Below are 57,671 nucleotides of genomic sequence, written 5' to 3'. Positions count from 1 at the left end.
AGAAACCATACAAAGTATTGCCGATCAAACTAATTTACTCGCACTCAATGCTGCAATTGAAGCGGCACGTGCGGGTGAAAGTGGCAGAGGCTTTGCTGTCGTGGCCGATGAAGTGAGAATGCTCGCTAGTCGTACTCAGGAGTCGACAGCTGAAATTAATCTGATGATCACCTCTTTGCAAAGTAAAACGCAAAGAGCGGTGTTAGAAGTGAATGAAGGAAAAGCTGAAGCCGAAAACTGTCAAGAACATACGGCTAAATTACTAGAAACATTAAATTTAATTACACAAGCTATTGAACAAATGCACTCTATGAGTTTGGATATTGCACAATCTGCTCAACATCAAAATACCTTAAGTGGCGATATCAACCTTAGTATTAATGATGTTGTGCAATTAAGTCAGTACAGTAATGATAAATCTCTTTCTACGTTATCTCACAGTAAAGAAGTCGCGAATTTAGCGCAGAAGTTAGATAAATCTGTGGATGAATTTAACTTATAAAACTTCACACAGGAAAAGTTATAAGTGTATATCCCGAAACATTTTCAAGAGTCTAATGAAGCTACTTTAATCGAACTGATCGGACAATTTCCCTTTGCCAGTTTAATCTCTAAAGTAGACTCAGAAATTGAAGTTAACCACCTACCTTTTTATCTAGAGAAAAAAGAGGGAAAAAAGGTACTTTTTGCGCATATTGCTAAAGCGAATTCACTTTGGAAAATGAAGCAAGAGAGTGAAGATGCATTAGTTGTTTTTAATGGGCCTAATGGTTATATCTCTCCTAATTATTATCCTTCTAAGCAAGAGCATGGCCGAGCGGTTCCTACGTGGAATTATATTGCAGTGCATGTCAAAGGGACTCTTAAATTTAGACATGAGAATGAAACTAAATTAGCCATTGTTAATCATCTAACAAACCTACATGAAGTGCATCAACCTAAACCTTGGTCGGTAAGTGATGCGCCAAGCCACTATATTGAGAAAATGTTATCAGCCATTGTGGGTATTGAGGTTGAAATAAATGATATGGTTGGAAAATGGAAAGTCAGTCAAAATCAATCTTTGGAAAATCAACAAGGTGTTGTTAATGGTTTAACCGCTGAAGGCGCCACTCAACTTGTATCAACTATGATAACGGATCAATAAATAGAGAACTAACAACCCTTATTTATGAAGAATGGGGATTTTTAATGTCTCTGCTTTTAGTAGCTTTTCTGCTTTTTCAGGAGGCACTTGATAAAATTCATTGACATATTTTTTGGCACGTAAATATTCTCTCACTTGCTTTTTTATTTGGCAGGGATTTTCACAATAAAGTTGAAAGACTACTTTATATTCACCAGGCGTCGTTTTTGACAAAGTCTTGGCATATTCTTCCGGCGATTGTGGCGTACATCCTATTCGTATCACATCAGAAAACAACGAATGTTTCATAACGTAAACATTACCTTTAGATATTGTGTCTATAACTTCATTCATAATGCGCATTTTATTCAAATCTAATGATTTGATTCCTTATGTAAGCTTATTAAACAGTATATTATTTATTATATATGAATCACAGCATTGCCATGAAATTCTAGATATAGAGTCAAATAAATTTGAAACGTCTTTGAGTAGCCAAAGTGGATTGTTACTGATTAATTTCTGAACTTAGCGTGGATTTTTAGATAAAAAAAAGCCACGTGATGTACGTGGCTAAAAAGTCTTTGTAAGGGGAGTTACAAAAAAACTAAAACTTTCTCAATTAAGAGTTGCTATAACGCTTAACGAATTGACTGATACGTAAACCGTTACAAACCATTTCATTAACATCATATTTTGTTTTACCAACAACAGAGTCAAGACCATTTTTAACTGCTTGAGCACAAATCATAGACTCAATCGAGTTATTGGCAGGTTTAATAAAAACTGATTTTTCGATAGCTTTTACCGGTTGTGCTTTAAATGAGTTAGAAAAATCACGAATGTTTTGACCGTTACATGTGATGTTATAAGCATGAACATTATTCATTTTTTCTGCTTGCTTAATCGCTGCTCTATAACCATTTGTTGCAGCTAAAACACAGATTTTACTTTCTGCTGTGTTGTCTAATGAAACGAATTTCACATTTGAACTTGAAGCACTTGCAGATGAAGTGAATAAAACTAACGATAAAACAGCTAATAAATTTTTCATATAAACCTCTAAATCACGTAGATAATTAATTGGCTTAAGTGCCAATCACTTAAGATAGAGTAATTATACTAATTTAATTTTACTTGTAAAGGATTTTCTGTAATTAAATTACATTTGTGTTTTTAAATTACATTTATTATGTGGTTTTATTGATATTTAGCTGGTTCTAAGGTTTGTTTTTATTGGTTTTTATGATTGTATAAACAGGTTTTGTAATTAAGTTACATTTTATTGTGGTGCTGGAAAGTGTCTCCCTTTTAAGTCGGTCGATGCAATCTGTTATTAAGCCCTCTATTTTGTCAATCAGTTGAATCTCGAAATTGAAAGCTTTTCTTTTGGTGAAAATTTATACATAAAAAGCCAATATAGACTATAGCTTGGCGGTTTATTCCTGTATAATGCGCGACTTCAAAATTACTGGTAATTAAAAGCGTAGCTAAATGCTGATATCTGTTAACGTTTACCGGTATTTTATTGATACGACGTTTTACCTTTACTGCTAATACACCATTTTTAAAAGTGTCATTAGCCAAGCCAATATTCAATTCAGGAACGCACTTTTGATATCTACCTCTAACATTACAATGCAGTTTGGCGCTGAGCCTTTGTTTGAAAATATTTCCGCTAAATTCGGTAATGGTAATCGCTACGGTTTAATAGGCGCTAATGGTTGTGGAAAATCAACCTTTATGAAAATACTCAGTGGTGATTTAGTACCAAGCTCAGGTAATGTTTCAGTTAGTACAGGTAACAAAGTCAGTACCTTAGGACAAGATCAATTTGCTTTTGAAGAATTTTCTGTTATCGATACGGTAATCATGGGCGATATGGCTTTATGGAAGGTTAAGCAAGAACGAGATGCGATTTATGCGCAAACTGAAATGTCTGAAGCAGATGGCATGCGTGCTGGCGAATTAGAAAGTGAATTTGCTGAAATGGATGGTTACACAGCTGAAAGTCGTGCCGGTGAAATATTACTTGATGCCGGTATTGAAGAGTCATTTCATTATGGCTCTATGCAGCAAGTTGCCCCAGGTTGGAAGTTGCGTGTACTTCTGGCGCAAGCGTTATTTGCAAACCCTGATATTTTATTACTCGATGAGCCAACCAACAACTTAGATATTCATACTATCAGCTGGTTAGAAGCAGAATTAAATAAGCGTAAATGCACGATGATCATCATTTCACATGATAGGCACTTTTTAAATGCCGTCTGTACTCATATGGCAGATATAGATTACGGTGAGTTACGAATTTACCCAGGAAACTATGAATTTTATCTAGCGCAATCTGCCTTATTAAGAGAGCAATTGTTATCAGGTAATGAGAAAAAAGAAGCTGAAATTGCCGAATTACAAGACTTTGTCAATCGTTTCGGAGCAAACGCTTCTAAAGCGAAACAAGCAAGTTCTCGTGCTAAAAAAATGGATAAAATTAAGTTAGACGAAGTGAAGTCATCAAGTCGAATTACTCCTAAAATTGCATTTGCTCCGGGTAAAAAAATGCATCGTCAGGCATTAGAATTAGAAAACTTGGGTCATGGGTTTGATGGAGAAGCGCTTTTTAGCAAGGGTGACTTATTATTAGAAGCGGGTGCTAAGTTAGCTATCATTGGTGAAAATGGCGTAGGAAAAACCACGTTTTTGCGTTGTTTAGTTAACGAGTTAACACAAAACGAAGGTGTTATTAAATGGTCTGAAAATGCCTCAGTGGGTTATTGTCCTCAAGACAGTAGTGCTTTTTTTGATAACGATTTAACCTTGATGGAGTGGATGTCTCAATGGCGTAGACCTTGTCATAATGATTTAAGTGTTCGTGGCATGTTAGGCCGAATGCTGTTTACCGATGATGATGCTAATAAAAAGGCACGTAATTGTTCAGGAGGTGAAAAAAATCGCCTGTTATTTGGTATGTTAATGATGGCCGATATAAATGTATTGATCATGGATGAGCCGACTAACCATATGGATATTGAAGCCATTGACGCGTTAAATAATGCCTTGAAAGATTTTGAAGGTACGTTAATTTTTGTCAGCCATGACCGAAAATTTGTTTCAAGTTTAGCAACTAGAATCATTGATATTAAAGATAAGCAAGTTGTTAATTTTCAAGGTACGTTAGACGAATACCTAGACAGTCAAGTGCAAGCGCAACATGTTGCCTAACAATCATTAAAAATTTAAAGAGTAACTTATGATAAACAATGATCTTCTTCGTCGAATCAGTAAAATATTTTCCTTAACTGACCAACAAATTATCTCGATATTTTTGCTTGGTCAAAGTCATGTAACTACAGAGCAATTAGCCCATTTTTATCAAGAAAAAGATCATGCTGATTATCGAGAAATTTCAGACCTAGATTTTGCCCGGTTTTTAAATGGTTTAATTATTGACAAACGTGGCGCGAAAGATGGCCCACAGCCGGCTCCACAAAATGAGTTAACCAATAATATTATTTTTAACAAGGTAAAAATCGCTTTAGCATTAAAAGCTGATGAGGTGATTGAAATTTTGTCTTTAGCTGGTTTAACCTTAGGTAAATATGAATTAAGTGCTTTCTTTAGAAACGTCAATCATAAACATTACAAGATGTGCTCTGATGAGGTGTTATCGACCTTTTTAAAAGGGTTACAAATTAAGTTTCATGGATAACACTATGCCGTTTTCAACACTGGGGTTATCTGACGCATTATTAAAAACCGTTGCTGAATTAGGATATACCAAGCCCACACCGATTCAACAACAAGCAATCCCAGTTGTTTTATCTGGAAAAGATTTAATTGCTGCAGCACAAACAGGTACAGGTAAAACCGCTAGTTTTGTACTTCCTTTGCTTGAAAAATTTAATCATGATAAAACCTTGCGTGGTAAACGTATTCGCGCACTTGTCCTTACACCCACCCGTGAATTGGCCATACAAGTTGAAGCGAGTATTGCCCAATATGCTAAGTACCTAGAAGTTAGTTCTTTGGCAGTTTACGGAGGAACAGATATTGAACCACAGAAGCAACGCTTAATTTGGGGCGTAGATATTCTCGTTGCTACTCCCGGTAGACTTTTAGATTTAGCTCATCAACGGCTTTTACATTTTGACGAATTAGAGGTGTTAGTATTAGACGAAGCCGACAGAATGTTAGATATGGGGTTTATTGATGACATTAATAAAATTATAGAACGTTTACCAAGTTCTCGACAAAATTTACTGTTTTCAGCAACGATGTCTGAAGATGTTCGTGCATTGGCAAAGCGCGCCATTGACCAGCAAGCACGTGAAATTTCTATTGCTTTAGACAGTGCTTCTCAGCCGAAAATTGATCAATGGTTAGTAACGACAGATAAAAGCAATAAATCAGCATTACTCAGTTTTTTGATTCAGAAATTCAATTGGCAACAAGCGCTAATTTTTATTGAAACAAAACATGGGGCTGCAAAACTGGTAAGCCAATTAGAAAAACGCGGTATTAAAGCACAATGTATTCACAGTGGTCGTACGCAAGAAATAAGAGAGCGTATTTTAAATGATTTTAAATCCGGTAAAATTGACTTTTTAGTGTCGACGGGGATCGCCGCACGAGGTATTGATATAGGCGATTTAGCACGGGTAATAAATTATGATTTACCAGCAAAAGTTGAAGATTATATTCATCGCATAGGCAGAACGGGACGGGCAGGTGAAAGCGGTGAAGCTATTTCTTTGGTCTCTAAGGATAACTTTCGTGAGTTATGTGCTATTGAAAGCCGATTGGGTCGTATTATTTCACGTAAAGCTTTTGACGAATTTCCCGTGAAAAAAACAGTACCTGTTTCCATCTTAAATTTTAAACCTAAGAATCGTCAGTAATATATTTGTTAAGGTTTTAAGTGCCGTTAACTATTCATATTTTTAAACACTAGGCAAGCGATTTACAACACCCTTGTGCGTATATTTGCCGTGTTTTTTAAGGTACTTATCTCTCATTATTTTAAGTAACTTTTAAGCAGTATAATGACTTGTTCGACTTCTTCTTTACGTCTTTTGGTTGTGAAATTTTTAGCGCCTAAATGCTCACTCAAATGACCTTCCAACAACTTTTTCATTAATCCGTTTACAGCGCCTTTTAAAGCCATTATTTGTTGTAATACCGCCATACTGTTCGAATGATTATTAAGGTGCTTTGTCATGAAATCAATTGATCTTTTATCCATCTGACTCGATTTATGAATTTCTTTTGATCTTTATGTGTATGAAATATGTAATTTTTTACTTTTTAAATATACTCAGCGGGGGTATGTTATTAAGCTTAAGTCATCTTCAATATTCATGTTTCAATAGTTAAGGAAATAAAGTGAGTGATTCAACAATACAATGGCAACATTCTCATGATTTTGGTGTAGATAACGCCAAAAACACACATAAAGTAAAAATTGTATTTTGGTTAACTACACTGATAATGACCCTTGAAATTGCTGCTGGCACGTGGTCAGGCTCTATGGCATTACTTGCCGATGGTTGGCATATGGGGACTCATTCAGCCGCATTTCTGATCACATTATTTGCCTATCATTATGCCAAGAAGCATATGAACAATAAGTCATTTAGTTTTGGCACAGGAAAAGTGAATTATCTTGGGGGATTCGCGAGTGCTGTTGCGTTAGGCATAGTTGCACTTATGATGATCATTGAATCAATTCAGCGACTTGTTGAACCACAGAGTATTCAGTTTAGTGAAGCAATTATCGTGGCGTTCATTGGTCTTTTGGTTAATTTAGTGTCAGCTTTGATTTTAAAAGATCACCATCACCATCATGATCATTCACACCATCACCATGATCAAAACATGAAAGCCGCTTATCTCCACGTCTTGGCCGACACATTGACTTCTGTTCTTGCTATTGTCGCGCTATTAATCGGTAAATATATTGGAATAGTGTGGATAGACCCATTAATGGGAATCGTTGGGGCGATGGTTATATTTCACTGGTCTTTTGGTTTAATAAATGAATCAAGCGCGATACTTTTAGATAAGTCTGTAGAAACTTCAACCTTAGAGAAAGTTTCTATAGCTATGAATGAGAAAAATACTGTTATACATGATATTCATGTCTGGAAGATAGCCAGTTCTCACCAATCAGCTGTGTTATCCTTATCATCAAATAAACCACTAAAAATAGCCGAATATAAAGCCATTGTTAAAGAAATTTTACCGCAAGTTTCGCATATTTCAATTGAATTAAATAAATTGAAGATTTAATGATAGCCATTTATAAACAAGGCTAATGGCTATTATTTTTATGTAAAATTTAAGCGCTTGTTTTAACTTTACTCTTTTAGCATAGATTCTTTTTTTGCAACAGCATCGCTTTTTAAATAAGGTAATGCTAACGTTATTGATAATTTAGCGAATTATATTCGTGATACTGGCGTAAGTTGAAAAATAGTGAATATACCTGATATACCGAATAATCATGCTTTAGCAATGTTGTTAGTTACCGTTGTTGCTTTATATTTTTTTCGTCGCGATGATATTCCACTTGAAACATCGTCTTTGGCCGTTTTGGTCATCTTATGTTTATTGTTTACTATTTTTCCTTTCGAAATTAACGGAACTCATTTAGAAGCCTCATCTTTATTCTTTGGTTTTGGTCACGAAGCCTTGATCACGGTTTGTGGTTTAATGATTATTGGTCATGCGTTAGTGAGAACAGGGGCTTTAGTCCCTGTCGGACGTTATTTAGCTAAATTATGGAAAATAAGCCCAGGATTATCATTACTGATCACCTTAATTGTTGCCGGCTTTTTAAGTGCTTTCGTTAATAACACTCCAATAGTGGTTTTGTTTTTACCGATACTTACGAATGTAGCTTTAAGAACTCGAACCGATACTTCGGGAATGTTGTTACCAATGGGCTTAGCAACACTCGTCGGTGGCATGACAACCACAATTGGTACTTCTACCAATTTATTAGTGGTTAGTGTGGCCAGTGATATGGGGTTGCCTCGTATCAGTATGTTTGCCTTCGCTACTCCTGCGTTAATTGCTGCGAGCATTGCTATTGCTTATTTATGGTTGATAGCGCCTAAGTTATTGCCAAAACGTACGCCGTCATTACCAGATACCTCACCACGTATTTTTAGCGCTTATTTAAATATCAATGAAGAAAGCATCGCTAATGGAACTACCGTAGCAGAAGTTTTAAAAATGACCGACGGACAAATGAATATTCAAGCGGTTCAGCGGAGCCCTGAATATCAAAATATTGTACCTTTTCCGGATACTAAGTTAAAAGTAGGCGATCGTTTACTGGTTAAAGATTATCCGGATCAATTAAAAGAATTCGAATCGGCAACCCATACCACGCTTTTTTCTGGTAGTCATAAAGTAGATGAAAATCATCCTTTGAATGCAGAAAAACAAACTTTGGCCGAAATCGTTGTCGTACAACAGTCAGGTTTAGTCGGGCGAACCTTAAAAGAAGTTCAGTTTGCCAAACGCTATGGCATATCGGTTATTGCTTTGCATCGAGGTGGCAATGCCATGGAAATAGGGCGAAGAAGTATTGGACATGTACCGATTCAAACGGGCGATGTGTTATTAGTGCAGGGTGAATCTGAACAAATTGATGAATTAAAAGAAAATCAGGGCTTTTTAATTATTGATGGCGCAGCTGAGTTGCCTTATTCACAAAAAGCCCCGTTGGCATTAGCGGTGTTATTTTTTGTTATTGCGGTTGCTGCTTTTGGCTTATTACCTATCGCCATCAGTGCAATGTGCGGGACATTATTTTTATTAATCACTAAATGTCTTGACTGGCGAGATTTGTCGGTGGCGCTCAGTAGCCAAGTGGTCTTAATTGTTGTTGCTTCTTTAGCTTTGGGTTCAGCAATGATGCAAACCGGTGGTGCCGATTATATTGCGCAAATGTTTGTCGCCTTGGCGTACGATTTGCCGCCGGCGGGGGTTTTGTCGGCATTAATGTTAATGCTAGCGGTATTAACCAATGTTGTCTCAAATAATGCTGCAGCGGTTATTGGTACCCCTATTGCTATTTCAGTTGCTACTCAATTAGGCTTGCCGGTTGAGCCGTTTATTTTAGCCGTACTATTTGGCGCGAATTTAAGTTACGCTACGCCAATGGCTTATAAAACTAATATCTTAGTGATGAATGCTGGTGGTTATCAGTTTTCTGATTTTATTCGGGTTGGTGTCCCACTCATTTTATTAATGTGGGTTACGCTGTCATTTTTATTAAGTTGGATTTATTTATAACTGAAAGTGTCACTTAACAGTGTCTGGTTAAACGTGACCAGACAGAGTGCTAATAGTCTATATTCAATGACCGACCAATACTAAAGCGGGAAAATACATTAATGGTCGATTAGTTTTTCAAATGCTACTTGCGCTTGTTTAGGGTGTGTTAAATCAAAAGTTTCAATCATTTCACACTCATCACGGACCATTTCATTAATACTGCTGGGATATAAGCGACAATCTTGTGGGCGATCTTCATAAATCCCACAACTATATTTCACTGGCTCATTAGCTTTTTGATTGGGAAGTTTTTCTAAAAATGGGCATTGGCTTAATTGTTGTTGAGTGTCAGGATCGAACCAAAGTTTATATTCTCGGACATATTGATATATATTTGGTCGAAATATTGCCCACATATCAATTTCTTCAACGGTTGCTTCTATGCCGCCATCACCATATTTGATACAACATTTTCCACATTGATTACAGGCTTTCAATGACTCTACCCAATTCATTATTTGTTTCACTATACCATAAAAACACGTGAATTTAGCTCGCTTGCAAAGCTTAAATTTCTGCTTGTTTAACGCAACAAGGCGGTAAAATATAGAAGGTTGGCTTGTACTTATCTTTATTCCCCAGTATTCTACGCAGCCTTTTTATTGAGTAGTGGTGGAATAAAAGTCATGATAGGTTTTGATTATGGTACGTCAAATTGTGCTGTAGGTGTTATGAATAATGATCAGCCAACAATTTTATCACTAGGTGACCATGGCCGCTTTACTCCTTCTACTTTATATTCACCAAGTCGCGACATTATTAGTCATTGGCTCTATCAACGTTTACCAGAAAGTGCACAAGCTGATTTCAAAGCGAAAAGGGGATTATCTTTACAACGTAGTCAAAACATTATTCGAGAGCTTAAACTTGATGGTATTTCACCTGAACTGTCTTTTGGGCAAACGGCACTCGATAATTACCTAAATGAGCCAGAAGAAGGCTATTACATCAAATCGCCAAAGTCATTTTTAGGGGCAAGTGGTTTAGTTGAAGCACAAATTCACTTATTTGAAGATATTGTTGCCGCCATGATGATGAACATTAAAACTCATGCTGAACAGGCCTTACAAAAAGACATCACGAAAGCTGTGATCGGCAGACCGATTAATTTCCAAGGGCTAAAAGGGGAAGAAAGTAATCGGCAAGCCATTAACGTGTTAACCAATGCAGCAAAGCGAATCGGTTTTAAAGACGTTGAATTTCAGTTCGAACCTGTCGCCGCAGGTTTTGAATATGAAGCCTCACTTAGCCAAGAAACGAAAGTATTAGTTGTAGATATTGGTGGTGGGACAACCGATTGCTCTATGTTATTAATGGGACCTGAGTTTCGAGAAAGTACCGATAGAAGCGCACATTTATTATCACATAGTGGTGTACGCATTGGCGGGAATGATTTTGACATTCAATTAGCGTTAAAAGGGATCATGCCTAGCCTTGGTATGAATAGTTACTTAAAAACGGGTAAACCTATGCCGGTGAATAGTTACAATCAAGCGGTGGCTATTAATAATGTCAATCTACAAACCGAGTTTTATAGTCAAGCAAACCGTCGTTTTTTAGAGCAATTAAAACGCGATGCTGCAGAGCCCGAGATATTTGAACGATTATTGAAAGTTCATGATCAAAAGTTGAGTTATTGTTTAGTGAATGGTGCAGAGCAAGCAAAAATAGCTTTAACAGAGACACATGAAGCAAACATTGCGTTAGATGACATTGATCAACAACTAAGTGTTGACGTTTCGCGAGGGTTAATGCTTGAGGCAAGCAACAGTCAACTTAAGCAAATTAGCCAAATGATGTCCGAAGCGGTAAAGAATGCCGGCTGTCAACCTGATGTAATTTTTGTCACTGGCGGCACGGCAAAATCACCGGTGTTAAATGATTACTTAACAGCGCAAATGCCTGGTATTCCATTGGTGATTGGTGATCATTTCGGTAGTGTTACTGTAGGTTTGGCGCGTTGGGCGAAAAGAATTTTTACCTGATATTTAAGGGTTTTTAGCTAACCCTCAGGGTCACATTGAGACATAGCGGTCTAAAGTCAGTGGTTTTTCTGACATGGTTTACTGTTCGTAACTTGTATTTTGCTTAGCTTCAATATGTTTTTTACAGCGGATCACAATGGCAATTTTTTCATCATCTGACTTATCTATCCATGAAGTAATTTCTGACGACGTTCGATAGCAACCAGTACAAACATTTGATGCGTCTAAGTGACATTGACCAATACACGGCGTGATGACTTGATTATTATTTCCGACAAACATACAAGTTTTACTCAATTAATAGCAACGGGTAAATAAACCACTTTTTATCCGGCAGCATGATAGCAGTTTATTTAGTAAAAGCGGTAATCATTCTCTTATTACTGCTACATTACGTTTTCGCCATGCTAATCATGTACGTCTTTTATATCACCACGCATCACTGGGTAACCTTGATTCATCCAGCCAAAAATACCTTCATACAGAACGGCTGTGCGGGTGTAGCCTAAATTTTCTAATTTTTTGATGGTGTAGTCCGCTGCTGCTCTCGGACAAGAACAATAAGCGACTATTTGCACGTCTTTTGGTATGCCAGCAACGGTTTTGATAATATCCGTGTCTGTGTAATAAGGGAAGGGGATTGAGCCTTCAATATGGGCATTTTGCCAAACAGAGGTTACGCGTGTATCTATTAAGACCATTCTGTTTTTCGCTTCTAAGGCAGCGAATAACTCTTCAGATGAAACGTAGTTATCTTCTGTTAAATCAAAGTTTGGATCATCACCTTCAGGATTGAATACGTATTCTTCTGGTTTAGGTAACGCTTTTAATATCGGTTTTTCATCTTTCCAACCAAGTGCTTTACTGCGTAAAAATGCAGTGATGTTATCAATGTCTTCGGCAGGTAACTTATCTTTAAAAGCCGGCATTGGCGTGTCTTGGCGACCGTTACGAATAGCATGACGAATAAATTCATCAGTATTGTGGGCTAATGCTGATTGATTACCTAACGCTGGCGCGGTAACTCCTTCACCATTTACACCGTGGCATGTTGTACAGTTTTCAAGGTAAGTTTTTTCACCTTTTTTGATATCGCCAGTCACGGGGTTGGTTGAAAACTTTAGACGTTCGACTCCTGCTTGTTCAAACAACCAATAGGTTAAATCCCAAGTTTCTGCTAATGTCATAGGTCCGCCTACTTCATCAAGGTAGCCACCCATGGCAGTACCATTTCTCCCGTAAGACATAGGTCTTAAAATTTGATGGGCAACGCCAGACTCCATTAAACTCTTACTGCGTAAAGAAGGGGCATGATCATTCACATGTCCTTGTCTATCTTCACCATGACACAAAGCGCAGTATTTTTGGTAATTATCTGCCGCAACTTTTGCTTGTTCTTCTGTTAATTTTCTTGGTGGAGGGAGTGTTTCACCATTATGTTGAAAAGCCATTAAAACGGGAGATGTAATGAGAGAAAAAGTGAAAAGCAATAAGCTGATTTTGTAGTTCATAATAAAAATTAATGATTTATAGTGATTATCATACTAGGTTACAAAGCTTTTCATGTCGAATCAATTAAGAACGGGGCTGTGACAAAATTAGTAACAATTGATGTAACTTTTCATTCATTGAAATGCATTGATAAAAAAGTCCTTAACCGATTTTCCACAGTAAGGACTCGTTATATTAAAAAACTAGATTTACCATTCTTAAAAAGGTGAAGGGTGCTGTTGTAAAATTTGTCCAATATCTTTAATGATTTCTTCCGATAAAGGAGCTTTAAATGCATGAATATTCTCTTTTAATTGTTTCATACTTGTCGCTCCAATTATGGTAGATGTTACGCCATTCACTTGATCCACCCATCCTAATGCTAATGAAGCCGGCGTTAAGTTATGTTGTTTAGCTAAATCAACAAATGCTTGTACGGCTTTATGTGTATTAGGCGTATCTCTAAAGAGACCATTGCGTTGCATAAAGGTCCAACGACTGCCTTTGGGAATGTTGCCGTTAAGGTATTTTCCAGTAAGTAAGCCAGTTGCTAATGGTGACCAAGGTAAATAAGCAATGTCTTCATGTACACAGTTTTCAATAAGATATGGCCAATCTTTGGTGTGTAATAAGCTAAATTCATTTTGAATGGAAACCATACGCGGCAAATTGTGTTGCTCACTTAAACGTAAATATTGGTTTATTCCCCAAGGAGTATCATTTGATAAACCACAGTGACGAATTTTTCCTGCGGCCATGCAATGCGACAATCCTTGTAAAATATCGAGCATTTTTTCGGTTTGTTGTTCAGCATTAAAACTCGTGTAATGAATGTTGTTAGGCCAATGTTTACCGAAATGAGGTGAAGTGTAATTTGGCCAATGTAATTGATATAAATCAATATAATCAGTTTGCAGGCGTTTAAGGGAGGCTTCAACGGCTTCGACAATCGTTTTACTGTTAATTTCACTATTGTCACGAATATAAGATAAGCCTGGCCCTGCAATTTTTGAGGCAAGGACGATTTCTTTACGACGAGATGGGTTAGCTTTTAGCCAATTGCCAATGATGGTTTCGGTTTTACCATAGGTATCTTCCGAAGGAGGTACAGCATACAACTCTGCGGTATCAAGAAAATTAATCCCTTGAGTTTGCGCGTAATCAAGTTGCTCATTAGCGTCTTGTTGATTGTTTTGTAAGCCCCATGTCATACTCCCTAAACAAATTCGTGATACTTCTAACGAACTACTGCCTAAACGAACATATTTCATTCTATTTCCTTCTGTGTCTGTTTTATATTAAACCGAACAGCTGTGCTCTATGATAAAAATTATTAGCTCAGAGTAATGAAAGTTACTGTGAAAAAATAGCGGAATTAAAGATTAAATACTGATTATTTATAATAAAGTATTTACTTATGTAATTATTCTCTATACTATCTCGCTGTTATTTAATCTCCTCTCGTTTATCTAACTTTTCACCTAATAAACAATTATCCGGTGAATTGTGTTTTGTCTTTCCCTTTCACAGTTAGCAATCACAAGGGTGAATCGAACTTTCGAGTTTAATTTTTCACAATGTTTTTGGTTTTGTTACAAGTGAATACTTGTTACGTGCAGCTACTTAACGCAAATCAAGTAGAAACACTATAGAAATGCCAAATCAATGCTGGCCAAAAGCCAGCTAAACGGTTTCTGATATTTGTTACTTGAATAATTTATCGTATGACGATAAACACATGCAAGTACCTAGAACAGCAACGTGGTTCATGAAAAATTTAAACATCGAAGTTTTCCCCTAAAGCAAGTTTAATTATTGTCAACGAATTGAGACAAGGTCTCTGTGTAGTTAATTTGTGCTCTAAAGCTCAAAGTTTTGCAAACCAATAATATAACTTTTGATTTTACGCGCATATGCGCATTTTATAGAGTTTTATTATGTCATATACATATAATAAAGAAGTGTATTCAATCACTTCGCCATTACAATCTATTTCGGTAAATAAACGAAATGTGGTTGTTACAGATAAAATTGGATCTAAATTATTTACGTTTAATAATATTGGTGAGTCAAAGCGTTTTTTGACTTGGTTATATCAATCGTAACAAGCTGTTTTAGATGTAATTCTTTACTGTTTTACTTGCAGTATAAAAATAAAAGGATGATAGGAAAATATCATCCTTTTTCATTTATTTTTTATAAACCTGTATGCCGTTTACCCAAGTTGATAATACTTGGTTTTGCCAAAGCTTTGATTCATCGCTGGTAAAATAGTTATCGGTTAATAAAATAAAGTCTGCTTTTTTACCTGGAGCTAAACTACCAATGATTTTTTCTTGATGACCGGCAAATGCAGCATCAATCGTAAACGTTTTTAAAGCTTCAACGCGAGTCATTTTTTCTTCAGGGTACCAGCCATTTTTCGGTAAATTCTGCTTGTCTTGTCGGGTTACCGAAGCGTGTAGACCAAAAAATGGATTAGCAGATTCAACAGGAAAATCTGAGCCGGCAGCAATAACGGTATTGGCGTTTAACAGTTTACGCCAAGCGTAAGCGCCTAAAATACGATCTTCTCCAATCCGATCAACCGCCATGTTTTTATCACTGGTGGCATGCGTTGCTTGCATTGAAGCGATGATACCCAAATCATGAAAACGCGGAATATCTATTAAGCGCAGTATTTGTGCATGCTCAACACGATGACGTAACGCTTTACTGTTATTTTTTTTGATTGCTGTTTGATAAAGGTCGAGAACTATTTTGTTAGCATTATCACCAATAGCATGGGTGTTTACTTGAAAACCAGCTTGCATCGCACTATTGATATAATGGCTTAACGACTGATTATCATGCAGTAGTAGCCCTTTATGTCCCGCGTGATCCGAATAATCTTCTATCATGGCCGCGCCGCGACTTCCTAGCGCGCCATCAGCTTGAATTTTAACACTATTAAAATTAAGCATGTGATCTGCTGAATGAAACGTTCCTTTGTCTAAGGTTTGTTGCCATTGGTTAGTCGGCAAATACAGCATAGCGTTAATACGAATAGGCATTTTCCCTTCAGCGCTAAGCTGCTGAAAAGCGGTAAGCGTTTCGCTATCAATACCAGCATCATGGACACTGGTGAGGCCTAAGCTTGCCAATGAATGCATCGCTTTTAACAAAATGTTTTTTTGTTGTGTAATTGTCAACGGGGCAATATTTTTTTCTATTAACGCCATCGCATTATCAATAAATACACCCGTTGGCTGACCATTATTATCTCTGATGATGCTGCCACCTTCGGGAGATTTTGATTGCTGAGTAATGCCGGCTAAGGCCATTGCCTTACTGTTTGCCCAACCTGCATGACCATCTACTCGTCGTAACCATACCGGTTTATCAGGAAATACAACATCTAACGACTCTTTCGTTGGAAATGTTTTAACATCCCATTGTACTTGGTTCCAGCCTCGTCCTGTTATCCAAGTTAGCGTCGGATTTTCGTGAGCATATTTCAACGTTCGCTGAACCGCTGCCTGCTCTGATCGGGTTCCGACAAGATCTGCTGTCATCAAGCTTTGGCCATAATTTAAGACATGACCGTGAGCGTCAATTAATCCAGGCAGCATAGTTGCGCCATTTCCATCGATAATGTGCCAATCTGGTTGACTGTCAATTTTGTCTTGCTTAGTAAAAAGCTTATCGATTTTATCCTCGGTAAAGGTAATGGCCGAAAACGCTTGTAATGTTTCACCATTTAACGTGTAACCTTGGACATTTTTAATTAAGGTAGTTTGTGCAAATAGTGAGGCAGAGCTAAGAGTAAGAATAAGTGTTGTAAGGAATTTTTGAGAGTATTTCATTGGCTTAAGCTTTGTTTTTATTATGTGCCTTAATCATAGCATGAACAATAAAATGCTAAAGTTTTTTACAAGAATACTTGGGTTAATCTTGTTTGACCTTTGATTCTTTAATCAAAAAAAGGCGTTATTATTCAATAATAACGCCTGTATTTTTTTCCGTTTTAAGTGATCTTTATGTTTAAATCGTTCTTGTCGCTGTCGCCGGAGGGATCATCGCAGCGCGTCTGGCTGGGTATAACACCGCTAATTGACCTACTATAAATAATGCGATCACACCAAATAATACGAGTTCGAAACTGATCGGCGATAAGCTAAAGGTTTTTACTAACCAATAATTTAATGTGATTGCACCGATTGAACCGATCACAACACCAACGGAAGAAATTAATAAGTTTTCTACCATAAAGTACCGCATGATCTGCCATTGCGTCGCACCAAGTGCTCGTCTTGTACCAATTTGTTTGGTCCGTCTATTAATGCTAAAAATAGCTAATCCGACTATGCCAAAACCGGTAATTAAAGTTAATGTGATAATAACCGTCATTAATATTTTATTCGTCGCATTATGGCGTTGATAACTTCTTTGCCTTGTTTCTTCAATGGTACTCACTCTGCGTATAATGCGCTCTTTATTACTTTCTGCTAAAAGCTTTTCGATGATAGGCATCATTTCATCACGCCGACCTGGTTGTGTTCTTATAAAGTAACGACTGTTTTTTGCGTCCATATGAAAGGGCACTAACATACTTCGCTCAACACCACTCCAACCATTCCAAGGCGCTTGTAACGCTTTCATTATGCCAATTATTTGCATAGGTTGTGTTTGTGAAATATAGAAAGTTTTACCAACAGCTGACTGCCAGTTACCCGGGTAGAGTTGCTCGGCAAAGGCTTTAGTAATAATCGTTTTAGGAGGCCATTTTGTTGAGCCACTTTCTCGCCATTGGATGTCTTGGCTAGTAAAGTTTTGGCCCGCAATTAATTCAACCCCTAACGTATTAATGGCGTGTTCATCCACCATATATAAAGCACTTCCAATTGTGTCTTTATCGTCACCTGGTTCATGTTGCAATGACATTGACCAGCCACCTCCACTTAGCGGAATCGCATTAATTTGAATGGCATCAACAATACCTGGCGTGTTACGAATAGCATGTAAATCAGTTTGTAGATTGACTTGCTTATTATAATTTTCACCAAATACGGTATTGGTTAAATAAAATGTATTCGCTTCATCAAGGCCACTTGCCCGAGACATTTGCTGATTTCGATCTTGGATCATAAAGATTGCATTAACCATAATCGCCAACGTTAACGCAATTTGCAGGGCAATAAGTAATGCCCCTATTTTGTTACGCATTAATGCGCGAAATATTAAACCTGTTTCTAACATTTTGACATTCCTCGCATTATTGACATTTTAATTGGTGAGCAGGTTGCACTTTACAAGCTCGCCATGTGGGATATATTCCTGCAATTAACGTTGCAAGTAACGATAAGGTCACGGCTAAAATCATCATGTTGAGATCTAACGTTGCTAAGCCTTGCATATATTCACCGTATAGCGTTTCTATGCCTTGTAAGCCTAGGTAGGCGAGAAATAAGCCTAATAAACCTCCGGCTAACCCTATACAAGCTGATTCAATCATATATTGATAAAACAAGGTTGACTTACTAGCGCCTAGTGCTTGTCTTAGTCCAATTTCTGGGGCTTTGCCTAAAAATTTCGCGAGCAGTAAACCAACGGTATTTAATAAACACACAATTAAAAACATCAGTGCCATTGCTAACATCATTTTTGCATCATCAGCGACGACTTCTTGCACTTCTAACCATTGCGTGACTGTGTTTAAACGGTTATCAAGTGGACGTTCAAAACGACCATATTGTTTTTGTTCTTCAACATAGGCATTTAAAAAAGTCATGTAGTCTTGTTTTTCTTGCGGGGTTCTTAATTCAACCCAAAATTGAGTCCAAATACATTCTGAATTTAAAAATGCTTGAAAACCATCACCAGAGGGCTTCCAGCAATTGGTATTGCCTGAGCGACCAATTTTTTCTTCGGCGATTAAACTAAATGGGACAAAGATATCCTCAGATTCGTTAAATGCACCTGTGGTAATATCATAAAAACGCGGTTTGGGTTGCCAATGATCAATCACCCCAACAATGCTAAACATATTTCCGTCGATCTTTATCGATTTACCGACGGAGTTTTCACCACCAAAAAGTTTATCGTTGGTGGCTTTATTTAATACTACGACTTGTTCTTTATTTTCATCAGCGCTTGCTGACCATGCATTGCCGTAAAGAAACGGTACATCAAACATGGCGAAAAAATCAGCGGAATTTGCTCGGCCATCAACAATTAACGGCAAAATGTCAGGATCAGAGGGTTCAATTACGGCATAAGCTTGCGCTTGAACATTTTGACGAAACGCTTTTTTTGCTTTCATTAAATTTGTTGAGTCGGTATAGGTCATTTGATCCGGCGGATTTTGACCTTCATCAAACGGGTCGTTTGCGTCCCAACTGTCTAATTGTACATAATAAAGTTGTTCACTTTTATGAGGAATTGGGTTGGCAGACATTAGGTAATTAACGGTGATGGTGGTCATAGTTGCACCAATTCCTAAGCCTATTGCGCAAATCATCAGTAAGCTTAATCCCCAATGACGCAAGATACTGATCCATGCAATTTTTATATAATAGTTAAACATTTCCACTCCTTAATTAATGAGTCATCGATTAAGCAATTGCTTGATTATCAATAATTTCTAACTCGCTCACTCGGCCATCTTTCACTTGAATTGTTCTTGAAGCTCGTTGAGCAAGTTCAGCGTCGTGGGTTACCATAATAATGGTTGTGCCTTGTTTATTGATTTCTTCGAGTAAACTCATTACGCCTTGCGCCATTTCAGAATCTAAATTTCCTGTCGGCTCATCAGCAAGTAAAAAACGAGGATCAGTAGCAAGTGCTCGTGCAATAGCAACACGTTGCTGCTGTCCTCCAGAGAGTTGGCTTGGCAAATGTTTCATTCTTGAAGAAAGACCAACACGAGCTAAATTTGCTTCGATACGTGCTTTTCTTTCTTTGGCATTAAAGCCTCTATAACGCAGAGGAACATCAACATTGTCAAAAAGGTTTAAATCAGGTATTAAATTAAAACTCTGAAAAACAAAGCCTATTTTCTCGTTTCTCATTTTTGAACGGCCGTTATCATTTAGGCTACCAACGTCTTTTCCGTCTAAGGTAAATTCACCATCGGTGAACGTTTCTAATAAGCCGGCAATATTTAAGAACGTTGTTTTACCTGAGCCTGAAGGTCCAGTCACACTGATAAAATCCCCTTCATTGACGGTTAAATTAAAATCTCTTAGTGCATGTGTTTGAATGTCGGCTGTTTGAAATATTTTATTGATATTTTTCATGACTAACATAGTTTGTTCCTTGAATCGCGTGGATTTATTATTCGTTATAATGGTTGATTTATTAGTTATTCAATAACACTTGTTCTGCTGAATTAAACATATCTGTGCCTGAAATAATGATTTGCTGTCCTTCGCTTAAGCCACTTAATACTTCGACATGACTTAAACTTCTCGCACCCAGTGTGATAGGGGTTTTTCGTGCTAAGCCATCATTAACAAGATAAGCGAATCTGCCACCTGAGCTTTCGAGAAATTGTCCTCGTTGCACTTGTAAGACATTACTTTTTTGTTCAAGGATGATTTGCGTATTTAACCGTTGGTTTTGACGAAGTTTTGCGGGTGTTTCACCAGAGAAGCGTACTCGCCCAGTAACCTGATTATTCAGTATTTCGGGGGAAATTGTTACTAGACGAGCACTGAACTGGCGTTGTTCAAATTGTACAGCTACGTCCATACCAATGGCTAAGTCATCGGCATAACTTTCTGGTATTTCAATTTCTACTTCTAAATTACTTAAATCTACTACCGTTAAAATTGATTGGTTTTTACTTAAAAATGTTTTGTTATCGGCGTTTAAATTCCCCACGATGCCATTAACAGGAGAACGAATGGTCAGTGCATCAACTTGGCGTTTTAATTCTTTTACGAGTAATTTTTGACGACGAATGTCGAGCGACAACGATTTGCTGTCAAAGTCTAAGCTTTCAATATTCAATGCTGCGTCTTGCTCAGCATGGCGGTGTTGTAATTTAGCATTTTCTAACTCGTCTTGTGCTTTTTCAAAATCTATCTGACTGATGGCATTTTTTTCATATCCTTGATCAGCGCGACGCTTTTCACGATTGGCGGAAATTAATCTGACATTGGCTAGATCAACCGCTTTCTGATCTTGTAAACGTTGTTTTTTTGATTGTATTTGTTGACGTTCATAACTTGACTCAAGTCCTTCAAGCGTGGCTTGTTGTTGAAAAAGTTGGCTGGTTAATTCAGGGCTATCTAGGGTGGCTAATGCTTGGCCTTCTTTTACCTCATGACCCGCTTCAATTAAGAGTGTTACTGTGCCGTCTGCGGGGCTATAAACGGTTGGACTAACTGCTGCAACAACTCGGCCTAATACTGAAATATCTCTGATGAAATCACCTCGAGTGATAGTGGATAATCTCACGCGATCGATTGAAATAGATTCACTGGCTTGGCTCCATCGACTTGCGGCAGGAGCCACTTGCCAGATAATCAGGACGAGGATGGTAAATGAAGTAATTAGAGTTAACCAAAATTTAGGTTTTGATTTTTGTACTGTGATCTGGACATCCTGATCACTGGTATCTTTGATTTGCATGTCAATTCCCCCGAATAAGACATAACCATTGAAATAATGGTTGTTTGATAAGTAAGTCGTGTTAGCAGGGAAAAAGGTTTAAATTATTTAACAATTTGAGGAAATAATATCAGGAAAGGTAACGGGAAATCTTAATAACACTATGTTTTACAATGTGTTAAGTGATGTTCTATTTTGTGCTTTGTTGTGAACTATGTTAATGAATATCAGCAAAAAACCAATGAACCAAATAGGGTATCGACCATATTGGCTGTATGGGGTTTGTCCTGAAACTAATTGAATTTCTGTTGTTAATACCGCTTGTTCAAATTGCGGTATTTGTTTGGTGATAACACCTAAATGATCAGTTACTGCAGTAACCCCCGTATTCGTAGAACGCAATAAAGGGCGGCCAAATTCTAACGCCCGCATACGAGCAATTTCCATATGTTGGTGTGGTCCATGCGAGTTACCAAACCAGGCATCATTACTAACGGTTAACAGTATATCGCTGTCATTATAAAAGTTAGCGGCAAGTTGTTCGGGAAATGCTATTTCAAAACAAATTAACGGTAATATATTTAAATCATTTGCCTGTAAATTGTCTTGCACATAACTGCCTCGGCTAAAGGAAGATTGTGGTAAATTGAATAGGGGGGCTATGGGCCTAAGCAAATCACCAAATGGCACAAATTCGCCAATAGGTAATAAATGGTTTTTATCATAACGGTTATTGTTTCCATAATAATAATCGCCATTAATATCCGCGTGATGTTTTTTTCCTAAAACAATTAAGCTATTAAAATACTCTTTGGTTTCAAAGTTATAATTTAAAATACCCGTGATTATGGTGGCATTATTTAAAGCAGCAGATTGGTTGGCCATATCAAGAAATTCTTGTGTGGTACTCATAGTTTCAATCGCCGGTATTGCTGATTCCGGCCAAATAATTAACTGGGCATCATAATTTAAACGTGTTAAATCTAAATATTTTAACATAGTCGGCCATTGTTGCTCTGGCTGCCACTTAATTGATTGTTCAATATTCCCCTGAATTAAGGCCGTTTTAATGGTTTTTCCCGTTGGTGAAACCCAAGTTTGCTGATGTGAAAATAGCGTGATAATGCAAATTGAAAGTGAAGCAATGCCGGCTTGTTTAATGTGTGATTTCAATATTAACTTGCTAAGCGCGACACAAAATATTAGCAGGCAAAAAGTAATGCCTAATTCGCCAATAATCGGTGCTAAAGGGGCTAATGGCCCACTGATTTGACCATAACCTAATGATAACCATGGAAAACCTGTTAGTACAACACCACGCAAATATTCTGTTAATAACCAAGTGCTTGGCAACAACCAAAGGTTTAATTTGCTGCAAGCTTGCTGCGTTTTTGTTGTAGAATTTGCTATTTTAGCGGTCAAATAACCTGCCAGGGTTGGGAATAAAGCTAAATATAAACACAATAGCAACATCAAAAATAAAGAAGCGAATAATGGCATACCGCCAAATTCAGCAATAGAAACATGGACCCAACTTATGCCACTTGCAAACCAACCAAAGCCAAAAATAAAGCTATGTTTTGTGAGTAATCGAGTGGTGTTAACTTGTTTTTTTTGACAGAGTTTTTCTAAATGTACAAACCATAACGTTAAACTGATAAAGCTTATCCACCAAAATGAGAATGGCGCATAAGAAAATACTAAGTTAAGACCAGCGATAAAACTTAACCATAAGGTTTTATCGCTAATATTACGCTTACATTTGGGCAGAAAAGATTTGAACATGCTAACGCTGGATCATAGTAAGTTAATCAATCGTTTTGCCATTGACTTGATGATCTTTTGGGATAGTGACTTGTAAGACTTGAATACGTCGGTTATCAGCTGAAGTGACTTTAAATTCAAAATCATTAAGATTTAATGATTCAGATTTTTTAGGCATATGGCCAAATTGATGAAGGACTATTCCACCTATGGTATCAGCACCGTTTTCGTCAAATTCACAATTAAAGTATTCGTTAAAATCATCAATTTCAGTTAGTGCTTGTACTTGATAGACATTACTAGCTAAGTGTTTGATATCTTCTATAATTTCATCGTCAGTTTCATCTTCAATTTCACCCACTATTAATTCTAATATATCTTCAATGGTAACAACGCCTGATACTCCGCCATATTCATCAACGACAATAGCCATATGGTAACGTTGTGAGCGAAACTCTTTTAGCAAAGGTTCAACTTTTTTACTTTCAGGTACTATGATCGCAGGACGGATCACTTCATTAAAGGTACAAGGTTGCTCTTCTTCATTAAAGGCATAGGCGAGTAAATCTTTTGCTAATAAAATTCCCTCAATATGGTCGATATCTTCGTTTACTACTGGAAAACGCGAGTGGCCTGATTCGACGATAAGTGGAATTGCATCTTTAAGTGGAATATTGATGTCCAGTGTGACCATTTGAGAGCGAGGGATCATGATATCTCTTACACGCATATCAGAAACTTCTAATACCCCTTCGATCATCAGTTTAGTTTCTGGTTTGATGAGTTCGCGATCTTCTGCATCGTTTAGCACATCGAAAAGTTCATCTTTGTTTTTCGGCTCTCCGGTAAAAGCTTGTAATATTTTATTAAAAAAAGTTTTATTTGAAGAACCGTTACTAGAGTGTGGGTTATCGTCGCTCATAGAGCTTATATTATTCCTATTATTAGTGAGTTGTTTAGTTTGTAATCAATTAAAGTATATTTCAAGTAGTTATTGTCAAAATAGAAAATAGCGTTAGATTAATTGATACGGATCATTAATATTTAATGCTGAAAGTAATTTTATTTCAAGTGCTTCCATTTCTTTAGCCTCATTATCATCTATATGGTCATAACCTAGTAAATGCAAGCAACCATGAATAACCATATGCGCCCAATGATGCATTAATGCTTTATTTTGTTGCTCAGCTTCTTGTTGAACGACTTGGGCACAAATAACTAAATCACCTAATAGGGCTAATTCAATACCTTCTGGTACCTCGAACGGAAAAGAGAGTACGTTAGTTGGTTTATCTTTTTGACGATATTGCAAATTTAACGATTGGCTTTCTTCAACCTCAACAATACGCACCGTTAATTCAAAGGCTTTATTATAAGGTGATAACGCCGTGTTTACCCATAACTGTATATCTTGATGACTTGGTAAATTTACAGCATTACAAGCAATTTGTAGATCTAAATCTATAGACACAATTATTTGCCTGCTTCTTGATTGGCTTCAATGACTTGCTGCTTGGCTAGCTGATCTTGTTTTTTCTTCTCAGCTTTAATTCGATTCATTTTCTGGTCATATGCGTCATACGCTTCAACAATATGAGCGACAACAGGATGCCTAACGACATCTTTTGATTGGAAAAAGTTAAAACTAACACCTGGGATATCTTCTAAAACTTCAATAGCATGACGTAAGCCTGAACGTTGACCCCTTGGTAAATCAACTTGTGTAATATCGCCCGTTATTACCGCCCGAGAGTTAAAGCCAATTCGCGTTAGAAACATTTTCATTTGTTCTACTGTGGTATTTTGGCTTTCATCAAGAATAATAAAGGCATCATTTAATGTACGACCACGCATATATGCCAACGGTGCAATTTCAATGACATTACGTTCGATTAACTTTTCGACCTTTTCAAAACCAAGCATTTCGAATAATGCATCGTAGAGTGGGCGCAGATAAGGGTCAATTTTTTGGGTTAAATCACCAGGCAGAAAACCTAATTTTTCACCGGCTTCTACCGCAGGGCGAGTTAATAGAATACGTCTAACTTCTTGTCTTTCCAGCGCTTCAACAGCACAAGCAACGGCTAAGTATGTTTTACCGGTGCCAGCTACACCGATACCAAAACTAATATCATTAACTAAAACATTTTGCACATAAGCTGATTGGTTTTCGTTGCGAGGCTTAATAACGCCACGCTTAGTTTTGATGGTCACCATTTTATTAAAGTCTGCATCGACTTTGCTAGGTGCTTGCTCGAGGACATTGGCATCGATAATCGCAAGATGCACCATTTCATCCGTGATTGTTTTACTTTCCCCTTTGACGGTTTCAGTTTCTAAGTATAAATCTTTTAATATTTTCGCAACCGCTTTAATTTGAGCCGGCGCACCAATGATTTTAAAGTGATTAGTGCGATAACTTATTTCAACCCCTAAACGACGTTCGATCGTTTTTAAATTATCGTCCATAGGGCCACACAAATTAGCTTGTCTTGTATTGTCGATAGGCTCTAATGTTAAAATACTTTGTTTGTCTTTACTCAAAAGCTTGTTGTCCATTTTAATTAATAAATAAGCCGCTAATTAATCAAGGTGTTTTAACGAGCGGCAAATATTCGCAAGATTAAGGGGTGAATGTGCCGACACCTAACTCATCTACATTAGCTGGTTTAGCGTTATGATGACTGTTTGATAATATATCAGCAGGTGAATGCGCAATTCGTAATCCCATTTCACTTTCTTGACGAACCAATTCACCGCGTAATGAATTTGCATAAACATCTGTGATTTTCACATCAACAAAACCACCGATTACGCTATGTGGCGCAACAAAGTTGACGATACGATTGTTTTCAGTGCGGCCACGTAATTCCATCGGGTTTTTCTTAGAAGGGCCTTCAACTAAAATACGTTGTTCGGTATTAAGCATTTGACGTGCAATACGCAGTGCTTGTGAGGTGATACGATCTTGTAATATTTGCAAACGTTGTTTTTTCGTTTCATCACTAATATCGTCAACCATATCGGCAGCCGGCGTTCCTGGGCGCGCACTATAAATAAAACTAAAACTTAAATCAAAATCAACCGATTTAATTAAGTCCATGGTTGCTTCAAAATCAGCATCGGTTTCGCCAGGAAAGCCCACGATAAAGTCAGAAGACATACAAATATCAGGGCGTGCTTTTTTAAGCTTTCTGATTTGTGATTTATATTCTAATGCAGTATGACCACGTTTCATTTGGGTAAGAATTCGATCAGAACCACTTTGCACCGGTAAATGTAGATGGCTGACTAACTCAGGAACATCTTTATAAACTTCGATAATGTCATCCGTAAATTCTACTGGGTGCGAGGTTGTGTAACGGATGCGATCAATACCATCTATGGTGGCTATTAAACGAATGAGTTCGGAAAAACGACATACCGTACCATCATGAGAATCACCACGGTAGGCATTAACGTTTTGGCCAAGTAAATTAACTTCCCGTACGCCTTGTTCGGCTAATTGTGCTATTTCATAAAGCACGTCATCTAATGGACGACTGACTTCTTCACCGCGGGTATAAGGCACGACACAGAAAGTACAATATTTACTACAACCTTCCATAATGGAAACAAACGCAGTAGCGCCTTCTGCTTTAGGCTCTGGTAAACGGTCAAATTTTTCAATTTCTGGAAAGCTAACATCTACCACAGGGTTATGATCACCCGTGACTTGTTGGATCATTTCAGGTAAACGGTGCAACGTTTGTGGGCCAAATACCATATCAACAAATGGGGCACGTTGACGAATAGCATCACCTTCTTGTGAGGCAACACACCCACCAACACCAATAAGCAATTCAGGTTTGTTTACTTTTAAATTTTTCCAACGACCTAGTTGATGAAAAACTTTTTCTTGTGCTTTTTCACGAATCGAACAGGTATTTAATAAAATCACATCGGCATCTTCAGCTTCTTCTGCTAATTCATAGCCATGTGTGGAGTCTAATAATTCGGCCATCTTTTGCGAGTCGTACTCGTTCATTTGGCAACCCCAGGTTTTTATGTATAACTTTTTACTCATTTATTTATGCCTATTGTGTTCATGAAATTGGTTCTAGTTTTTGCTAGAGAATTTTAGGGGGCGTATTTTACTCTTTCTTGAATGCCGAGGCTAGTTATAACGGATGAAAATTGGCAAAAATAAAATTACAGTTGTTGATCCTTGATGGCGGTTTTTGTATTTAATTTATCAACAGCGCATTTTAAAATTATCGAGACAATCAAGACGCTTGCACCTACGATAAATAAAACAGTACTTTCCTGTGCTCACGATAATTCGTGAGTAATAAAGAGATAGTTATCGAATTCGTGACTTTGGTTAGTTAGAATAGTGGAAAAACAATAGTAGAATGTTGGTTCATGGATAAATTTGATTGTGTTGTTGTTGGCGGTGGCATGGTAGGCGCAGCAAGTGCTTTATCATTGGCTCAGTTGGGGTTGAAAGTTGCGGTCATTGAAAAGTCGGCACCGAAATCATTTATCCAGAATCAACCCTTTGATCTTCGTGTTTCTGCACTGTCGTTATCATCTCAATTTTTATTAGAGCAACTTAATGCATGGCCGCAAATTAAACAATGGCGAGCATGCCCATATCGGCGGTTAAGTGTATGGGAGCAAGAATCTGCGTATACAGAGTTTTCTGCTTCAGAAATTAATGAACAACATCTTGGTCATATCGTTGAAAATCGTTTAATTCAATTGTCTTTATGGCAACAAATACAACATCATGAAAATATCGACTTGTTCTGTCCTGAATCGCTTATTTCATTTGAACAAAACGATAAACAGGTCAGTGTTCAATTATCAAATAAAACGATTGAAACCAAATTACTGATTGCTGCTGATGGCGCACACTCTCAAGTCAGGCAACTCGCCAATATTGGTACAACTGGTTGGGATTATCAGCAAGCTGCAATGCTAATTAATGTTGAAACTGAGTTAAGTCAGCAAGAAATCACCTGGCAACATTTCCGTGAAACGGGCCCTGTGGCTATGTTACCTATGCCTGGAAACCATGCTTCACTTGTTTGGTACCATGCTAAAGAAGAAATTTCGCGATTATCAAACTTATCAAACCCACAACTACAAGCGGCTATTCTCGAAGCCTTTCCGGCAAAACTTGGCAACATTAAAGTTATTGATAAAGCGAGTTTTCCTTTAACTCGCAGGCATGCTAATCAGTACCAAAAAAATCGTGTTGTTTTGTTGGGCGATGCTGCTCATACCATAAACCCATTAGCAGGGCAGGGAGTAAATCTAGGTTTTAAAGATGTCAAAGCGTTACAAGAAGTCGTTGCTAAAGCAATCGGTGAGGGAAAATGCTGGCATGATGTTGAAGTACTAGCAGGATATGAAAAGGCGAGAAGACGAGATAATTTATTAATGATGACCGCAATGGATATGCTTTATAGTGGCTTTAGCCATCCTTCAGGTCTAATCAAGCTGTTTCGCAATACTGGATTATTTATGACCAACAAGTTTCCAAAGCTTAAAAATAAAGCGTTGGCATATGCCTGTGGTATTTAAACGTCTGAGTTAAAATTATTTAGAAAATAGAAAATAGAAAATAGAAAAACAAAGAAAGTGGCAGGGGTAAGAGGATTTGAACCTCTGAATGACGGGATCAAAACCCGCTGCCTTACCGCTTGGCTATACCCCTGCAGAAAACTCGTTGTCGTTACAATATTAACTTTCGGATTTTACTTGAGAATAAAAAGAAAGTGGCAGGGGTAAGAGGATTTGAACCTCTGAATGACGGGATCAAAACCCGCTGCCTTACCGCTTGGCTATACCCCTGCAATGTAACTTACTTTCTAACACAGTTTCGAGAAGAAATGTGTTATTTGAAATGGTACGGGGTGAGAGACTTGAACTCTCACATCTTGCGATACTGGAACCTAAATCCAGCGCGTCTACCAATTCCGCCAACCCCGCATTATTTCTATCACTAAGAGTTAATGGTGGCTACACCGGGATTTGAACCTGGGACCCCATCATTATGAGTGATGTGCTCTAACCAGCTGAGCTATGTAGCCTTTCCAACCTGCCTCTCAGCAAGTGGCGCGTATTATGCAAATCTGTTTCGGCTTCGTCAACCGTTTTTTAATAAAAAAAGAAGACTTTTTGATTGTTTGGCTAAACTCTCAACAAAACGCTGCTAATATGCACATTTTTCTTAGTTTTTCATGGTAATTTGATAGAAATAAATAAAATTAACTTTATCTATCTTTTGCTTCTTCAGCTAAATGTGCTGAATATTTTGAAATTTCAGGGATTTCAGCAGCAACAACTTTGGCTGGTAATTTACCAATCATAAATTCACCTACTTCTAAAGCTTGTGATTTTGCGGCAAATGCTAATAAAGTATTACCATTACATAATAAGCCTTTATAGATCTTTCTTATTTTTAATTTATTTGCTTTTAAAAATGAGCGTAAGCGGTTTTTATCATTAGCTTGCACATATTCACAGACACGCAATGATAAATCTGCTTTTGCTGGGGCTGATATTAATAAGCTTGTTGCTAATACACTAGCGAGTAAAATTATTTTAGTCATGTTTAGTCCTATAATTTAACAGTATTTTTTTAATACTCTTATATGATAGTTTATTTTCTTATATATACAGAGAAATAATTAAAATAAAGACTAATTAATCCTTCTTTATTTATATTCTTTTAACCTTAGGTTAACTAACTGTTAATTAGGGTAAATCTTAAATGTTTAACGGTTAACTTTGGGGAAGGGGATGTGAGTAAAAGTGAGTAAACTTTCATGTTTGAGAACTTCTCGCTTTAAACCGCTCAAAAAAATAAAAAAACTGATTGAAATAAAACTCATTCAATTAATGGGGGTTATCTTTTGGCGGACATTGCGCTATTACTTCTTCTTCACCTTGCTGGTTTTCTTGAATTAATTTTACCTCAAACTGCCATAGATAATATAAATGCTTTAACACTTCATCTTTTGAATTGGCTAATGGTACCTGCTGATGAGGGGTATATTTTAAAGTCAGAGAGCGATCTCCGGTGATGTTCGCTTTGGTGATTTGAATATTGGTTTCAATGTTACTTAAGTTGTATTGATCAGATAATGCCGCTCTGATTTTTTTATAGCCTTGTTCGTTATGTATTGCCGCAACTTCGATAAAGTTTTCTTTTTCATCATCATGTATATGAAATAATTTAAAATCACGCATTAGTTTTGGTGATAAAAATTGACTTATAAAACTTTCATCTTTGAAGTTTTCCATGGCGAAATGTAAAGTATCTAACCAATTACTTCCGGCAATTTCAGGAAACCACTGTTTATCTTCTTCTGTGGGCTCTTGGCAAATTCGTTTAATATCCATAAACATATTAAAGCCCAAGGCGTAAGGGTTTATTCCTGAATAATAAGGACTGTTATAGTCAGGCTGCGCGACTACGTTGGTATGGTTATGTAAAAATTCTAACATGAATTTTTCACTGACCTTACCTTCTTCATATAGTGTGTTTAAAATAGTGTAGTGCCAGAAACAGGCCCAACCTTCATTCATTACTTGCGTTTGTTTTTGTGGGTAAAAGTATTGTGAAACTTTACGAACAATACGAACCACTTCCCGTTGCCAAGGCTTTAATAAAGGCGCGTTTTTTTCGATGAAGTATAGTAAGTTTTCTTGCGGCTCACTTGGGAAGTTAATCGTTTTATTTGTCGTTTTATCAGCATTTTCCGGAATCGTACGCCATAAAGTGTTAACTTGAGATTGTAAATATTCTTCTCGTGATTTTTGTCGTTTAAGCTCTTGTTCTAACGAAATTTTTTGTGGACGTTTATACCGATCAACACCGTGATTCATTAACGCATGGCAAGCATCTAAACAAGCTTCAACTTCATCAATACCATGTTTATGTTCGCATTCAGCAATATAATTTTTAGCAAAAACCAAATAATCAATGATAGAACTCGCATCGGTCCACGATTTAAATAAATAATTACCTTTAAAGAACGAGTTATGGCCATAACATGCATGAGCCATAACAAGTGCTTGCATAGTAATTGAATTTTCTTCCATTAAATATGAAATACAAGGATCAGAATTAATCACTATTTCATAGGCCAGTCCCATTTGACCTCGTTTATAGGTTTGCTCTGTTTGAATAAATTTTTTACCAAAGGTCCAATGATTGTAACCAATAGGCATGCCAACACTTGCGTAAGCATCCATCATTTGTTCTGCGGTTATCACTTCGATTTGATTGGCATACGTATCTAAACGAAAGCTTTCTGCAATTCGGGCAATTTCATCTTGATATTGTTGTAGTAATTCAAAAGTCCAATCAGGTCCGTCAGATAACATTTTTTTAGTTGCCATAATTACACTCCATTACCGATGCACATAAATATTTATGCTACTTGCGGACTACTTTTCTTAAATAACTCTCTAAAGACAGGGTAAATATCTTCAACGGTTTTAATGTGTTGCATCGCAAAATGGTTATATTGTTCTTGCACTGTTAAATATTGTTGCCATAAGGTTTGATGGGTGCGTTGAGTAATTTCGATATAAGCAAAGTAACGAGAAAGAGGTAGAATTTCGTTACTCATTAATTGACGACAATGAGGCGAGTCATCCGCCCAATTATCACCATCAGATGCTTGGGCGCCATAAATATTCCATTCTTTGGGATTAAACCTTTTATTGATGATGTCAATCATCAATTCCAGGGCACTAGAAGCAATAGTGCCGCCAGTTTCTTGAGAATAAAAAAATTCTTGTTCATCAACTTCTTTCGCTTGGGTGTGGTGACGAATATAAACCACTTCTATGGTTTGATAAGTGCGCGTTAAAAATAAATAAAGCAATACATAAAACCTTTTCGCGATATCTTTCGTTGCTTGATCCATTGAACCTGAAACATCCATTAAACAGAACATTACCGCTTTAGAAGTTGGCACAGCCACTTTGGCATAATTCCTAAACCGTAAATCAAAGGTGTCAATAAAAGGAACCTTGGCAATTTTCTCTTTGAGCTTGTTAATTTCAATGGTTAACTCGGCAATTTCTTTCACGTGGTCGTGCTTATCTTGTTGTAAAGCTAATAACGATTCTTCCATTGTTTTTAAGGATTTTCGTTTTGACGATGTCATCGCGACTCGTCTAGCAATAGAGCCTTGTAATGATTTCACTATATCGATATTGGATGGTACACCTTCTGCACAATAACCAGAACGAACCGTTTTATAGTCGACTAACTTATCAAGTTGGTTTTGTTCAAGGTTTGGCAGTGCTAAGTCTTCAAAGAGTATATTCAGATATTCATCTTTTGAAATTGAAAAGACGAAATCATCTTCACCTTCACCAGAATTACTAGCTTCACCTTGACCCGCTCCTTGTCCTGACTGTTGAGGTGGCCGCTGAATTTGATCGCCAGTATTATATTGATCGTTGCCTGGATGTACTCTGTCTTTTATACCTCCTTGCCCTTGATGAAAGGTAGGTTCACTGAGATCCTTTTTAGTAATGGTGATGCTTTCACCGCTATCAATATCCGTGACTCCCCGTTTATTAACCGCTTGTTCCACAGATTTTTTAATTTGTGATTTATAACGTCGGATAAACCGTTGTCGGTTAACGGTACTTTTATTTTTACTATTGAGTCTTCTATCGATAAAATTTGCCATAATGGCTACCTCATAAATGCCTGTTTAGCGTTTACCTTAAGAAGACTTTCTTACGCGTAAATACCATTCAGATAACAAACGTACTTGTTTTTTGGTATACCCTTTGCTCATCATACGTTCGACAAAGTCATCATGTTTTTGTTGATCATCGTTGGAAGTTTTAGTGTTGAACGAAATAACTGGCAATAAATCTTCGGTATTAGAAAACATTTTTTTCTCAATTACTGTGCGTAATTTTTCATAACTGGTCCACACAGGGTTAGTTCCGTTATTATTGGCTTTTGCCCTTAAGACAAAATTGACTATTTCGTTTCTAAAGTCTTTTGGGTTACTAATACCAGCCGGTTTTTCTATCTTTTCAAGTTCGTTATTTAATGCTTCTCGATCAAATAACTGACCTGTTTCTGCATCTCTATATTCTTGATCTTGGATCCAAAAATCAGCATAAGTTACGTAACGATCAAAAATGTTTTGCCCATATTCAGAATAAGACTCAAGATATGCGGTTTGAATTTCTTTCCCAATAAAATCAATATATTGAGGAGATAGATAGCCTTTAATAAACTCTAAATAACGATCAGAGACTTCTTTAGGTAATTGTTCTCGTTCAATTTGCTGTTCAAGCACATAAAATAAATGAACAGGGTTAGCGGCAACTTCCATGTGGTCAAAATTAAACACTCGGGATAAAATTTTAAATGCAAAGCGGGTGGATAAGCCCGACATGCCTTCGTCGACACCTGCGTAATCCGTATATTCTTGATAAGATTTCGCTTTGGGATCGGTATCTTTTAAGCTTTCACCATCATAAACACGCATTTTAGAATAAATACTAGAGTTTTCTGGTTCTTTTAATCGCGATAATACTGAAAATTGTGCCAAAGTTTCTAAGGTATCTGGGGCACATTGTGCTTGAGAAAGCTCACTGTTTTTTAGCAGTTTTTGATAGATTTTCACTTCTTCAGAAACGCGCATGCAATACGGCACTTTAACGATATATACGCGGTCTAAAAATGCTTCATTATTTTTATTATTTCTAAAAGTTTGCCATTCTGATTCATTTGAATGTGCGAGTAAAATGCCGTCAAATGGTAGTGCCGATAAACCTTCTGTTGGGTTGTAATTTCCTTCTTGTGTCGCGGTTAATAACGGGTGCAATACTTTAATTGGAGCTTTAAACATTTCAACAAACTCCATCAATCCTTGGTTTGCTCTACATAAGGCTCCAGAGTAGCTGTAAGCGTCAGGATCATTTTGTGCGTAATGTTCGAGTTGTCGAATATCTACTTTACCTACCAGCGCTGAAATATCTTGATTATTGTCATCACCGGGTTCAGTTTTAGCGATGGCAATTTGATCAAGAATTGAAGGGTAAATTTTAACGACTTCAAATTGACTAATATCCCCTTGAAATTCATGTAATCGTTTAGCAACCCAAGGTGACATTATCGTATTTAAATAACGCTCTGGTATGTTGTATTCATCCATTAAAATTTTGCCATCTGAGTGTTTATCAAATAAGCAGAAAGGGTGGTCATTTACAGGGCTTCTTTCACCGTTCGCACTAAGTACGTATATTGGCTCTTGTTGCATTAAAGCTTTTAATTTTTCCGCGAGTGAAGATTTCCCGCCACCGACGGGGCCTAATAAATAAAGAATTTGTTTTTGTTCTTCTAAACCTTGTGAAGCATGAGTTAGATAAGAAACAATTTGTTCTATGGCATCTTCCATCCCATAAAACTCTTTAAAGGCGGGGTAACGAGCAATAACTCTATTGGAAAAAATTCTACTTAGACGTGGCTCTGATGAAGTATCTATCATTTCAGGTTCGCCGATAGCATTTAACAATCGTTCGGCGGCACTGGCATAGGCAGATTTATCTTTCTGGCAAAGTGTTAGAAAGTCTTGTACGGAACAAGTTTCTTCTTTTGATTCATCATAACGAGATTGATAGTGTTTAAAAATACTCATAACTGCCCCCAAAATTGATAAACATATCAAAGCTGAGCTAATGACAGAAAGAGAGTAAATACAACTAACGAGTATTTTCCCGCTCAGCTTTACTAAGTATAAAGACCGACAATTTACCTAAACTATTTACAAGTTTAGTCTTTATTTTTTGAAGGTGTGAGGAAACTACGAAAATATTTGTAACTGAGTTTAATTAAATACGGGTAAAACCACTTAGATCATTTACGAAAAGTAAAGTCATCAATAGGAGGGAATATATTTAATTTCTGTGATAAAAAAACCAGAGATGAACTCTGGTTTTTATACGATGATTTTTACGTGTGCTTATGCAAAGTTTGCTGAAGCAAAATCCCAGTTAGCTAATGCCCAGAAAGCATTCATATAGCTAGGGCGTAAATTACGGTAATCAATGTAATAAGCATGTTCCCATAAATCTACTGTGATAATTGGTGTAACGCCTTCATCTGTTAATGGTGTAGCAGCGTTTGAAGTGTTGACAATTGCTAAGCTACCGTCAGCATTTTTTACTAACCAAGTCCAGCTTGAACCAAAGTTATTGATAGCACTGTCAGTGAATTTAGCTTTAAATTCATCGAAAGAGCCAAAGCTTGCGTTAATTGCATCAGCTAAGGCACCCGTAGGCTCACCACCACCATTAGGGCTTAAGCTGTTCCAGTAAAACGTATGATTCCAAATTTGAGCGGCATTGTTAAAAATACCAGCTGAAGATGTTTTAACGATATCTTCTAAAGATTTTCCTTCAAATTCAGTACCTTCGATTAAACCGTTAAGTTTAACTACATAAGTATTGTGGTGCTTGCCGTAGTGGTACTCTAATGTTTCTGCTGAAATGTGTGGTGCTAATGCATCTTGTGCATAAGGTAACGCTGGTAATTCGATAGCCATTATATTCTCCAGGAATTAATTAGAAAGATTTATTTTACCCAAAAATAAAGAAGTTGTTTGCTTTTGGTAAAAACCGAGTAAAATACTCAGGTATTAAAAACTATGCATATTTTACCCAAATAAATTGGTTTTGCCAGCGTATTTATCAAGGTAAATAGTTTTAACTTAGAACATTTTAATTATTAGTATTTATTGGGTTGAATAACGAAGGTATCGCCACCATTATTTAATGCAATAAGTATTACACTAGAAATCGAAGGTTGATATGGACACTATTGAACGAATTAAAGAGCAAATCGCAGAAAACAATATTTTACTTTATATGAAAGGCTCACCTAAATTGCCAAGTTGTGGCTTTTCATCACAAGCATCACAAGCTTTAATGGCTTGCGGTGAAAAATTTGCGTTTGTTGATATTTTACAAAATCCAGATATTCGTAGTGAATTACCAAAATATGCCGATTGGCCTACTTTTCCGCAATTATGGGTTGATGGTGAGTTAGTAGGTGGTTGCGATATTATTATGGAAATGTATCAGCAAGGTGAATTACAAACGCTTATTAAAGAAGCGGCAGCGAAACAAGTTTCAGAATAAGTATTTTTATTTTTAAAAAGCATTGAAAAAAACGTTTATGTCTCAATACTTACTTGTGACGTAAACGTTTAATTAATTTTATAGACAAATCATGGAGAAAAAAATGAGTGTATTAGTTGGTCGTCCAGCTCCGGACTTTACAGCAGCAGCTGTGCTAGGTAGCGGTGAAATCGTAGATAGCTTTACTTTATCTGAAGCAATTAAAGGGAAAAAAGCAGTAGTGTTTTTCTACCCGTTAGATTTTACATTTGTTTGTCCTTCAGAATTATTAGCATTTGATCACCGTTTTGAAGAATTCAAAAGCCGTGGTGTTGAAGTTATTGGTGTTTCTATTGATTCTCAATTTTCACATAATGCATGGAGAAACACACCAGTAAACGAAGGTGGTATCGGCCCAGTACAATATACATTAGTAGCAGATACTAAACATGCTATCTGTCAAGCTTATGATGTTGAGCATCCAGAAGCAGGCGTTGCTTTTCGTGGTTCATTCTTAATTGATGAAGAAGGTAATGTTCGTCATCAAGTCGTGAACGATTTACCACTAGGACGTAACGTTGATGAAATGATCCGTATGGTTGACGCGCTACAATTCCACCAAGAGCACGGTGAAGTTTGTCCGGCTGGTTGGAACAAAGGTGATAAAGGTATGACAGCTTCTCCTGAAGGTGTTGCATCTTACTTAACAGATAACGCTGATAACCTATAAGCGATACTGTAAATGATTAAAGCCGCTTTTGCGGCTTTTTTTATACCTGTATTTTGTGCCTCAGTATAAGTTATTCGTTACAGGCAATTTGTTACAGGTTATAATAGGGAGGATTTAAAAATTTATATTTAAAAGGTAGGAGTACGCTTTGTCATTTAGCGATTTTGGATTAGATAAACGTTTGATGTCGACTATCGAACACTTAGGTTTTAACGAGCCAACAGATATTCAACAACAAGCAATACCAGTAGCTATGACCGGCCAAGATCTTATCGCATCGTCTAAAACTGGTTCGGGTAAAACCCTCGCGTTTATTTTGCCAGCTTTACAGCGTTTAATGAAAAATCGTGCGTTGAGTAAAAGAGATCCACGTGTTGTTATTCTTACGCCAACCAGGGAGTTAGCCAAACAAGTATTTACTCAGTTACGCTTATTCACAGCGGGTACTCAATTTAAAGCGGTCTTAATCTTAGGTGGCGAAAATTTTAATGACCAAGTGAAAACCTTAGAAAAAGACCCGCACTTTTTAGTTGCAACCCCAGGACGTCTTGCCGATCACTTATCAAAAGGGCACTTTTATTTAAATGGTTTAGAATTACTGATTTTGGACGAAGCCGATCGTATGCTCGATTTAGGCTTTTCGAAAGAACTCAAATTAATTAATAAAGCAGCAGATCACCGTAAACGTCAGACGTTGATGTTTTCAGCAACGTTAGATCATGGTCAAATTAATGATTTCGCATTGGAGTTATTAACGAAACCGAAACGCATTGCTATTGGTGCGGCGCATACTGAACATAAAGATATCAGTAAACGTTTCTATTTTGCCGATAATCTTGATCATAAAGAATTGCTACTTGAGCACTTTTTATCTTCAGAAAAATATCAACAGTTGATTATTTTCACGGCAACACGAGCTGATACCGAACGATTATCTGGAAAACTTTCATCACAAGGATTAAGTACTGTTGCCTTAAGTGGTGATTTGAACCAAAGCCAGCGTAATCAAATTATGGATGGTTTTGCCAAAGGCCAACAAAAAATATTAATTACTACTGACTTAGCATCACGCGGTTTAGATTTAGTAAATGTTTCACATGTTATTAATTTTGATTTACCTAAACATACCGAAGAGTTTGTTCATCGTATTGGTCGAACAGGAAGAGCAGGTAATAAAGGAGAGTCTATCTCGTTTGTTGGACCAAAAGATTGGTTAAGTTTTAAAAATATAGAGATGTTTTTACAGCAAAATTTTACCTTCGATTCTGTTGAAGGTTTAAAAGCTAAATTTAAAGGGATAAAACCTAAAAAACAGAAAACGAAAAAAACAGAGAATAGCCAGAAAAAACCAATCGCCTTGAAGAGTAAACAAACGAAAGTAAATAAAACTCAGAAAAAAACGTTTTTTGCACAGGATGTTGGCAATATGCCCGTGATGAAAAAGAAAAAAGCTAAACCTGCTAGTGAAATAGACGCTAATAATACCCCTGAAGTCGAATAATATGGTCTTAATAACTCGAACTTTTGTTATAGCATTGCTAATAGTATGTACGAAAGTTTCCTCTCAAACCGCTGACATTAATACGAATGAAACAACTTTAAATGAGTTGGTCATTAATGTGGTCGCGCCTGAGTTAAAACCGCTTGTCTATAATGCAGATAAGGTTGCGGTAGGCTTACTCATTGATACATTAAACAAAGTGAGTGAATATTCGTCGTTAAAATTTAATGTCACTGTAATGCCGTGGGGGCGAGCAATGTTAGAGGTGAAAAATGGTCATGCTGACGCCATTATGCCAACCCTTTATACAAACGAGCGCGCACAATCTTTAGTTTTTCCTCCACAGCAATTTGTTAACTTTTATGGCTCAGTGCTAATTAAAAAAGTTGACAATAACTTTGAGTTTGACAGCTTCGACACAATGACATCAAAAAAATCGGTGGCTAAAGTTAGATCGGTTTTATTAGGTGAGGAATTTGAAAAAGCAAAAAAGGAGGGGTTATTTACCATTGCAGAAGTTAGTCGCTTAGAAGATGCATTTAACATGCTTTTGCTCGATCGTGTTGATTTAGTTGTTACTGATGGTTTTGCCGCGTATACCTCTATCAAAGAGATGGGCATTGAAGATAATATGAGTGTTATGTCAATTTCTTCATTAGAAGAGCCTTCTTTTATCGCTTTTTCACCTCAGTTTGCTAAAAAGCATGACGTCATTCAAATCATGTCGATTATTGATCAGTTTAATAACCCTGATCGATATAAGAAAATATTATCTAGCCATTGATTTTTAAGATTTTATTTTATGTTAAATTATAAGGTAAAAGTTTAAATATCAGCTATGATTAATTATAGTGGAGTTTGTATTACCGTTTAAAAAGGATTTTATATGGCTAGGGAGTTTAAAATAATACCTAAAGATTGGTATCAAAAAAGAACATTAACAGGTAAAAAAATCGAACCTGTACATGTGGCAATTCCAGATTATCAACAAGTTCACAATCATATTTGTAATATGATCGTGAGTTATAGCGATGATTCATTGAAAACGTTAATAGCCAGAGTGCTATATAATGATCTTAATGACAAATGGACAGTAGACGGGATGGAAGTCGCTGTCACTGTTATTGAAAAAAGCCAAGAAAATGCGTTAGATTTCTTTAATTCCCAACAAACCGGTTAACGTTATCGTTATTCCTTAAATTTAAAACGCTTTATTATTAATCAGATTAAAAAGCTCAAATATCAAAGTATTTGAGCTTTTTAATGGGTGCTAATAACGTATGATTAACTTTATTCTTCAATGAGTTGTTCTAATTCGAAATGACTTTCTGTATTCCCTAATTTTTCTTGGATAAAGGGTAAAATCTCAGCTAATTGATTATTTAATTGCCAAGGAGGATTAACGATAAATAATCCGGTACCAGTCATGCCATATTCATCGGTATCTTTATATTGGCAGTATTCAACTTGTAAAACATTTTTTACTGTACTTTGATGAAATTGTTTTTGCATTTTCACAATTAACTCTCGTTTTACAACGGGATACCACAAAATATATGTACCAGTGGCAAATTTTTTGTAGGCATTGATAATGGTTTTTACTGCTTTGACATAATCCTCTTTTAACTCATACGGAGGATCAATTAATACCACGCCACGTCTACTTGGTGGTGGTAGTAAACCTAACACACCTTGATAACCATCAGATTGATTTACATGTGATTTATGCCAACGTTGGCAAAATTCAGATAATAATTGAATATCAGTAGGGTGTAGTTCAAATAAATGTGCACTGTCTTGGCGGCGATCAAAGTATTTTGCAATTGCAGGAGAGCCGGGATAATAATCTAACTCGGTTTCTGTATTAAAAGACTTTATCATATTGATATAATCACTGAGTACTTCTGGTACATCAGATTGATTAATGAGTTTTGCAATTCCGTTTTTGTATTCTCCGGTTTTTTGTGCATATTCATCGGCTAACGAATACATACCCGCACCAGAATGGCTATCAATGTAATAAAAGCCTTTCTCCTTTCTTGTCATATACTCAAGAACTAAAGTCAAGACAGAGTGTTTTAAAACGTCGGCAAAATTTCCTGCATGAAAGGCATGACGATAACTAAGCAAAAGTGATCCTTATCTCATTATAGAAAAAAGCATACAAGGTAGTTGTATGCTTATTCGTTAATTTATTCGTTATTCTTGACTAGCTAAGTACTCATCATAAGTCCCGGCAAAATCTTCGTAACCGTCGTTTTTTAACTCAATGACTCGAGTTGCAATACTCGATACAAACTCTCGGTCATGGCTGACAAAAATAATTGTTCCTTCAAATTTTTCCATTGCCATGTTTAATGATTCAATCGATTCCATGTCCATGTGGTTAGTTGGTTCATCCATAATCAAAATATTAGGACGTTGCATCATGATCTTACCAAAGAGCATTCGACCTTGTTCACCACCTGACAATACTTTAACTGACTTTTTAATGTCGTCAGCTGAAAATAATAAACGCCCTAGATAACCACGCACCGCTTGTTCGTCATCAGTTGGTTGACGCCACTGACTCATCCATTCAAATAAAGTCATGTCATTTTCAAATTCATGAGCATGATCTTGCGCGTAATAACCAATATTTACATTTTCAGACCAAGTAAATTGTCCCGATGTTGGTTGGTAATCTACTTCGTTCATTAAAGTACGTAAAAAGGTGGTTTTACCTATACCATTTTCACCAATTACTGCTACTCGTTCGCCCACTTCAATCATTAAATCAAGGTTTTTTAAAACATGATTTTCTTCGTCGCTTCCAGGGTTAAATGTTTTACTCATTTGCTCGATAACTAAGGCGTTGCGAAAGAGTTTTTTCTCTTGTTCAAAACGAATAAACGGATTTACTCGACTTGATGCTTTGACTTCCGCTAATTGAATTTTATCAATTTGCTTCGCGCGAGAAGTTGCTTGCTTCGCTTTAGAAGCATTTGCTGAGAAGCGTGCTACAAAGGCTTGCAATTCACCAATTTGAGCTTTTTTCTTGGCATTATCGGCTAATAATTGTGCGCGCGCTTGTGTTGCCGCTAGCATATATTCATCATAATTGCCGGGGAAGACACGAAGTTCACCATAGTCTAAATCAGCCATATGAGTACAAACACTATTTAAAAAGTGACGATCGTGCGAAATAATTATCATGGTTGAATCACGTTCATTGAGTGTTTCTTCAAGCCATTGTATTGTGTGAATATCTAAGTTGTTGGTTGGTTCATCTAATAATAATATATCAGGATCAGAAAAGAGTGCCTGTGCAAGAAGAACACGTAACTTCCAACCAGGGGCAACTTCACTCATTAAGCCAAAATGTTGCTCTACAGGAATGCCAACGCCCATTAATAGTTCACCGGCGCGACTTTCAGCGCTATAGCCGTCCATTTCAGCATATTCAGATTCAAGATCTCCAGCGCGCATCCCATCTTCTTCACTCATTTCCGGTAAAGCATATATACGATCTCGCTCTTCTTTTACCGCCCAAAGTTCGCTATGCCCCATAATCACGGTATCAACAACCGTGTATTCTTCAAAACCGAATTGATCTTGGCGCAATTTACCGATACGTTCGTTAGGATCTAAACTGACATTGCCGCTTGTTTGCTCTAGATCGTTGCCAAGAATTTTCATGAAAGTTGATTTACCACAACCATTTGCACCGATTAAACCGTAGCGATTACCCCCACCAAATTTTTGAGAGATGTTTTCAAATAAAGGTTTCGCACCGAATTGCTGAGTAATGTTATTTGCACTTAACATGAAAAATTTACCTAATGATATACCTGATGAGTTAATGCGCGCGATTATACAGAGAGCCGATGATGAAGTCATTAAGCGAGCAACAATTTTAAATTATAAGGCACAACTTAAATATCACCATAATTGAGCGTTCTTATTCAATTTCGCACCAAGAAAGAGAGTTACTGTTTATTGATGCACAAATGTGGTGCGATAAAATGTGTTGTTTTGGCTCTGTTTTTGGCTAAGTTATTGAAATTTAACTTTTAAAAAAATGGGCTTAAATTGTGCATGCTGTCGTGAAAATTAAATCTCAATAAGTTAGTGCGCACTAAAGGTGAACAAATGAAATTAATAACTAGCATAATCAAACCTTTTAAATTGGATGATGTAAGAGAAGCTTTAAGTGAAATTGGTATTGATGGCATGACTATTTCTGAAGTAAAAGGCTTCGGACGTCAAAAAGGTCATACAGAGCTGTACCGTGGGGCAGAATATAGCATTGATTTTCTTCCGAAAGTTAAAATTGAAATTAGCATTCGAGACGATCTTGTTGAACGTACGATTGAAACCATCGTTGCATCTGCTCGAACAGGTAAAATTGGTGACGGCAAAGTATTTGTTACCAACCTTGAACAAGCCGTTCGAATACGTACCGGTGAAATGGATGAAGAAGCACTTTAATTGCCAAAAATAACAAAATATAACTGGAAAACTTTATGATCAAATTTATTTTATTGTCATTATTTTCACTGTTGTCTTTTTCAAGCTCAGCAACTGAGAATAGTTTAAATGGCGCAAACACCGCCTGGATATTAACGTCGACCGCACTAGTGTTATTGATGACATTACCCGGGCTAGCTTTATTTTATGGCGGTTTAGTACGCCGTAAAAATATCTTATCTATTTTAATGCAATGTTTTGCCATTGCGAGTATTTCATCCGTTTTATGGTTAGTTGTTGGTTATAGTTTAGCGTTTGGTGAAGGCAATGCTTGGATTGGCGATTTTAGTAAAGTGTTGATGATAGGTATTGATAAAAACACTTTAAGTGGTGATATTCCTGAAAGTTTGTTTATGTTATTTCAGATGACATTTGCGGTGATCACCCCTGCGTTAATTATTGGTGCATTTGCAGAACGAATGAAATTTTCAGCCGTTTTACTTTTCTCTGCATTATGGTTACTGGTTGTTTACGCACCTATTACTCATTGGGTATGGGGCGGTGGTTGGTTAGCTCAAATGGGACTATATGATTTTGCCGGAGGAACGGTTGTTCATATTACCGCAGGTGTGGCTGCGCTTGTTGCTGCGGTTGTTTTAGGCCCTAGATTGGGTTTTCCTAAAACGCCAATGATGCCACATAACTTAACGATGACAGTAACTGGTGCAGGACTATTATGGGTCGGTTGGTTTGGGTTTAATGGCGGTAGTGCATTAGCAGCATCAGGCGATGCTTCTATGGCGATGCTTGTTACCCATATTTCAGCGTCTATGGGGGCGTTAACTTGGGCCGCTATTGAATGGAAAAAGTTTGGTAAAGCCAGTGTGTTAGGTGCTGTTACTGGTATGGTTGCCGGTTTAGGTACGATAACCCCTGCTTCTGGATTTGTTGGACCTGGTGGAGCGCTAATCATTGGCTTATTAGCTGGTTTAGTGTGTTTTTATGCCACGGTTTATATTAAACAAAAACTAAAAATCGATGACTCTCTCGATGTTTTTCCTGTTCATGGTGTTGGTGGGATTTTAGGGACGTTATTGGCCGGAATTTTTTCTTCAGCAGAGTTAGGAGCTTTTAGTGGCTATGGCTTTGCCGAGGGAATTTCTACAATGACTGAGCAAGTTACCGTACAAATGATAGGAATTCTTTCAACAATTGTTTATACCGCGATAGTGTCTTATTTATTATTTAAATTAGTGGCATTAATGACTAATGGCTTAAGGGTATCTGAAGAGCAAGAAACCACAGGTTTAGATTTAAATGAGCATGACGAGTCAGGTTATAATTTATAAGTGTTATTCAATTAAACATACGTTGATTTAAAAGCAAAAAGGATACCTAAGGGTATCCTTTTTTAGTGATTGAACACCTTAATAACGTTCACCAGCAGGTGAAGTTATTTTTTTGAACGATTCTTTTTAGGCTTTCTATCATCAAATTGATTTTCGCTAAAACGTGTTAATCCTTGCTTACCTCTATTTGCTGGCTTGCCATATTTATGTGTTGAGTTTTTCTTTTGTCCAGGGGATGTTTTCAAACCTGAAGCATTGTTTTTACCTTTGCCATTTTTTTTATAATGTAGTTGCTCTTTTTCACCACGTGTTTCGTGTGGGACTAAGCAACCGGGTTTAGAACCGATAAGTTTTCTCGCTAGACCCATTTTAGTTAAAGCTGCTCGAATTAATGCCCAATTAGCAGGATCGTGGTAACGTAAAATAGCCTTATGTAAGCGTCTTTGTATAGTACCCTTGGGAATAGGCACTGATTCGCTGTCTTTTTTAACTCTTCTTAATGAATCAATTTCAGTGTGATAAAGGGTCGTGGCATTTGCTAATGGCGACGGATAAAAATTTTGTACTTGATCTAGCTTAAAATCATTTTCTTTTAACCATAACGCTAGATTAACCATATCCATATCTGTTGTGCCCGGATGAGCAGAGATAAAATACGGAATTAAATATTGCTTTTTACCCGCTGCTTTAGAGTAATGATCAAACATTTCTTTAAATTTATCATAGCTGCCCATACCAGGCTTCATCATTTTATTAAGCGGACCCTCTTCGGTATGCTCAGGGGCTATTTTTAAATAACCACCCACATGATGAGTTGCTAATTCTTTAACATATTCAGGATCTTGTATTGCTAAATCGTAACGGACTCCAGAAGCAATCAAAACTTTTTTTATCCCTTTAACTTTTCTTGCTCTGCGATACAAATTAATGGTTGGTGTGTGATCTGTATCTAAATGTCCACATATCGTTGGCCAAACACATGATGGCTTTCTACAAGTGGCTTCGGCTTTTTCACTTTTACAACGCAGTTGATACATGTTTGCCGTAGGGCCACCAAGATCAGAGATAACCCCGGTAAATCCCGGAACTTTTTGTTTAATATCTTCAATTTCATTGATGATTGAGTCTTCACTGCGACTTTGAATAATCCGACCTTCATGCTCTGTTATTGAACAGAACGTACAACCACCAAAACAGCCACGCATAATATTTATGGAAGTTTTTATCATTTCATAGGCAGGTATTTTAGCGGTACCGTAACTTGGATGAGGTACTCGTTGATATGACAAGCCAAAAACGCCATCCATTTCTGCTTCAGTTAACGGGGTTGCTGGTGGATTTAACCAAATAATTCTATCGCCATGCTTTTGTACTAGTGGTTTGGCAGAAGTAGGGTTTACTTCTTGATGAAAAATTCGAGAAGCGTGTGCGTATAAAATTTTATTGTCTTTGACTTGTTCAAAAGTTGGCAAATTTATATAGGTATTTAACCAAGGTTTCTTTTTGTCATTCCATGATTTGTTTTGCAGTGATTTAGCTTTAAAATCAATTATTTGAACAGGTTGTGCCTGTTGAGTTATATCTGTGTTTAGCGATTCATTCTCTAATGATGCTTTTTGTTCACTACAACTAGCGTTATCGATTTCTTGATACGGGCTATGAATAGGGTCAATTTTTCCAGGTTTATCTACATTTCGAGAATCTATGCCGTGCCAGCCTGGCAATACTTGGCTGGCTAAAAACGCACTGCCTCTCACATCAGTAATGGCTTTTACATCTTCACCTGCGGCTATTCTATGGGCAATCTCAACCAGTGGGCGTTCGGCATTACCATACACTAATAAATCGGCTTTCGAGTCGAATAACACTGAACGTCTAACTTTATCTGACCAATAATCGTAATGGGCAATTCGTCGTAAACTTGCTTCAATGCCGCCAATGATGACAGGTACGCCTTTGAAAGCTTCTTTACAGCGCTGTGTATATACGGTCACTGCACGATCTGGGCGTTTTCCCCCTTCATCGTTTGGTGTGTATGCATCATCGTGTCGAATTCTTCGTTCGGCCGTATATCGATTGATCATTGAATCCATGTTACCGGCAGTCACGCCAAAAAATAAATTGGGTTTGCCTAATTTCATAAAGGCATCTTTTGAATGCCAATCTGGTTGTGCGATAATGCCGACTCTGAATCCTTGAGATTCAAGCATTCGTCCAATTATTGCCATACCAAAACTTGGGTGATCTACGTAAGCATCCCCAGTCACTAAAATGATATCGCAGCTGTCCCAGCCTAATTCATCCATTTCCTTACGTGACATAGGTAAAAATGGAGCGGTGCCATAGCATTCAGCCCAATATTTAGGGTATGAAAATAAATCTTGGGCAGGCATTTGGGTTGAAGCAATCAAACGTGTAAATCTCGAAAATTAAAGCGTAGGGCATTATAACATACAGTTATTGTAATGGTTATAGATCATCTAAATTTGAACAATGATAAGTAGTAAAGGAGGATTTTTTGAGAATTGTCCTTTAATTTCTGATTTCACTCATCTGTTTTTAAAAAATCAAATTAAGCGAATAAACCGATAATTTTGTGATTTAATCGCAAAAGCTTGCATTTATAACGCAATAAAATATAGGCTGGTTTTAATCATGTTTTTTCACACAGGAAAAGTCTGTTTTAGCTAAGTAGGCTAATAAGTCGCTAAGGTTTAACTGACTATTCTTATCGCTTTTTAATGAAATGAAGTTTTATAATTATGATGAAAATAAAAATACTCTCTGCTGCAATCAGCTTATCTTTGTTGGGGTGTGTCACTACTACAACAGGTGAACAAACCGCGGAAGCCGTCCTTGATAATCAAACTGAATCTGTCAGTACGGCAAGTAAAACCACAGTTACACAAGCTGTGAGCGCTGTCTTTCATGAAAAAGAGCCAAAATCACCTGTCGCGAATGTTGTTAAGTCTCAAACCGTTTCTCAATTGAGAAGTAATGATGTCATTACTCTGGAACAAATTATGGCAGATCCTGATTGGATGGGGCGATCTCCAGAAGGTATGTATTGGGGAGATGACAGTCAAACCATTTTATATCAACAAAAGCAATTAGGTAATCCGCTCAGAGATCTGGTGAAAAAAACGTTACAAACAGAAGGTAATGGTAAGAAAGTTAAACTGTCAAATATGCATATCAATGCTGATCGTAATGCACAGTTAAACCGAGCAGGGACACATGAAGTTTATGTTTACCAAGGTAATGTCTTTCTTAAAAAATTAGCTAATCAATTCGTTCAACAACTTACCTATACCTCAGCGATAGAACGTTCGGCGATATTTTTGAGCAATGGCAATGTGGCTTATCGGGTTGGTGATAAATTTTTTGAGCATGATGTAAACACAAGTAAAATTATTGAATTAGCTAGTTTGATCATGAAAAAAGCACCAGATACGGATGAAAAAGAAACTTCTTATATCGCGAAAGAGCAAAGTAAATTATTGAAATATATTGCGCTTACTCAACACAATAAACAATTAAAAAATGCACAAAGCGAAAAGCTTAAAGCAGAAAATAACACTATCACCAAAAGTGAGTTTTACTTTGGTGAAGGGAACAGGGTTGTTCATGCGAGTTTGTCGCCAAGTGGCGATAAAATGGTGGTGGCAATAGCGAAAAGTAAATCAAGTCGTGCTGCTAGTGATATTATGCCAAATTATATTGCTGAAGATGGGCATATTAAGCCAGAAAAAGTACGTCACAGAGTTGCTGATAATCGTCAATATAGCCAAACATTGTTTTTACTCGATTTGAAATCAGGACAGAAATTTCCGTTAAGTTACCAAAGTTTACCTGGCTTTGATGAAGATGTATTAGCCAATGTTAAAACTGAAAATCATGCCCGAATAGGCAAAACTTATCAGAGCGAAAACACCCCGCGCAATATTCATGTGATGAGAACCAATAATGCTATTCAATGGCATAAGGATGGCAAGCAAGTTGCCTTGTTATTAGAAGCATGGGATAACAAAGACAGATGGTTAGCTTCCGTTAATTTATTAGAAAACAAGTTAGTATCTCAACACCGATTACATGATGATGCATGGGTGAATTATGCTTTTAATGAATTTGGTTGGATAAATAATAGTCTTTATTATTTATCAGAAGAGTCTGGTTACTCTCACCTTTATACCAAATCATTAAAAGGTCAGCCTAAAAAATTAACTTCTGGCGCCTTTGAAATAAGTAATGTTACGTTAACCAAAGATAATAAGCGCTTTATCTTTAAGGCAAACAAAAAACACCCTGGAATTTATGAAATTTATCAATTGGCGATAGATACGGGAAACATGACAGCCTTAACAGATTTAGGTGGAATGAATGATTACGCATTAAGCCCAGATGAAAGCAAATTACTGATTAATCATTCAACGGTAACTATGCCTCCTGAGCTTTATGTTAAAAATATTGACAAGCAAGTCAAAGCAAAACGCATTACTCATACCGTTTCTGAAAAATTCTTAAGCTTGCCTTGGGTTGCACCCACAGTTGTGGCAATACCATCTTCTTATCAAGATGATCCTGTGTATTCACGTGTTTATTTACCGAAAGGCTATGACCAAAACCAAACTAAAAATAAAGCGGTTATGTTTACCCATGGCGCTGGTTATTTACAAAACTCACATTTAGGCTGGTCTGGTTATTTCCGTGAATTTATGTTTCATAGTTTGTTAGTACAAAAAGGTTACGTAGTCATTGATATGGATTACCGTGCCTCTAAAGGTTATGGACGTGATTGGCGCACCGCTATATATCGCCATATGGGAAAACCTGAAGTAGAAGATATGCGTGATGGCGTTGAATGGTTAATTGATAATGCTAATGTTGATCGAAGAAGAATAGGGACTTATGGTGGTTCTTACGGTGGTTTTTTAACGTTAATGTCAATGTTTAAAGAGCCTGATTTATTTGAAGCCGGTGCTGCTATTCGTTTAGTCTCAGATTGGGCTTATTATAATCATGGTTATACCTCGAATATATTAAATACACCGAAAGATGATGCGATAGCTTATGAACGAAGCTCGCCTATTTATTTTGCTCAAGGACTTGAAAAACCATTATTAATCAATGCGCCTATGGTTGACGACAATGTATTTTTTCAGGATACCGTTCGTTTAGTTCAACGTTTAATTGAGCTTGAAAAACAAAATTTTGAAACGGCTATTTACCCAGTAGAGCCACATGGTTTTGTACAGCCTAGCTCTTGGTTAGATGAATACCGTCGCATTTTTAAGTTATTTGAAACGACGCTGTAAATTATTAATGTACTGATGAAAAACTCAACTCAATATTGTTTACACATTATGAGTTGAGTTTTTTTATGTTTTCAATAAGCTAAATATTAAATGACGACGACTTCTATTTGTTGATCTTTTTGTTGCTCGATATATAACCGGGCTAATTCCATAGAGCCAAATTGTTTTCTTATTTGTTGGTAAGCGCGGAATTTAGCTTGTGCTAATTGGTTATCTTGAGTTTGAGCTAAAAAAAGCCAAGTTTCGACGATAGACAGAGGTAAGGACTTCATACATTGCTTCCTTGCAATAACAACTACAACTTTTGTTATTATAGACCTATCTATAGAGGCTTGCTTAATTCTAACTATAATTTATTGCTATTTTATTAACATATTTCATAACTTAGTTTCATATCAGTTGTACTGTTATTGCTTAGAATATTTCAGTTCTAAAGGGCTGAGATGACAATGGCTTTATAAAAGCGGTAAATAGATATCAATAATTGTTTCCGATTCTGCGACATCGGGAAACATTTTGACACGTTCTAAAATACAGGGAAAATCTCTAAGTTGCTCACCACTTTGAGGCAACCATTGACCATATAATAAATCAAAACTCTTTGCTAAAAATCGATCGGATCCGATATGGCGATATTTAGCACACCTTCCAGCTGGGATAGTTAAATTAAAAACACCATATTCATTTTTATCAATTGGTTTTTCTGTTTGCGCACAAATATCAAAACGAAAGTCGTCATCAAGCGTGTGGCTAGGATCATTATAAACTAGATTATAGGTTTTAGAATGACTTGGTGGCGTGTGATATGCTTTTCGCCAAGCAATAAAGTGTTGTACGCTCGCCATAATCTTACTTGGAGAGCCAACATGTGAATAAACGGCAAGAGTCGTGTGGGGAAAGTTTACGATTGAAATTGAGTTGTCGTTACGTGTGCTAGTTGCTTGATTATACATATTTTCTCTCGCTTTTCGTTGTTGAGCTTGTTTGTTTTGGAGCGTGTTAAGTAAATTACCGTGGTCATTTTCCAACCAAGGTTGCAATGCAGGTTTTTTTCTATATTGACTTGGCGTTTGATTAAACATCTGTTTAAAGGCGCGAGAAAATGATTCGCTATTTGAAAAGACGGCTTTTTCGGCGATTTCACCTACCGTCAGTTGTTGTCGATAAACCAATTGAAAAGCTGCTTTGTTGAGTCGAGATTGCTGAATAAATTGATGAACAGGTTGGCCGATGTAGGCACTAAATTGACGATGAAAATGAAAGTGTGAAAAGCAAGCAATTTTACTTAACTGATCGATATTGATTTGATCCTCAAGGTTTTTATCTATATATTCGAGCACTAATGCAAAGCGTTGTTGGTAAGTGGCCATGTGGTTATTAATTCTGAAAAAGGTGTTGTCATAATAATAAAATTTGAAAAATAATACCTGACAATTCTTGCTATAAAAAAAGGTTAAACATCATGTTTAACCTTTTTTATATCGATGTTGGGATCTTATACCGAAGCTTGATTATTTTTCTTCAAGTATCGAAAAAATACCTTTTGCAATATCTGTGTTATCGATGGCCCCTGAAAAACGTTGTTTTTCACTACCAATGACATATACAGGAACATCTACACCGGTATGAGTTGACGATGAGCTTATTCCGCCCCAACCAGTATTGGTTCTTACATCAATTATATTTTTAAGTGTTGCAGCTATTAGTCTGTATACGGTTGGTGGATATTTTCTTTTACGGCTTTCTTTTGGAGTTTTATGAAAAGTTTCAACGGTAGCCGCAGCGTTAGCTTTGCTGGATTGTAGTTGTTCAAATTCTTGCTGAGTTACTGAAAAATTTAATAACTCACTCATTTCATGAATAGATAAATCGCTTTTTTCAAATTGTTTAGCAAATGCTTCTGGCGATAAAGTCATGGTACGTAATATTTCTGGCTGCCATAAATAACCGCTTCTTATATTAGGATTTGATTTCGCTGTTTTTCTACCAATGCTAAGTCCGCCAGTACTATGATCTGCAGTTAAAATTACTAGTGTGTCAGGGTGATCTTTAACATATTGTTCTAGAAACTCGAATGTTTTGGCCAGATCATCCATTTCATACATTGCCGCGGCGATATCGTTGGCGTGTCCAGCCCAATCCACTTGGCTCGCTTCAATTAACATAAAGAAACCTTGCTTGTTTTCTGGTTGATAACTTTCTAATTGCTTGATTGCAGACATTGTCATCGTTTTAAGGCGATGTGGATTTTTATCATCCAATGCCCAAGGCAATCCTGTTTTTCCAAATAAACCCAATACCGGTTTATCTGAAGAGAGTGTTTCTAAGCCTTGATAGTTATCTATATATTGAAATCCTGCGGCTTTAAATTCATTCACTAAATTGCGATCTTGACGAATAAAATATCGCCAGCCGCCACCAAGATATACATCAGCTTTATAACCGTTATCTACATAGCTATCAGCAATGTCATTATAATTTCCACGTAATTCATTATGGGTTAAATATGCCGCGGGGGTAGCATGGTTAATTTGAGACGTAACAACAACACCAGTTTTTTTGCCAAGTTCTTTTGCTCTTTCTAGTACCGTTTTTAATGGTTGTTTATTCACATCAACGCTTATTGCGTCATTATAAGTTTTAACCCCCGTAGCTAAGGCGGTTGCCGCCGCAGCTGAATCGGTAATATAACCTGAAATTTTTGCTGGGTAAGTACTTGAAGTTCCAATGTAATATTTATCAAAAACAGTGCGTTCTATAACTTCAGTTGTTGGATCATCGGCAAAATTACGATAAGCGGTAATATATGCTGGTCCCATACCATCTGCAATCACCATTATGACATTGTTGATCGGTGGCTTATTGCTCTTAATTTCTGATTCATTCAGAGGCGCATTCGCGTTACAAGCACTTGCAAATGCAGTAATTAACAGTGTAGGTAATAGTTTTTTCATGAATAATTCCGTTATAAATTTTTAATCTGTGATCTCAAGGTCTAACCAAACTAATCTATGGTCTGATGAGGCTTGTCTATTTTTAATTAATCGGTATTCAGGTGTATTTTTCTCTGGCCAGAACACACCAGAATTAAGAAGAGTAAACCCTGTTTTAGAGGGTAATACATAATCAGCTCTCATTCGCCAGTAGGCGGTATGGTTTTTCGCGAGGGGATTGTCTGAACTATGCAATTTAGCGCCTTGACTCGCCGGTAAAGCATCGTGAACATTCGGATGATTTAATAATGCAGAAATACTGGCATTTATTGCGTCACCTTCCGTAGCTGAAGCGTTCAAATCACCTAGAATAATAAACGGACTATGTGCTGCTAAACCACCATGTTGGCCTTTATCATCATAAATATAACTATTATCTTTTTCAGAGATATAATCATGCCAGAAGCGAATTTCGTCGTGATTACGTTTACCATTTCTATCTTCTGGTCCATCAAAAACTGGTGGTGTAGGGTGGCTGGCTAACAGATGAATTTGTTTGCCATCAATAATAACAGGTACATCCCAATGTGATTTAGAGGATAAACGAAAGCCTTGCCAAGCTTCATCACTATACCAAGCCTTGCCTGTTTGCGGATCCATAGGTTGTAGTGCATTAGGCATATCTTTCCATTTGAAGGTTTGAAAACTTCGTATTTTTCCTTCATCAATCGGGTATTTAGAGAGTAACACCATGCCAAAATGACCTGGGAAATGACCAAAACCATAAGTGTCTGCCGGTTGTTCTATTTTACCATCGCCATTTAAATCAAAAGGAGTCTTGACGCCAGTATTAACACTTGATTGATAATAATAAGGAAAATGGATTTTTTTTTGTCCTTGTTGAGAAATATTCAAATATTGATTGATAAAAAGTTGAATTTCTTCCCCATCAGGTGAATAGTCAAACTCATTCAGCAAAATAATATCAGGATTGATTCGTTGAATAATTTCTGCGATGTTTTTTATTTGTTGGTGGTTTGATTTAAGGGCTTTATTGAGCTCATTGCCAACGACTTTTACCGATTGACCTTTAACTCTCTTTACATAGTTTAGTGCTTCCATGCTGACATTAAAGGTTGCCACCCTGATAGGACTCAGCGTTTTTTTGCTTTCTGCTAACGTATTCATAGAAAATCCTGTTAAACATAACAAGGAAAGTAAGATTGAAAAATTTTTCATTTATTGTATCTCTAAGCCACGAAGAATAAATTGAGTCAGAAAATCTGTGACTTGTTCAACATCATCTTCTTCATAATCAGCACGATTCATGATGGTTAATATTTGGGTTTCAAAATCAGCATAATGCTGAGTAGATGACCAAATTAAAAAAATTAGATTGATAGGTTCGATATTGATCATTCTTCCTTCATCAATCCATCGTTGAAATATTTTCGATTTATCTCGCACCCATTTTCTTAAATATGTTCGAGCAAATTCTTTCAGATGCTGAGCGCCTTGAATAATTTCCATCGCGTAAATTTTTGATGCTTTCGGGTGATGAAAAGACATTTTAACTTTTGCTGAGACAAACTTTTCAATGGCTACTTTTGGGCCATCTTCATAAACGATATCGCCAATACCTTGGTCCCACATGTCTAAGGTTCTTTCTAAAACAGCATGATAGATGTTTTCTTTATTTTTAAAGTAATAAAGAACATTCGCCTTTGGTAAGCCAGCAAGGTCTGCAATGGATTGAACTGTTGCCCCTTTATAACCATTGGAAATAAATTCATCTTGTGCAGCAAGGAGTATTTTTTCTTGGCTTTTTATTCTTATTTGACCTTGTTTTTTATCCGTCATTTTTAATCTTATTATTTAAGTTTTTAATGTATTGTTTTTCACTACAGTTGAGAATTCAATGTGTTATATAAAGGTAACTCCTAAATATACACCTAAAGTGATTAAGTAAAATGATTAATTCTAAACTTAATCAAACCGTCTTACTATTCTAAAATACAACGGTTAAGCCAATTAAATTTAACAGTCACTAGTTAATATCTTTTATTTATCTTCTAGATTTAGTTATCTATCTTCTAGATCTAGTTATCTCCCAAATAAGTAATTCATTGCATTGCTGGAGTTATTCTACTTGTTTAATTGGTCAAGAAATCAAGCGTAACTGTATAGTATCTCGAGTGAAAATTAAACAAATATCCAACAGATTTAGCGGTAAAATTATCTCATTAATTAGTTTAATTGTATTTTTATTACTATTTTATGAATAAATAGATATTAAATTATCAAAATATACAGTTTTCTTCTTTTATGATACTGATAAATTTTATTACTTGTGTAACTGGTGGTTTAATGAGGCTTGCTATAAATAACGTTTTTATTGATATTTTATGGATTTTAGTTAAAACCTGACCAAATGGTGTTTTTATGGATGAAAAAAATTTACGTATACCATACAAAGAAGAATTAAAATTATTGTTCAAATAATCTTCTTTATTGGTTTTGCGTTAAGTACTTGTTATTGGTGGTTTTTATTTGGTTTTCTGTGGGGTCGCATGTAATTCTCGAGATCATTAAAACTTGTTTTTTTGTTTGTGGTGAAATATTGTAATAAAAATGTAAGAAATGTCTGGTCTAATTTAGACACATAAAAGGCAAATATACGCATTTTATATATTTTTGACTAATATTGAATTGACGAAAAGTCATCTTATAAAAATAAAACATACACCAAGGGAACTTAAACGATGAAAACCCAACGCCTCTCTCTGATATCAGGTGCAGTGATACTTGCACTCGGTTTATCAACTTCCGCATTAGCTAATACAACAACATCAGCAATAAAAGGCCAGATTTCTGGTCCTCAAGGTAACCCTGCTGCAGGTACAGCTATAACTATTGTACATGTTCCATCAGGCAGTACTAAAAATGCTACTGTAAATGAATCAGGTTTATTTACGGCTAAAGGTTTACGTGTTGGCGGTCCTTATAAAATTATTATTGATTCTGATAAGTTCAATGATAAGACAGTAAATGATGTTTTTCTTACACTAGGTGAGACATACCCAGTAAATGTAAGTTTAGATGCTAAGCAAACAGTTGAACGTATTGAAGTAACAGGTCGTACAATTAGCCGTTATTCGGGTGGAACTGGTCCTGCAGCCCATTTTGGTTTAGAAGATCTAGAAAATGCGCCAGCCATTAACCGTGATATTAAAGATATTGTTCGAGTTGATCCTCGAATTTACATTGATGAAAGTCAAGGTGATGCGATTCAATGTGGTGGCGGTAACCCTCGTTTTAACAGCTTAACGCTTGATGGCGTAAGAATGAATGATAGCTTTGGCTTAAACCGAAATGGTTACCCAACCACTCGTATTCCTTTTTCATATGATTCTATTGAACAAGTCGCGGTTGAATTAGCACCTTTTGATGTTAAGTATGGTGGTTTTACTTCATGTAATGTTAACGCAGTGACTAAATCAGGTGGTAATGAAGTACACGGTGCTTTTTTCTATGATTACACCAATGATTCGATGAAAGGCGATTCAATTGAAGGTGAAAAATTTGAAAACGGTAATTTCAGCGAAAAACGTTATGGCTTAAGTGTTGGTTTCCCAATTCTTGAAGATAAGTTATTTATGTTTGCGTCTTATGAAAAACTAGAAGGGGCAAAAATCTTTGAATATAACCCTTTTGGCGACAACGTAAGCCAAGCTGATCTTGATCGCATAAAACAAATCACTTCAGATGTTTATGGTTACGATGCAGGTGATTTACCGGCAAGTTTACCGGTTGAAGATGAAAAGCTGTTAGTAAAAGTAGATTGGAACATTAATGATTCTCATCGTGCAAGTTTGATTTATAACTACAATGATGGTTTTGATCTAGACCAATCAGATGACTGGGCATTAACATTAGATAGCCATTTTTATGAACGTGGTGCTGAGTTAAATTCACTTGTCGGTTCTTTGTATTCAGATTGGACAGATGATTTTTCAACTGAACTTAGAATAGGTAAAGTTGAATTAGATAATCGTCAAAACTCATTAGATGCAGCAAGTGGCTTCGGTGAAGTACAAATTCGTCATGGTGGTACAACAGTTTTCTTAGGTCCTGATGATTCTCGCCAATCAAATGAAATGAACACTGAAACGGTAAGCCTCAGATTTTCAGGGGATTATTACCTAGACGAACATACGATCACATTCGGTTATGAATACGAAGAAGTAACGGCTTTTAACTTGTTTATGCAGCATACTCAAGGTGAATTCCGTTTTGATTCGATTGATGATTATGAAGCAGGGATGGCAAGTCGAGTTTATTATAATAACTCTGCTGGAACAAACGTTCCATCTGATGCCAGCCAAGAATTTTCATTCCAGCAACATACTATTTATGCGCAAGATGAATATACTTTTGCTGATGTAGACATGACCTTAATGGTTGGTTTCCGTTATGACATGTATACCAGTGATGACAAACCACGTTATAACCAAAACTTTGTTGATAGATACGGTTTTGCAAATGACGGCAATATGGACGACAAAGATTTATTTCAACCACGTGTTGGCTTTAACTGGGCTGCAATGGATAACTTAGAAATTCGTGGTGGTTTTGGTCTATATTCTGGTGGTAATCCTAATGTATGGGTTTCAAATGCTTACTCAAATGATGGTATTGTACAAATTGGTCTTCGTGAAAATGGTGTAGATTTATTCAATACTACTATGACTAACGGTGACGGCCCTGGATTTGGTGTTCCACAATCTATGTTTGATGAAATTCAAAACTACCCAGTAGGTGGCGGAGATGGTGCGGTTAATGCTATCGACCCTAATTTTGAATTACCTTCTGAATGGAAATATGCTTTAGGTGGTACTTATACGTTTGATAATGATGTAATCGTTGCTGTAG

At 36.7% G+C, this 57,671-nt stretch carries 50 protein-coding genes and 4 tRNA genes (2 of these 54 cut by a window edge); 19 read left to right on the top strand and 35 right to left on the bottom strand.

Annotated features, from left to right (window positions below; genetic code table 11):
* Both ABXH06_RS15150 and ABXH06_RS15145 read left to right on the top strand, forming a co-directional pair.
* Nucleotides 1-502, top strand: partial view of a methyl-accepting chemotaxis protein gene (locus ABXH06_RS15150; protein ID WP_353518749.1) — the end only. Its footprint begins 1,520 nt before the window's first position; only the last 502 of its 2,022 coding nucleotides appear in the window; the start codon falls outside the window, past its left edge; it ends in the stop codon at nt 500-502.
* A gap of 24 nt (nt 503-526) precedes the next feature.
* A complete protein-coding gene (locus ABXH06_RS15145; RefSeq protein ID WP_353518747.1) occupies nt 527-1,147 on the top strand; it encodes an FMN-binding negative transcriptional regulator in 621 nt (206 codons plus the stop codon).
* A gap of 18 nt (nt 1,148-1,165) precedes the next feature.
* On the opposite strand, the gene ABXH06_RS15140 is transcribed toward ABXH06_RS15145, so the two are convergent.
* The 3 genes from ABXH06_RS15140 to ABXH06_RS15130 all read right to left on the bottom strand — a co-directional run bounded on the left by ABXH06_RS15140 (nt 1,166) and on the right by ABXH06_RS15130 (nt 2,725).
* Nucleotides 1,166-1,435, bottom strand: a complete 270-nt coding sequence (locus tag ABXH06_RS15140; protein WP_311583747.1) for a GIY-YIG nuclease family protein — start codon at nt 1,433-1,435, stop codon at nt 1,166-1,168.
* Nucleotides 1,436-1,748: 313 nt separating this feature from the next.
* Nucleotides 1,749-2,180, bottom strand: a complete 432-nt coding sequence (locus ABXH06_RS15135; protein ID WP_311583745.1) for a hypothetical protein — start codon at nt 2,178-2,180, stop codon at nt 1,749-1,751.
* Nucleotides 2,181-2,479: 299 nt separating this feature from the next.
* Entirely contained in the window at nt 2,480-2,725 is a 246-nt protein-coding gene (locus ABXH06_RS15130) for a hypothetical protein (RefSeq protein ID WP_353518746.1), read from the bottom strand.
* Between the two features lie 15 nt (nt 2,726-2,740).
* Between ABXH06_RS15130 and ABXH06_RS15125 the strand changes: the two genes are divergently transcribed.
* The 3 genes from ABXH06_RS15125 to ABXH06_RS15115 are packed head-to-tail and all read left to right on the top strand — an operon-like array spanning nt 2,741 to nt 6,021.
* On the top strand, nt 2,741-4,345 hold the full coding sequence (locus ABXH06_RS15125) for an ABC-F family ATPase (protein ID WP_353518745.1): 1,605 nt from the start codon (nt 2,741-2,743) through the stop codon (nt 4,343-4,345).
* Nucleotides 4,346-4,373: 28 nt separating this feature from the next.
* Nucleotides 4,374-4,832: a YehS family protein gene (locus ABXH06_RS15120; RefSeq protein WP_353518744.1), complete on the top strand. Its 459-nt coding sequence runs from the start codon at nt 4,374-4,376 to the stop codon at nt 4,830-4,832.
* Between the two features lie 4 nt (nt 4,833-4,836).
* Nucleotides 4,837-6,021, top strand: coding sequence for a DEAD/DEAH box helicase (locus ABXH06_RS15115; protein ID WP_353518743.1), 1,185 nt, complete (start codon nt 4,837-4,839; stop codon nt 6,019-6,021).
* A gap of 116 nt (nt 6,022-6,137) precedes the next feature.
* On the opposite strand, the gene ABXH06_RS15110 is transcribed toward ABXH06_RS15115, so the two are convergent.
* Complete coding sequence (locus ABXH06_RS15110; protein ID WP_353518742.1) at nt 6,138-6,341, bottom strand: metal-sensing transcriptional repressor; 204 nt, start codon at nt 6,339-6,341, stop codon at nt 6,138-6,140.
* 164 nt (nt 6,342-6,505) lie between these two features.
* On the opposite strand from ABXH06_RS15110, the gene dmeF reads away from it, so the two are divergent.
* Both dmeF and ABXH06_RS15100 read left to right on the top strand, forming a co-directional pair.
* Nucleotides 6,506-7,411 carry a CDF family Co(II)/Ni(II) efflux transporter DmeF gene (gene dmeF, locus ABXH06_RS15105; RefSeq protein WP_353518741.1) on the top strand — a complete coding sequence of 302 codons (906 nt, stop codon included), beginning with the start codon at nt 6,506-6,508 and terminating at the stop codon, nt 7,409-7,411.
* 186 nt (nt 7,412-7,597) lie between these two features.
* A complete protein-coding gene (locus tag ABXH06_RS15100) occupies nt 7,598-9,427 on the top strand; it encodes an SLC13 family permease (RefSeq protein WP_311583732.1) in 1,830 nt (609 codons plus the stop codon).
* Nucleotides 9,428-9,525: 98 nt separating this feature from the next.
* On the opposite strand, the gene ABXH06_RS15095 is transcribed toward ABXH06_RS15100, so the two are convergent.
* A complete protein-coding gene (locus tag ABXH06_RS15095) occupies nt 9,526-9,906 on the bottom strand; it encodes a YkgJ family cysteine cluster protein (RefSeq protein WP_353518776.1) in 381 nt (126 codons plus the stop codon).
* 189 nt (nt 9,907-10,095) lie between these two features.
* Here ABXH06_RS15095 and yegD point away from each other — a divergent pair, with 189 nt between their 5' ends.
* On the top strand, nt 10,096-11,454 hold the full coding sequence (yegD, locus tag ABXH06_RS15090) for a molecular chaperone (protein ID WP_353518740.1): 1,359 nt from the start codon (nt 10,096-10,098) through the stop codon (nt 11,452-11,454).
* Between the two features lie 78 nt (nt 11,455-11,532).
* Here the strand turns inward: yegD and ABXH06_RS15085 are convergent, their stop codons facing one another.
* The 3 genes from ABXH06_RS15085 to ABXH06_RS15075 form a co-directional block, all read right to left on the bottom strand.
* A complete protein-coding gene (locus tag ABXH06_RS15085) occupies nt 11,533-11,736 on the bottom strand; it encodes a DUF1289 domain-containing protein (RefSeq protein WP_353518739.1) in 204 nt (67 codons plus the stop codon).
* Nucleotides 11,737-11,861: 125 nt separating this feature from the next.
* Nucleotides 11,862-12,965 (bottom strand): c-type cytochrome, encoded by a 1,104-nt coding sequence (locus ABXH06_RS15080; protein ID WP_353518738.1) that lies wholly within the window; start codon nt 12,963-12,965, stop codon nt 11,862-11,864.
* 198 nt (nt 12,966-13,163) lie between these two features.
* Nucleotides 13,164-14,216 (bottom strand): aldo/keto reductase, encoded by a 1,053-nt coding sequence (locus ABXH06_RS15075; RefSeq protein ID WP_353518737.1) that lies wholly within the window; start codon nt 14,214-14,216, stop codon nt 13,164-13,166.
* A 666-nt stretch (nt 14,217-14,882) separates the two neighbouring features.
* On the opposite strand from ABXH06_RS15075, the gene ABXH06_RS15070 reads away from it, so the two are divergent.
* The gene (locus tag ABXH06_RS15070; RefSeq protein ID WP_311583721.1) at nt 14,883-15,050 is read left to right on the top strand and encodes a hypothetical protein; all 168 of its coding nucleotides are present in this window, start codon (nt 14,883-14,885) and stop codon (nt 15,048-15,050) included.
* Between the two features lie 84 nt (nt 15,051-15,134).
* Here the strand turns inward: ABXH06_RS15070 and ABXH06_RS15065 are convergent, their stop codons facing one another.
* From ABXH06_RS15065 to miaB, 10 genes are all read right to left on the bottom strand, one after another.
* On the bottom strand, nt 15,135-16,790 hold the full coding sequence (locus ABXH06_RS15065; protein WP_353518736.1) for an amidohydrolase: 1,656 nt from the start codon (nt 16,788-16,790) through the stop codon (nt 15,135-15,137).
* Between the two features lie 178 nt (nt 16,791-16,968).
* Nucleotides 16,969-18,183, bottom strand: a complete 1,215-nt coding sequence (locus ABXH06_RS15060) for an ABC transporter permease (protein ID WP_311583715.1) — start codon at nt 18,181-18,183, stop codon at nt 16,969-16,971.
* Nucleotides 18,184-18,199: 16 nt separating this feature from the next.
* Nucleotides 18,200-19,510 (bottom strand): ABC transporter permease, encoded by a 1,311-nt coding sequence (locus tag ABXH06_RS15055; protein WP_353518735.1) that lies wholly within the window; start codon nt 19,508-19,510, stop codon nt 18,200-18,202.
* A gap of 28 nt (nt 19,511-19,538) precedes the next feature.
* Entirely contained in the window at nt 19,539-20,231 is a 693-nt protein-coding gene (locus ABXH06_RS15050; RefSeq protein ID WP_311583708.1) for an ABC transporter ATP-binding protein, read from the bottom strand.
* 52 nt (nt 20,232-20,283) lie between these two features.
* A complete protein-coding gene (locus ABXH06_RS15045) occupies nt 20,284-21,561 on the bottom strand; it encodes an efflux RND transporter periplasmic adaptor subunit (protein WP_353518734.1) in 1,278 nt (425 codons plus the stop codon).
* 147 nt (nt 21,562-21,708) lie between these two features.
* On the bottom strand, nt 21,709-23,325 hold the full coding sequence (lnt, locus tag ABXH06_RS15040; RefSeq protein ID WP_353518733.1) for an apolipoprotein N-acyltransferase: 1,617 nt from the start codon (nt 23,323-23,325) through the stop codon (nt 21,709-21,711).
* A gap of 22 nt (nt 23,326-23,347) precedes the next feature.
* Entirely contained in the window at nt 23,348-24,226 is an 879-nt protein-coding gene (locus tag ABXH06_RS15035) for a CorC family transporter (RefSeq protein ID WP_311583699.1), read from the bottom strand.
* Nucleotides 24,227-24,319: 93 nt separating this feature from the next.
* Entirely contained in the window at nt 24,320-24,775 is a 456-nt protein-coding gene (ybeY, locus tag ABXH06_RS15030) for an rRNA maturation RNase YbeY (protein ID WP_311583696.1), read from the bottom strand.
* A 2-nt stretch (nt 24,776-24,777) separates the two neighbouring features.
* Nucleotides 24,778-25,848 carry a PhoH family protein gene (locus ABXH06_RS15025; protein WP_311583847.1) on the bottom strand — a complete coding sequence of 357 codons (1,071 nt, stop codon included), beginning with the start codon at nt 25,846-25,848 and terminating at the stop codon, nt 24,778-24,780.
* 79 nt (nt 25,849-25,927) lie between these two features.
* Nucleotides 25,928-27,370: a tRNA (N6-isopentenyl adenosine(37)-C2)-methylthiotransferase MiaB gene (miaB, locus tag ABXH06_RS15020; RefSeq protein ID WP_311583692.1), complete on the bottom strand. Its 1,443-nt coding sequence runs from the start codon at nt 27,368-27,370 to the stop codon at nt 25,928-25,930.
* 338 nt (nt 27,371-27,708) lie between these two features.
* Between miaB and ABXH06_RS15015 the strand changes: the two genes are divergently transcribed.
* Entirely contained in the window at nt 27,709-28,875 is a 1,167-nt protein-coding gene (locus ABXH06_RS15015; RefSeq protein WP_353518732.1) for an FAD-dependent oxidoreductase, read from the top strand.
* Nucleotides 28,876-28,933: 58 nt separating this feature from the next.
* Here ABXH06_RS15015 and ABXH06_RS15010 read toward each other — a convergent pair.
* From ABXH06_RS15010 to sodB, 9 genes are all read right to left on the bottom strand, one after another.
* Nucleotides 28,934-29,008: transfer RNA gene (locus tag ABXH06_RS15010), tRNA-Gln, on the bottom strand.
* Nucleotides 29,009-29,070: 62 nt separating this feature from the next.
* A tRNA-Gln gene (locus tag ABXH06_RS15005) sits at nt 29,071-29,145 on the bottom strand.
* Between the two features lie 53 nt (nt 29,146-29,198).
* A tRNA-Leu gene (locus tag ABXH06_RS15000) sits at nt 29,199-29,283 on the bottom strand.
* A gap of 24 nt (nt 29,284-29,307) precedes the next feature.
* Nucleotides 29,308-29,384, bottom strand: a tRNA-Met gene (locus tag ABXH06_RS14995).
* Between the two features lie 183 nt (nt 29,385-29,567).
* Nucleotides 29,568-29,906: a DUF3718 domain-containing protein gene (locus tag ABXH06_RS14990; RefSeq protein ID WP_311583686.1), complete on the bottom strand. Its 339-nt coding sequence runs from the start codon at nt 29,904-29,906 to the stop codon at nt 29,568-29,570.
* 286 nt (nt 29,907-30,192) lie between these two features.
* On the bottom strand, nt 30,193-31,701 hold the full coding sequence (locus ABXH06_RS14985; RefSeq protein WP_353518731.1) for a SpoVR family protein: 1,509 nt from the start codon (nt 31,699-31,701) through the stop codon (nt 30,193-30,195).
* A 32-nt stretch (nt 31,702-31,733) separates the two neighbouring features.
* Complete coding sequence (locus ABXH06_RS14980) at nt 31,734-33,011, bottom strand: YeaH/YhbH family protein (RefSeq protein WP_353518730.1); 1,278 nt, start codon at nt 33,009-33,011, stop codon at nt 31,734-31,736.
* A gap of 36 nt (nt 33,012-33,047) precedes the next feature.
* On the bottom strand, nt 33,048-34,982 hold the full coding sequence (locus ABXH06_RS14975) for a PrkA family serine protein kinase (protein ID WP_311583674.1): 1,935 nt from the start codon (nt 34,980-34,982) through the stop codon (nt 33,048-33,050).
* Between the two features lie 324 nt (nt 34,983-35,306).
* On the bottom strand, nt 35,307-35,888 hold the full coding sequence (gene sodB / locus ABXH06_RS14970) for a superoxide dismutase [Fe] (protein WP_311583671.1): 582 nt from the start codon (nt 35,886-35,888) through the stop codon (nt 35,307-35,309).
* A 265-nt stretch (nt 35,889-36,153) separates the two neighbouring features.
* On the opposite strand from sodB, the gene ABXH06_RS14965 reads away from it, so the two are divergent.
* From ABXH06_RS14965 to ABXH06_RS14945, 5 genes are all read left to right on the top strand, one after another.
* A complete protein-coding gene (locus tag ABXH06_RS14965; protein WP_311583667.1) occupies nt 36,154-36,483 on the top strand; it encodes a Grx4 family monothiol glutaredoxin in 330 nt (109 codons plus the stop codon).
* 103 nt (nt 36,484-36,586) lie between these two features.
* Nucleotides 36,587-37,192 carry a peroxiredoxin gene (locus ABXH06_RS14960; protein ID WP_311583664.1) on the top strand — a complete coding sequence of 202 codons (606 nt, stop codon included), beginning with the start codon at nt 36,587-36,589 and terminating at the stop codon, nt 37,190-37,192.
* Nucleotides 37,193-37,340: 148 nt separating this feature from the next.
* Entirely contained in the window at nt 37,341-38,693 is a 1,353-nt protein-coding gene (locus ABXH06_RS14955) for a DEAD/DEAH box helicase (protein WP_311583659.1), read from the top strand.
* Nucleotides 38,694-38,727: 34 nt separating this feature from the next.
* A complete protein-coding gene (locus tag ABXH06_RS14950; protein ID WP_353518729.1) occupies nt 38,728-39,477 on the top strand; it encodes a substrate-binding periplasmic protein in 750 nt (249 codons plus the stop codon).
* Nucleotides 39,478-39,579: 102 nt separating this feature from the next.
* Nucleotides 39,580-39,873, top strand: a complete 294-nt coding sequence (locus ABXH06_RS14945) for a hypothetical protein (protein ID WP_311583651.1) — start codon at nt 39,580-39,582, stop codon at nt 39,871-39,873.
* Between the two features lie 110 nt (nt 39,874-39,983).
* Here ABXH06_RS14945 and ABXH06_RS14940 read toward each other — a convergent pair whose 3' ends face one another.
* The gene (locus ABXH06_RS14940) at nt 39,984-40,823 is read right to left on the bottom strand and encodes a 23S rRNA (adenine(2030)-N(6))-methyltransferase RlmJ (protein ID WP_311583648.1); all 840 of its coding nucleotides are present in this window, start codon (nt 40,821-40,823) and stop codon (nt 39,984-39,986) included.
* A 69-nt stretch (nt 40,824-40,892) separates the two neighbouring features.
* Nucleotides 40,893-42,500 (bottom strand): ABC-F family ATPase, encoded by a 1,608-nt coding sequence (locus ABXH06_RS14935; protein ID WP_311583645.1) that lies wholly within the window; start codon nt 42,498-42,500, stop codon nt 40,893-40,895.
* A 324-nt stretch (nt 42,501-42,824) separates the two neighbouring features.
* On the opposite strand from ABXH06_RS14935, the gene glnK reads away from it, so the two are divergent.
* Together glnK and ABXH06_RS14925 are read left to right on the top strand one after the other, a co-directional pair.
* Entirely contained in the window at nt 42,825-43,163 is a 339-nt protein-coding gene (gene glnK, locus ABXH06_RS14930) for a P-II family nitrogen regulator (protein WP_311583642.1), read from the top strand.
* 35 nt (nt 43,164-43,198) lie between these two features.
* Entirely contained in the window at nt 43,199-44,491 is a 1,293-nt protein-coding gene (locus ABXH06_RS14925) for an ammonium transporter (RefSeq protein ID WP_353518728.1), read from the top strand.
* Nucleotides 44,492-44,595: 104 nt separating this feature from the next.
* On the opposite strand, the gene ABXH06_RS14920 is transcribed toward ABXH06_RS14925, so the two are convergent.
* Nucleotides 44,596-46,884, bottom strand: a complete 2,289-nt coding sequence (locus tag ABXH06_RS14920; RefSeq protein ID WP_353518775.1) for a YgiQ family radical SAM protein — start codon at nt 46,882-46,884, stop codon at nt 44,596-44,598.
* 372 nt (nt 46,885-47,256) lie between these two features.
* On the opposite strand from ABXH06_RS14920, the gene ABXH06_RS14915 reads away from it, so the two are divergent.
* Nucleotides 47,257-49,806, top strand: coding sequence for a S9 family peptidase (locus tag ABXH06_RS14915; protein ID WP_503012500.1), 2,550 nt, complete (start codon nt 47,257-47,259; stop codon nt 49,804-49,806).
* Nucleotides 49,807-49,892: 86 nt separating this feature from the next.
* Here the strand turns inward: ABXH06_RS14915 and ABXH06_RS14910 are convergent, their stop codons facing one another.
* From ABXH06_RS14910 to ABXH06_RS14890, 5 genes are all read right to left on the bottom strand, one after another.
* Nucleotides 49,893-50,078, bottom strand: a complete 186-nt coding sequence (locus ABXH06_RS14910) for a hypothetical protein (protein WP_353518726.1) — start codon at nt 50,076-50,078, stop codon at nt 49,893-49,895.
* Nucleotides 50,079-50,261: 183 nt separating this feature from the next.
* The gene (locus tag ABXH06_RS14905) at nt 50,262-51,176 is read right to left on the bottom strand and encodes an AraC family transcriptional regulator (RefSeq protein ID WP_353518725.1); all 915 of its coding nucleotides are present in this window, start codon (nt 51,174-51,176) and stop codon (nt 50,262-50,264) included.
* A gap of 141 nt (nt 51,177-51,317) precedes the next feature.
* Nucleotides 51,318-52,760, bottom strand: a complete 1,443-nt coding sequence (locus tag ABXH06_RS14900) for an alkaline phosphatase (protein WP_353518724.1) — start codon at nt 52,758-52,760, stop codon at nt 51,318-51,320.
* A gap of 21 nt (nt 52,761-52,781) precedes the next feature.
* Entirely contained in the window at nt 52,782-53,927 is a 1,146-nt protein-coding gene (locus ABXH06_RS14895) for an endonuclease/exonuclease/phosphatase family protein (protein WP_353518723.1), read from the bottom strand.
* Between the two features lie 51 nt (nt 53,928-53,978).
* On the bottom strand, nt 53,979-54,599 hold the full coding sequence (locus tag ABXH06_RS14890) for a TetR/AcrR family transcriptional regulator (RefSeq protein WP_311583621.1): 621 nt from the start codon (nt 54,597-54,599) through the stop codon (nt 53,979-53,981).
* Between the two features lie 902 nt (nt 54,600-55,501).
* Between ABXH06_RS14890 and ABXH06_RS14885 the strand changes: the two genes are divergently transcribed.
* Nucleotides 55,502-57,671, top strand: partial view of a TonB-dependent receptor gene (locus ABXH06_RS14885; RefSeq protein ID WP_311583618.1) — the 5' portion only. It continues 932 nt past the right edge of the window; the window shows 2,170 of its 3,102 coding nt (coding positions 1-2,170); the start codon lies at nt 55,502-55,504; the stop codon falls past the right edge of the window.

The sequence above is a fragment of the Thalassotalea sp. SU-HH00458 genome (assembly GCF_040362795.1).
GTDB classification, from domain to species: domain Bacteria; phylum Pseudomonadota; class Gammaproteobacteria; order Enterobacterales; family Alteromonadaceae; genus Thalassotalea_H; species Thalassotalea_H castellviae.
Note: the sequence above shows the minus strand (reverse complement) of the source record. Positions and strands in the feature narration are given on the sequence as shown.

Coding starts and splice junctions, on each gene's coding strand:
- ABXH06_RS15140 (WP_311583747.1), bottom strand. CDS start 1,435: ATGAAACATTCGTTGTTTTCTGATGTGATACGAATAGGATGTACGCCA.
- ABXH06_RS15135 (WP_311583745.1), bottom strand. CDS start 2,180: ATGAAAAATTTATTAGCTGTTTTATCGTTAGTTTTATTCACTTCATCT.
- ABXH06_RS15120 (WP_353518744.1), top strand. CDS start 4,374: ATGATAAACAATGATCTTCTTCGTCGAATCAGTAAAATATTTTCCTTA.
- ABXH06_RS15115 (WP_353518743.1), top strand. CDS start 4,837: ATGCCGTTTTCAACACTGGGGTTATCTGACGCATTATTAAAAACCGTT.
- ABXH06_RS15110 (WP_353518742.1), bottom strand. CDS start 6,341: ATGACAAAGCACCTTAATAATCATTCGAACAGTATGGCGGTATTACAA.
- yegD (WP_353518740.1), top strand. CDS start 10,096: ATGATAGGTTTTGATTATGGTACGTCAAATTGTGCTGTAGGTGTTATG.
- ABXH06_RS15085 (WP_353518739.1), bottom strand. CDS start 11,736: ATGTTTGTCGGAAATAATAATCAAGTCATCACGCCGTGTATTGGTCAA.
- ABXH06_RS15080 (WP_353518738.1), bottom strand. CDS start 12,965: ATGAACTACAAAATCAGCTTATTGCTTTTCACTTTTTCTCTCATTACA.
- ABXH06_RS15075 (WP_353518737.1), bottom strand. CDS start 14,216: ATGAAATATGTTCGTTTAGGCAGTAGTTCGTTAGAAGTATCACGAATT.
- ABXH06_RS15070 (WP_311583721.1), top strand. CDS start 14,883: ATGTCATATACATATAATAAAGAAGTGTATTCAATCACTTCGCCATTA.
- ABXH06_RS15065 (WP_353518736.1), bottom strand. CDS start 16,790: ATGAAATACTCTCAAAAATTCCTTACAACACTTATTCTTACTCTTAGC.
- ABXH06_RS15060 (WP_311583715.1), bottom strand. CDS start 18,183: ATGTTAGAAACAGGTTTAATATTTCGCGCATTAATGCGTAACAAAATA.
- ABXH06_RS15055 (WP_353518735.1), bottom strand. CDS start 19,510: ATGTTTAACTATTATATAAAAATTGCATGGATCAGTATCTTGCGTCAT.
- ABXH06_RS15050 (WP_311583708.1), bottom strand. CDS start 20,231: ATGTTAGTCATGAAAAATATCAATAAAATATTTCAAACAGCCGACATT.
- ABXH06_RS15045 (WP_353518734.1), bottom strand. CDS start 21,561: ATGCAAATCAAAGATACCAGTGATCAGGATGTCCAGATCACAGTACAA.
- lnt (WP_353518733.1), bottom strand. CDS start 23,325: ATGTTCAAATCTTTTCTGCCCAAATGTAAGCGTAATATTAGCGATAAA.
- ABXH06_RS15035 (WP_311583699.1), bottom strand. CDS start 24,226: ATGAGCGACGATAACCCACACTCTAGTAACGGTTCTTCAAATAAAACT.
- miaB (WP_311583692.1), bottom strand. CDS start 27,370: ATGAGTAAAAAGTTATACATAAAAACCTGGGGTTGCCAAATGAACGAG.
- ABXH06_RS15015 (WP_353518732.1), top strand. CDS start 27,709: ATGGATAAATTTGATTGTGTTGTTGTTGGCGGTGGCATGGTAGGCGCA.
- ABXH06_RS14990 (WP_311583686.1), bottom strand. CDS start 29,906: ATGACTAAAATAATTTTACTCGCTAGTGTATTAGCAACAAGCTTATTA.
- ABXH06_RS14985 (WP_353518731.1), bottom strand. CDS start 31,701: ATGGCAACTAAAAAAATGTTATCTGACGGACCTGATTGGACTTTTGAA.
- ABXH06_RS14980 (WP_353518730.1), bottom strand. CDS start 33,011: ATGGCAAATTTTATCGATAGAAGACTCAATAGTAAAAATAAAAGTACC.
- ABXH06_RS14975 (WP_311583674.1), bottom strand. CDS start 34,982: ATGAGTATTTTTAAACACTATCAATCTCGTTATGATGAATCAAAAGAA.
- sodB (WP_311583671.1), bottom strand. CDS start 35,888: ATGGCTATCGAATTACCAGCGTTACCTTATGCACAAGATGCATTAGCA.
- ABXH06_RS14965 (WP_311583667.1), top strand. CDS start 36,154: ATGGACACTATTGAACGAATTAAAGAGCAAATCGCAGAAAACAATATT.
- ABXH06_RS14960 (WP_311583664.1), top strand. CDS start 36,587: ATGAGTGTATTAGTTGGTCGTCCAGCTCCGGACTTTACAGCAGCAGCT.
- ABXH06_RS14945 (WP_311583651.1), top strand. CDS start 39,580: ATGGCTAGGGAGTTTAAAATAATACCTAAAGATTGGTATCAAAAAAGA.
- ABXH06_RS14935 (WP_311583645.1), bottom strand. CDS start 42,500: ATGTTAAGTGCAAATAACATTACTCAGCAATTCGGTGCGAAACCTTTA.
- glnK (WP_311583642.1), top strand. CDS start 42,825: ATGAAATTAATAACTAGCATAATCAAACCTTTTAAATTGGATGATGTA.
- ABXH06_RS14925 (WP_353518728.1), top strand. CDS start 43,199: ATGATCAAATTTATTTTATTGTCATTATTTTCACTGTTGTCTTTTTCA.
- ABXH06_RS14920 (WP_353518775.1), bottom strand. CDS start 46,884: ATGCCTGCCCAAGATTTATTTTCATACCCTAAATATTGGGCTGAATGC.
- ABXH06_RS14915 (WP_503012500.1), top strand. CDS start 47,257: ATGAAAATAAAAATACTCTCTGCTGCAATCAGCTTATCTTTGTTGGGG.
- ABXH06_RS14910 (WP_353518726.1), bottom strand. CDS start 50,078: ATGAAGTCCTTACCTCTGTCTATCGTCGAAACTTGGCTTTTTTTAGCT.
- ABXH06_RS14905 (WP_353518725.1), bottom strand. CDS start 51,176: ATGGCCACTTACCAACAACGCTTTGCATTAGTGCTCGAATATATAGAT.
- ABXH06_RS14900 (WP_353518724.1), bottom strand. CDS start 52,760: ATGAAAAAACTATTACCTACACTGTTAATTACTGCATTTGCAAGTGCT.
- ABXH06_RS14895 (WP_353518723.1), bottom strand. CDS start 53,927: ATGAATACGTTAGCAGAAAGCAAAAAAACGCTGAGTCCTATCAGGGTG.
- ABXH06_RS14890 (WP_311583621.1), bottom strand. CDS start 54,599: ATGACGGATAAAAAACAAGGTCAAATAAGAATAAAAAGCCAAGAAAAA.